This is a genomic window from Rhodococcus sp. NPDC127593, from assembly GCF_042671975.1.
In the GTDB taxonomy this organism is placed as follows: Bacteria; Actinomycetota; Actinomycetes; order Mycobacteriales; family Mycobacteriaceae; genus Rhodococcus_F.
This window is the reverse complement of the sequence record NZ_JBHXWI010000024.1, coordinates 55,865-113,535: the sequence shown is the minus strand read 5'-3', so window position 1 is coordinate 113,535 and position 57,671 is coordinate 55,865. Positions and strand designations below refer to the sequence as shown.

Here is a 57,671-nt window from a genome sequence, read left to right as displayed (position 1 = left end):
ACGCCGCGAGAGGCTACCCAGACCCGCACCGTGCGTAGGTCTTTGCCCAGGTGCGCGGCCGCGTACAGGTAGCACCGCATCAGTACCGCGGCCTTGCCCTTGAAGTACGAGGCATTCTTCGAGTCATCGGCTGGAAGGACGTTCACCAGCGCCGCCGCCCGGCGGATCGCGGTGTCGGGGTCCTCGCAGCCGGCCAGCAGCGACCACCGCAGCCGCATGTCCTTCGGCCACCGGGTGATGTTCTCGGGGTCGAACACCCGCACCTTGCCGACGCGCAGACGATGCGACACGGTCGACCACAACAGATCCGGTTTGGTCGAGGTGACCAGTGCGAACCCGGCCGAGGCCACAATCCGGTGCCAGGCGATGCGCCAGGACTTACCCGATCCGGTGGCACCCTCGATCATCACACCGTCGCGGTACTGCAAGAACACGTCGTCGGCGGCCGAGCGACTGCCGTAGAGCCGCCCGAGGCGCAGCGCGACCTCGCTGGCGGCGATCTTGCGGCTCGCGGTCTCACGCAGCGAAAACCGGTTGGACTTGGCTGCCTTGACCGCTTCCTTCCCCGTCAGCCCGCGGACGACCAGCTCCTTCCGATCGGCGTGGCCACGCTCGCGGGCCTTGCGCTGGGCCTGCCGCAGCATCATCCGAGTGCTAACGAAAATCCCAATGCCGGTGCAGGCCAGGGCGAGGACCCCGATGCACGCCCAGGTCAGCACCGGTCCGCCGGGCTGCGATCCTTCCGGCCAGGACGCCGCCGGATCACCAGGCGAGAGGAACAGGCCCTTGAGGACATCGAGGAACCCATACACGCCGGTGGGCAATGCGCCGCCGTGGCCGGCGAGGACACCCGAGAGGTAACCGCCGCCGACGACGCTGAACACGACACCTGCGGCCACACTCACCGCCGGGAAGAACCCGAACGGGACGACCCGTGGGGACGGAGGCTGCTGTGCGGCACTCACGACGGGTCTCCCATCGGGTCGGTGGCCACGGAGGCGTTCTGCCGGCGGCGATCGGTGTACGCGTCCGTGAGCTGCTCGGCGGCGGACAAGGTCGCGAACACGATGCATGCGATGCCCGAGACCGTCAGTGCCCCGGCGGCAGTGACCATGGGTGCCCAGGTGTTCGGGATCGCCCGGGAGAGAGCGTCGACCAGTGGGTCGCGGAGTACTGGGGCGAGAGCGGGCAACCACAGCAACCCGGCGGTCGAGACGGCGATGACCAGCCGGGTAATGGCGTCCTCGATGAGCTGACGGTTCATGCTGCTGCTCCCTTGATCACTTCGTCGGTGTCGGTGAGGGCGATTTCGGTGTCCGAGCGGACGTGTTCCATCAGGATCGGGTCGGCCTTGCCGTACTTGACCAGGCAGTGGCCCTTGTCGAGGGACATGATGATTTCCACCGATCCCGGTGGTAGGTGGTACATCCGGGCGGTCTCTTCGGCGTCCTCGAGCCGGTCCTGCCCGTAGAGGAAGACGATGCCGGCTTCCTTCATCAGCGCCCGCGCCGGTGAGTCCGGCGGTAGGTCGGAGATGTGGTGGAACGCGGAGACGGTGGACAGGCCAAGGCCGCGGGAGAGTTTCATGTTCTCGCGGAACACCTTGCCGGTGGATCCGTCGGCGACGTGCCAGCCCTCTTCGACCAGCAGCAGGGTCTGCTTGTGGTCGGCCGAGCGGGACGCGAGGACGTTCGCGAGCCAGGTGTTGATCACGGTCATGATCACCCGCAACGCCGGTCCCTTGGTCGGCAGCGCCGAGACGTCGAAGTGCACGAACGGGTGCTCGAGTGCCTCGCGGATCTCCGGGGAGGTGGCCCCGTCGACGAGGCCCTTGAGGTCGCCCTCGCAGAGCCGGCGCAGCGCCAGGCCGGGGTCGAGGCCCCACCGGCGGGACTCGTCCGCCCACAGCGGGCCGAGGACGTCGGCGCTGTCGGGGCTGGGGTTGAGCAGTTCGTCGGACAGTTCGATGAGGATCGGTTCGCGGTTCTCGGCGCGGGCACGGGCGCCCACGACCTTGAGGGCGAGGTCGACGGCGCCCTTCTCCTTCTCGGTCAGTTCGCGGCCCATCGTGTCTTCGATGACGGCACCGACCAGCGCTTCCTGACCGGCGGGGTCGACGCCGTCGACGCGGGCGCCGCCGGAGGCGATCGCCGGGTCGAGCAGGTTCAGTCGCATTCCTTGGGTGCCGGTGCGGAATCGGATCGAGCGGGCGCCGACGAACTGGGCGATGCCGCTGTACTCGCCACCCTTGTTGCCCTGGCGCTTCTTGTCGATGACCACGACCTGACGGTGCAGCGTCAGGGGGCGCAAGCACATCGCGGTTTTGATCAGCGAGGACTTCGCCTTGCCGATGTCCCCGATGACGGCGACGTTGATGTTCTCGATTTCCGAGCCGTACAGGGCGAACGGATCGGTGATCACCATCGACTGGGAGATCTTGTTCAGCCCCGTCATCAGCCCCTCGTGGCGGACCGAGCGGCGGGAGGTGGCCAGGTTCAGCGCTTCGCCCTGCCTGGTGGATGTCCACGAGCCTTCGACGCGGACCTCGTACCAGCCCCACCGGTCGAGCCACTTCTTTCGGGTCGGTGCCGCCCGACGGGCGACGGTACGGGGGATCTCGTCATAGGCCTGCGCGACGGCCACCTCGTCCGGGGCGACCGCGTGGATCTTCTTGCGGCCGCCGCCGAACCACCAGCGGCGGGCAGCTTTCCGGCCGTGTACTCGATGAGTGCTCGGGGCTTCGGGGGTGGTGACGGTGTCACTGCTCATCATGGTGGTAGCTCCAGGTCAGAGGAGACGGGTGGACTTCGCGCGGGTGTGTTTGGTGGCCGCCAGGCCCCGACCGAGCGGCAGAGTCAGGAACATCGCGACGTCGTGCCGGTGGTCTTGCCACTCGATTTCGGAGATTCCGCACTCGTCGGCTGCTTGTTCGACTCGCATACAGGCCCGCAGTGCGTCGTCCTCGTCGCGGCCGGTGACCGACAGGGCCATCGAGTAGATGACCCCGTGATGCCCGGTTCCGGGTTTGAGGTCCTGACGCCGCCGAGCGGAGGCGCTGGCCATCACTTCGGAGGTGCCATCGGTGGTCTTGCCCTTGCGTTCTTCGGCTATCTGCGTGGCCCGGTCCTGGGTGGCGTCGACCTTGGCGGCCTCGCGCGCCTTGGACGCCTCGACGAAATCCATCCGCACCATCACCGTCCGGATCGTGGGGGCGGCGGGGATCTCGTCGTCCCCGTGGTCAGGGGCAACACCGGTCAGCAACGGCGCCAACCACAGCGGACCGAGTTCGACCGGTTCGATGGACCGGGCCGGGATGGTCCCGACCCGGGTGTGCCAGTTCCCGGCCACCTCCACGGTGTCCTCGCCGCCGACATAGGAGGGCCAGCAGTTCTCCCACCGCACCCCCTTGTGCGACTCGAGCGGGAAGCTCGGATCAAGGCAGGCCCGGATCACCGCGCAGGCACGCTGCTCGCCGTAGACCTCGACCCGGCCCATCTTTGCCCGCTCGAGCGCACCGACCGCCCGCATCGTTTCGTCCCGAATGACCTGCGCGATACCGCCGATCAGCGGGGCGTCCTTCCGCCGGGCCACCCGGGCGCCCTCGGCCAACAGGTCCCCCGACTTGGGCAGGATCAGCACGACGTAGGCGCGGTGGCCCTCGGAGTAGGGGCGGATCCGGTCGATGAGCTGGCCGTAGGAATGAATCGCGGGCAACACCTGCTCGGCGGCCGGGCCCAGGCCCTTGATCTGCTCGGCGACCCAGGTCTCGTGCGGGATCAGATCTTCCGGGACGCTGCGGTGCAGGATCTCGATGCCGCGGACGAAGCTGCTGCGCTTGGCGAAACTGGCGAGTGTTCGCCCGAATGCCGATGAGGTCACCGCCCACTCCGGGTCGCCGCGCAAACCCTCGGCGAGACCCTGCATCGCGATCATCACCGAGTAGTAGTCGTTGTCGCCGGGGGTACGGTGCTCGACGATGAACATGTCGTCGAGACCGGTGCCGGTCAGATCGACCGGTTCGGCCCGGTAGAGCGGGACCGGCTTGTCCCACCCCGGATCGGAGGCCGGGTCACCGAACCGCGGATCGGTCGGGCTGACGAAGACGTGCTCACCGCGCTTGCGGCGCGCCTTGTTCCGGATCTGCTTTGCCTTGCGGCTGCCGTAGGACTCGCGGTGATCGATCTCGAGGGTCACCGCGAGAACCGACATGATCAACAGCAGATCGAAGACGAGAACCTGCCAGGACGAGCCGACCAGGAAGATCGCGGCGAGCGCGACGACGAGGGTGGCGCACCAGGAGATCACGACCGGTTCGGGGAACGGGAGGATGCCGCGCCGGGCAACTTCGCGGCCGAGGACCGCTGTGCGTTGCTGGTTCATCAGTTATCTCCATCCGCGTGTTCGGGGGCGTTCTGCGCCGCTGAGGCGGTCTTGTTCATCGCCGCACCGGCCGCGGCGAGCGCGATCGGGGCGACCATCCCGGTACCGACCCCGGCCGCGGCGCCGACCAGCTTCTTCTCCGCGCTGCCCATCGCCGCGCTCTTGGCACCGGACTTGCCGACGTGGCCACCGGACGGGGATTGGGTGTGATGTCCGGCGCTCGCGGCGTGGGTGCTCGACGCCGACCTCTGGTCCGCCGGCGAGTGCCCGCCGCCCGGACCACCTGTGACAGACGCGCCTCCGTTGTCGCGGCCCGGTGCGGTTGCGGCGCCGCGGTTGTGGTCGCCGGCACCGCCACCACCGGCGGCCGCCATCTGGTACATCCCGGCGCTCGAGCCGATGGTCTGCCCGGCCGAGGACCCGCTCGATCCGAAGTCCGCCGACTCCGCGGAGGTGGGCAGGACGGGTCCGTACTTGAGCAGCGAGAACGGTGCCAGTCCGATCATCACGAAGCACACCGCGATCAGGGAAAGCTGTCCCAGGGATTCGAGTTCGCCGTCGTCGGCCACCGAGCCGTGGGCGGCGGTGTTGATGACGGAGAAGATGCCGCCGAGCAGCAGCAACAGCAGGGGCTTGGAGAACACGACGCCCAGGAACGTCATCACCGGGCGGAGGGCCTTCTTCCGCCAGACGGGGTGTACCCACATGCCGAACGCGATGGCGGAGACGATCGCCAGCAACGGCAAGGCCGCCGCGTGCATCAAGAATCCGAAGAACATCGCCATCGCACCGAGGAACAACAGTCCGAAGCCCACGATCGCGGCGATGGCACCGCCGACCATCGTGGAGTCGGTCAAGGGCCCGAGGACCGCCGAAATGTTGTCGATCACCTCATCGGTGGTGGTGCCCAGGATCCCGACCAGACCGTTCGAGAGTTCGTGCGCCAACGAGATCACCATCTGCGCGATGCCCGGGGCGAACATCATCGCGATGATTCCCGCCGGCAGGTAGCCGAACAGGTCCTTGGCCAGCTCCATCGGCGGTCTGCTGCCGTCCGAGGCCTTGTGGATCGCCAGCAGCGTCATCAAGACCATCACCAGGATCCCCAGCCCGGCCGCCGCGGCGTACATGGTGAGGAAGGACTGGTTTGTCGGGTCGAACTCCCCCACCCCGGCCAACCCGTGCAGCACCGCGTTCGTGGTCGAAATCGATCCGGCCTTGAGTTTGTTTGCCCAGGAGTCGATCACATCGGACGGATCGCCCACGAAGTCGACGACCTTGTCGAGGGCGCCGAGGGTGCGGTCCCAGACCCAGGTGAAGCCGTCGGCGAACATCTTCCCCGCCTTGTACTGCGGGGTCGCCTTGAACGCGGACTCGAGGGCAGAGCCGAGCCGGTCGGAGAAGCTGGTGTTCTGGTCGATCCAGTTCATGGTTCCGCCGAACAGGGCGCCGATCTTGGTGTTCCACGCCGTGCAGGCTGTTTTGTCGTCCATGCGGTTGGTCTTGTCGCAGTTGACGAACATCGCATGCATGCACAGCACGTCCGGAGCCCCTGAGTTGCAGGTGTCGTCCCACGCGTCCGCCGGGACCATGTCGGCGTGCGGCTGCGCCTTCATGGCTTCGAGCGATGCCGGGTCGGGGGTCTTGGCCCAGTCGAACCCCCAGGTGCTCGAGGTCTTCGTGGTCCACCTCGCGACGTCGTCGGCGCACGTCGGCGCCGGTGGCTGCATCCCGGTGTCCCCGGCCGGGTAGCTGTCCGGGTACACCGCGCCGAGCACGGACTCATCGGTGATCGACAGGACAGCCTTCTTGTTCGCCTCGACATCGAGAGGGACACCGGTGATTCCGGATCCTTGTCCGCCCGCGTCGACCACGGCCTGAATCAGCACCGGGTTCTTGGTCAAGTTCAGGGCCGGTGCCCACATCGCCAGGCGGACATCATCGGGGGCGGTCCAGTACAGCAACCGCTTCTCCTCGGTCATCACCGATCCGACGTACTGACCGATGTCACCGCCCTTGTCCTTGCAGTCCCCGGTGAACCAGGGTGCGGACTTGAATTCGTCTGTCCCGGCGACGAACTTCTTCAAGTTCGCGGGGAAGCCTTCGGGCAGTTCCTTGGCCGACTTCGTGGCAGCCGACCCACCGGGACCCGCCTCCGGCACCGCGGTGGGCTCGGCCGCCGCCGGAGCCGCACACAGCAATGCGGGGAGGACCAGGGCGAAGAACGCCAGAATGAGTTTGCGCCACATCATCGGCCCCACCCCTTTAGTTGACGTAGAAGCTGTAGTAACCCCCCGCACCCTGCTGGGCGAGCGGGGAATCAGCGGCAGGGAACTGGGCATCCTTGAGCTCCGGGCCGCTGCTGAAGGTCCAGTCCACGGCCTTCCAGTCGTCGCCCTCCCACACGAGCTTCACCGTGGTCGTGGCATACACCGACAAGATCCCGACCTTGTCGGTGTCGGCACTGATCGGGGCCTGACTCATGCCCATCCCCCACTCCGACACCGTCGCCGAGTCCTGGGTGAAGTCGGTGACGGTCACGATCAGCGGGACGTTGTTGACCGTGCCCTTCGACTCCTCGCGGCCGCTGGCCGAGTCGAGGACCGTGGTCAGGGCCGTGCTGGGAGAGGAACCGACGGCGAGCTCACGCAACTTCGCCCCGTCGACCCGGCCCTGATCGGTCTGTCCGAGGGCCTGAATGAAGTTCACCGCCGCCGTCTGCGCGCCGGCCTGATCGCGGGTGTAGCCGCGGGGCACACCGTCGATGATCGTGTTCGGCCCGTGGGCGGTGCGGATCGCGTCGGAGCCGGTGACGTCGTCTCCCCCTCCGCTGGACGTCACCGCGATGATCAGGGCCACCACGACCAGAACCACCACACCGATCACGGCCGGTATCACCCACTTACGGCCACTGTTGGACGGTCCGCTGGTGCCCGTTGCGAAGGTCGGTCCCGACGCCGAGCTGGTACTCACCGAGGAAAAGTCTTTCGTCATGGTCCTTCTCGTTTCTGTTGCAGAGGGTTGATACACAAAGGGATGTGGGGGCCGCTATCCGCCGACGACGAACAAGATCGCGCCGATGATCACCCCGCCGCCGGCGAGGCATCCGAACGCCACCGCGCCGATCTTCGCTCCCTGTGCGGCGTCAGCCATTTCGGCGCCGTATCCGCCGGCCTTTGCGGCACGCATCTTGTAGATCTCGACGAAGAACTTGATCATCGAGGCGCCGAGCAGCACTCCCCAGATGGAGCCGATGACCCGCACCCACACGTTGTTGAAGGCCGGACCGAGCCATTCCAGGCTCGGTTTGATGCCGTCAGTCGGGTTCTGGATCTGCGCTGCAGCGGGTCCGGCGGCGAGCACCGTCATGGTCAGCACGGCCACCGTCGTGGTGGCGGCAGCAAGCAGGCGGCGGGCCGCGGTGCGGCGAGGTGTCCGGGTCATGGCTTCTCCTTCGGTGGTGGGGTGAGCTGCGGTGGTCATCGGCGGCGTCCTTTTGGTTGGTTGGTGGTGCGGTCCCACAGCGGGGTGGGTTCCGGGTGCGGTTCGCGACGCGGGTAGGGCGAGTCGGGTTCGGCGTACCGATCCGGCTGCTGGGGGTGGGACTCGCCGCGGCCGTAGCGCGGTTGGCGCCGCGGCGCGTTCGGTGGGCGCTGCATCTGCTGCGGGGCGTACGAGTCGGACAATGTCTGCGTCCGCCCGTAGGCACTGTGGGACAGCAGGTCGGCGATACCGGCAGCCACATTCGTGTAGGCCTCGAGTGTGCCCGCCGCCAGCCGGTCGTAGACGAGCCGGTTGCCGGTCGCGAATTGCGGCTCGTACGGCACCCGAATCACGTGCTCGATGCCCAGGTGCCCGAATTCCTTCGCGATGCCCTCCTCGAGGTTCGGGTCCGATTCGGGGGTGACCGTGGTCAGTACCACGGCCGAGCGCACCAGGTGCTCGAATCCGCGGGCGGCGATGCCCTCGAGCATCCGGTATGCCTGCTGTGCCATGTCCCGGCGCAGCGGCACCGGGACCACCAGCAGGTCCGAATGCTCGACCGCCCACAGCCAGTTCGGGGCGAGTGGGTTGTTCCCGGTGTCGATGAAGATCAGATCCCGGTGCCGGCGCAGGACCGCCATCAGGGCCGCGCACTCGTCCCAGCCGATCCCCCGTTCGCGGATCGTTGAGTTGTCTGCGGCGAGGACTTCGTCGAGGGTCGGTTGCAGGCGCAGGTACCGGCCCAGCACGCCGGACACCGCGGCGGCCGAGGCCAGCTCTGAGGCGTGCTCGAGCACGTCCCACGGCCCGAGTTCCGGATCGGTGGTGCGGGCGGCCCGGTCCCCGAGGGTGCCGGTGGCCTCGTTCGCATCCCAGGCGACGACACCGCGGCCGCGGTGGCGGCCGAAGGTGTTCGACAACGCCAGCGTGGTCGGCGTCTTCCCGGCCCCGCCCTTGAGGCCGATCACCGACACGACCGAGCAGCCCGGCAGGGACTGCTGGATCCGGGTGATCGACGTGCGGAACCGGACCTCGGCCGAATCCGGCTTGGGGAGCATCCGCAGGCCGGTGGCGGCGTTGAGCTTGCCGCGCCATCCCCAGGTGGCGGGGTTGGTGTCGGCCTCCCTCTCGGGGTCGAACAATCCCCCACCGGAGCGGACCGGGTAGGGCTCGGCAAGCGGCTCCTCGTTCGCGGCCAAGGCGTCCTGGCCGACCGCGTACGGGTCGGCGAACTGCTGGTCGTGGCCGGTCGTGTCGTATTCGGCGGACGCCGAATCGTCCTCGGTGCCGGGGGTTTCAGGTTCGGGTTCGGGTCGGGGGGTTTGGCGCTTGAGTCGCTGGGTGCGCAGGTTCACTGCGTTCTCGGCGCCGTAGTCGTTGGTGTGGTCGTTCTCGTTTCGCGCTGGTGTGCTCACGAGGGTTCCTTCGGGTGGGCTGGAGAGCGGGTTCTGGCCAGGGTCGTCGGTCATCGCGGCCGCCCCGCTACTGCTGGTCGGTGACGAGGAGGTCGGTCAGCCGGATCGCCTGCCACGCCTGGTAACCGGGCCGTTCGCAGTACTCACACGCCGGGTTGGCGTCGGTGATGTCGAGTTCGAGGGCGACCCCGGCCTTCGCCGCGGTGCCAGCCAACCGGTTTCCGTCGAGGTTCGGGTTGCTGATGTGCAGGAGCAACCGCACCGCGTCGAGTCCTTGCGCCTCACGCACCTTGCCGGCCAGGAACACCGCCTTGCCTGCCGCGGAGTTGTCCGCCGAGTCCTGATCACCGGCACGGTAGATGGTGTCCTTCTCGTGGAAGGTGCCGTACCAGGCGGCGTCGTTGACGTCGGCGTCTCTGCCGTCGTTGACCGCCGGGCCGGGGAGCACCGCGAACGAGCCGCGCTCGTCGCCGGCCGCATACAGCTCGACCAGCGGGGCCGCTGCGGCGGCCGCGGCAACGGCCTGCTGGCGTGCTGCGGTTTCGGTCTCGCGCTGGGTGTCGTAGTCGATGTCGAGCTGTTTGTAGAGCTCGCGCTTGATCTTCGGCCACATCGACCGAGACAGAAGCTTGTTGGTCTGCGCCCAGCTACGCAGGGCCGCGGTGTCGGCGCCGCGCAGCTCCTCGGCTGCCCCGCGCACCGCTTGCGCGGCCTTGTCCCATTCATCCGCTGCTGTGGCTGTCGCCATTCTCGTGTCCTTTCTTCGGGGATTTCCGCCCGGTGCCGGGCAGTTCTGGCGGGTGTCGGCGCCGCTGTCGGCGCGGTCAGCGTTCGGAGATCTTGTCGACCTCCCACCCGTCGGCGGTGTGCCCCAGAAGCACGTTCGCGGTGGTGGATCGGGTGCCGACCTCCGTGCCGTCGGGGGTGCGGGCGGTCTGGGTCACCACGAACACGCGGTACGCCTCGGTGGCGGTTTCCTCGGGGACCAGCTCCGGGGACGCGGCGACCTCGGCGGTGAGCGTGGCGTGTGCGGTTGCCCACTGGTTCCACTGCGCGCCGGGGCCGGTCACCGACGTCGTCGAGGTCACCGCGTCGACCAGCCTGGGCGAGAGCAGCGGGGTGGCCCGCGCGGCAGCGTCGTTCGGGCCGCGGTCGGTGTTGGTGTTCCAGCCGAACCACACCGTCAGCGCGGCCCGAGCGGTGGCGTCAGGGCTGGTCCGGTCGACCCCGGCGGCCTCGGGCGGCAGGGTCTGGGCCGCCGACGGCGGGGCCACATCGGCGGTGGTGTCGGTGCCGGGTGTCCACTGCTGGGCGCGGGCACCGGTTGTCGTCGCCGCGGCTCCGTCGCTGTCCGGCTCCTGCGCGGAGCACCCGGCCAGCAGCACCGCGGCGCACGCGGCGACACTCAGGGCGGCTCGCCGCCGGGTCTGGCTGAGCGGTGCGGTGCTGCTGGTCATGGTGGTGTCCTTTGCGGTGTCGGGGTCAGGCGGCGGCGGGCAGATCGGCGGCGAACGCGGAGGCGGCCCGGCGGGGAATGTTCTTGACGTAGGCGAGGGTTTCGGCGTTCTGGCACACCCCGCCCCCGCTGGCGGTGGCGCCGGGGCCGCAGTTGTACATCGACAGGTAGAGCTCGGTGAGGTCCCCGCGGATCTGTCCGGCGGCGAGCATCTCGGCGGCGATCCCGGCGAGTTCGCAGTCGTAGGCGGCCTGGGTCATCACCGCATCGGGGATGCTGCGGGTGTCCTTGCGGCCGTCCCCGTCCCCGTCGACCGCTTTCGCCGCCCACGTGCCGGGGATGAACTGGGTGGGACCGTCCGCGCCGGAGCCGGCGTTGTGCGCGTTGACGTCGAACTGGGCTTCGTTCTCGATCTGCGCGGCGATGATCGGGGCCGGGACCTGCGGGCAGGTCGCGGCGGCCTTGATGATCCACGGCTCGAACGCCGGGGGTACCGAACCCGGACGCAGCATCCCACCACCGGATCCGGGTGCGGGAGCACCGGCGCACGGACCCGTAGTCGGGGCAGGTGAAGTAGGGCCGCCCGGGACGCCGCCGTAGAGCTGGCCGGGAGCGGGGAAACCGTGGCCCGAGGTGGTGACGTGGACGTGGTCGAAGTGGTTCTGCGTCGGGGATCCGCGGTCCTCCATGAGGTTTCCCTCACCGGCGGCGGGCCGGTACTGCTGACGCCAGATGATGTACTGGACGTGGAAGAGGTCCTTGTTCGCCATCACGTAGTCGGCGACCGCATCGCCCAACGCTTTGCCCTCGGGGGTGTCCCAATTCGGGATCATGATGTCGGCGGCCCGCCCGGAGGGATGGTCGGGATAGGTGTCCTGCGGACGCCACCCGCCGATGGTGTCGACCTCGGGGAAGGTCGCGGCCACCGCCCGCGCCACCCGGACGGTGTCGACCTGCCAATGCGCTTCCGATCCCTTGGCCGCAGGCAGCGCCGCCATCTCCGGCCCGCTGGCCGCGGCCAACCGCACCTGCGCCGCCGGTGGCGCAGGTGCCACCGGGGTGGGCGCGGCCGAGGCGCCGTGCGAGGCCAGCCACGGCATCGGGTCGATGGCGGTGCCCCCGGACAGGCGACCGCCCGGCCAGACCTCGAAATGCAGGTGAGAGCCGGTCGATTCGCCGCCATTGCCCATCGCGGCGATGTGCTGGCCTGCGGTGACTCGGTCGCCGGTCTTGACCAGCACCCCGTCGTCGTACATGTGGCCATAGACGGTCGAGACCTTGCCGCCGTCGATCTCGCTGTCGACGACGATCCAGTTACCGAACCCGGTTGCCGGTCCGGCCGCCGTGACCACACCGTCGGCGGCGGCGTAGATCGGTGTCCCCGTCGGCCCGGCGAAGTCCACACCCTGATGGAAGGTGCCCCACCGCGGACCGAACGGTGAGGACAACTCGTACTGACCCTCGGCGGCGGGCATCCGAACCGAACCGGTCGGGCCGGGGGCCGCCGACCGCGTCGGGACACAGTCGGTGGGCGTAGGTGGGTTGTCGCTGCCCATCACCAGGAACCCGACCATCACCACCACGGCCGCAAGAACTGCGGCCGTGGCTTTGATGCCGGTGTTCGAGGAGCTGGGTGCATCACCCATCGTCATGTCCTTTGCGTGTGTCGTTTCCTTGCCCGCCCGGGCACGAAGGTCAGTAGCAGTGCGCTACCGCGAACTCGGATCTCCGCCCGGTGGGAAACGCTCTCGCCCAAGAGGTGTCCCACCTGCGGATGTGAAGGTTCCGGCTATCCCCCGATCGCCTTGGTCGCGATGTCCACCACGACCTGCAGAGCAGTGCGCTTCCCGTCGATCAGCCAGGTGTTGTAGGCCTCGTGGACCTTCGATCCCAGAAAGCTCGCCGCGGTGAACCCCTCGTCGAGGAGAGCGGTGAGGTTCATGGCATTCGGTGACGTCGCCGCAGTGAGCGCGGAGCTGCCCAGCCCCACGAAATCGCTGTTCGCGGCCTGCGCACCCATCAGCGTGGTCAGTGCATCGGCGGGGGCGTGCAGCTGCTCCGGCGACATCTTCTGCCCCGGAACCACCACGGCAAGGCCGACATTGGCCAGGTCCAAGGTCAGCGGCAACAGCTGCCCGAGCGCGAGGAGATTGCCGGTCTCGGCGACCTGCCAGGCCACTTCCTGGATCTGGCCGATATCGCGCGCCAGCCGGATGACGTCAACGTTCCCGAGCAGATCGAGCACCATCGACGCGATCGCTGCCGTTCCCGACGGGTCCGGGATAAGCCGGATCAGCTGGGCGATCGACTTCACGTCGACCCCGGCCGACATCTTCACCAGCGGCGAGAGCTGGTTGTTCAACTCGCCCGCCACCTGGTGTGCGGCCTTGACGTTGCCGGCCAGCAGATGTCCGACCAGGGTTTGCAGGTTCGTCACCACACCCGGGTAGTCCACCGACGTCACACCGGCGACCACGCCCAGGATCTGGTTGATGATGGTCACCGGCTTGATCGCCGAGAGCACCGACGTCGCGGTCTGGAGTTGATCAATCGGGGTGCTCGCGATCGGCGCAAGTCCCGTGGACAACTGCTGCGCCGGAGCACTCAGGTCCGCATACGAGGCGGCCGCCGTAGCCGGTACGCCGCCGCCACCGGTAGAGCTGAGGATGGTGTTCGCCATCTGCACGACCGAATCCGCGGCATCGAGCACCTTCGGAATATCGACCTGGTCGAGCGAGTCGACCACCGAGTTCGTCACCGACTCTGGCGAATCGGCCGGCGCCTCCCGTAGACCTGCGCGGGCCGCGGGATTGGCGGCCATCCATGCGCTTGTCTCGGCGATCGGGGCCAGCGTGCCCTGCACGAGCTGGGCCTGCTGGCGCACCGCGGCGACATCGACGGACTGCGACATCGAATTCGGAGCCGAGGCGGACTGGAGTCGGTCGACGGCCGAGGCCAACGACTGTGCCGCACCCGGTGCCGACGCCAGATCGGCGATCCCGTAGTCGGAGCTCACCCCGGTGATGAATTGGGCCGCATCTCCACCGGTCGGTGCAGTATTCGCGGTCGCGGTGGTTTCCGAGATCGGGGTGGTCGCGGTGGTGGCGGCCGCTGATGCTGCGGTCGGGGCCACCGCGCCGGGTGGATTGGCCAGTACCCGGCCCAGCGAGGCGAGGAACGTGTCCTGGCCGGCGTTGGTGTTGCAGTACTTGTCGCCCGGGTTGCAGATATCGAACACCCGGCCCGACAGGGCGCCGAACCCTTCGGCCGCGGGTCCGGCGATGCCCTGGCCGTCGAGTTTGGGCCCGACCAGCTGGGAACCCTTCGTGCCGTTCTTCGGGTTCGCCACCAACACCACCGAACGGATCGCCGAGGCGGGAACCGGTCCGCGACCGGCGCCGATGTTCACCGCGACGTCGTTGGCGACATCGGCGCCCTGCGAATAGCCAGCAAGGACGAAACTCGACGTCGGGCAGCGTGCCATCACGTTCGACACCGACTGCACTCCACCGGTTTTCGACGTCGCATACGACATGCCGGTTTGCACAAATGCCTGCGCCGCGTAGTTCGGGTACACCGTTTCGATCGAGGCGCCGTAGCGCTTTTCGAGTTCGTCGCCGACCGAACCCAACAGCCCCGCCGGTCGCGACGGATCCGCGGACGCCGTCGTTTCGGTCGTTCCCGGGACCAGGACCGCGATGAACCGGGCACAGTCGGTGCCCACGGCCGCGGCCGCCGGTACCGGTGACATCACCGCGGCCGCGGCCGCACCAGCAATCACTACTGCGGTAGAAATCCTTTTCCGCATCATCAGCTACTTCCCCACGGATTCGACGGACGCGATGAACACCCGGCCATCGACCACAGCGGTCGTGACCTTCTGCAGGTACTGCTTCTCTTCGCCACCGGGCGCGTACTCGGTCAACCCGATCGAGTACGTGTCCGGGGCAACACCGGTGACCGTGAGGCAGTACGTCGTCCCTGCCGGAACGGAGTCGATTCCCGCCTGTACGGCTTTGGCCGAATTGAACGGGGCGCCTGGTGCGACCAGGGCCCGCACCGCCGCACCGGATCGTTGCACGTAGTAGGCGTGCTCAAATGCAGCGATCACACCCTCTGCACTGGCCTGATCACCCTGCGCGGCAGGACACCCAAGCTCGGGAGCCGTCGACGTTGATGACGGCGGACCTGTTGTCGGGGCGATGCTGTCCAGCGAGACCGGGTCACTCGGTGACCACTTACCCACGAACGAGACCACGATGATTACGAGTGCGACCAATACCGCAATAGTCGCCATCGACAACACCAGAAATCCCAGCTTGCGGCCGTTCTCGCCGCCGCCGGAGACGCTGGGTGTTGGACCAGTTGCGGACAACACCCGGGGGCCTTCGCGACCATCTGATCGCCGTGCATTTCTAGCCAACTTCGCTCACCGCCTTCTCGTCGAGAAGCGATTCAGTTGGCAACTTCTGTGAGGTCCGGACCCTGCGGGTGGAGATCACCTGCACACCCATAAAGGTGCTCGCCAGCAGGCACATCGCCACGACACTGCAGAAGCCAGTCGGTGCTTCCCAGTAGACCGGGCTGGTGCCAGACCAGGCAGTGACAGCACCCACAGCAACAACCTGGCCCGTCACGGTCGATCCCACACTGGCCCCGGCGGCCCACACACCGTCCGCCCCGACAATCAACGCGCTCGTCGCAATCAGAAATGCGATGAACCCGTACACGATCGCGATCGCGATCACCGGCCCGCCGCCACCTAGGTGAATGACGAACGCCGTGACCGATGTCGCCGCAGTCTCGTATAGATCAAAACCGGAATCCCACGGAGCCGGGTCAGGTGAAATCCAATGACGTAGAGCCTCAACCCAGTTCCCTGCGCCCAAGACGGCCGTGGTGGCGGCGATGCGCACCACCCAGCCCGCGAAGGACAACCCCGCTGCGGACAGGGGGCGTCGCTCGACCCGGACAGTCGATCGCCTCATCATCATCACCGCCACCGATGCCCCTACGTGCTCACCGGGACGGGGAGACCCGCGGCGACGGCATTGCTGACCAGCTGCGAGGCCAGACCCGGTGTGGAGTCGCCGAAGAACGTGTCCAACGCTGTGTCGACCTGCTCGAGCGCCTGCTCCCCGCCAGGCTGGGCTGCTGCGAAGTCGCGGACCTGCTGGTCGATGACGGGGGCCGTTTCGACGATGTCCTGCACCGTTGAGACGACCTGGGCGCCGACCGGGTTGGCCTCCCACTGCTCGAGGACCTGCTCGGTCTGCTCCGTGATGGCCGCCTGGTCAACGTCCGGGACCTCGACCTCCTTCGGCTCACCCTTGTCCGCGGCCGCGAACGGGGTCACCGCGGCAGCCGCGCCGAGACCACCGAGGGCCGCGGCGGCGACGAACGCGGGAGGGGCGCAGGCCGCCGCGCCAGCTGCAGCCCCACCAGCGGTGGCAATGACGCCGACCGGGGCCCATCCGATTCCAGGGAGGAAGACGTTGCCCGCGCTCATACCGACGATCCCGGCGACCGTGCCCGCTGCAAGAGCACACGCGGTACCGGCCACGACAGCGGCCCCCGTCCCGGCGGTGACCGCACCAATAGCACCTGCGCCGACCTGCGCCGCCGAGATCCGCTCGGCGCGGGAGGTCTCCACACCGAGTGACCGCCAGAATGTTGTCGCACCGGACTCGACAACCGCGACGGAGTTGTTGGTGCGGTCTTTGTCGACGTCGGACACCCAGTTCGGCTGTTTGAGGTGCAGCTCACCGAACCGCAGGGTGTCTCGCGGCGCGATGAACGGCTTCGTGGGCTCCACCCACTGCGGAAGGTGTAGATCCTGAAACTGCACCGGCGCGACGTCGTCGTAACCACTCTCCGGTTCGACGTACTTGTTGTTCTCGTAGTCGAAGTTCGGGATCGGCTGGTAAACGATCGGCTCCGCTGGTGCCTCACCCCAGTACACCGGTTCCGGCTGGGGCTCGGCGGCCTCAGCCGGGGCGGGCGCGACCGGCGCAGGCTCAATGGGAGTAGTGATTCCCGGCTGATCTGCGGGCGTCTCGGGGGTCGTGATTCCGGGTTGGTCCGGGGCGGCGTTGGCGATCCCGTTCGTAGCGAACCCGATTACGACCGTGACCGCGCCCAGAAGTGCAATCTTCTGAGTTGCCCCCTGCTTCCGGAGGCGGTGCTGTCCGCCGGATTCGTTGTGACTCATGTACTTACCCTTCGATTCGTTGGGGTTGAGACGTTTGGGTGGATCAGCCAATCGGGCCGTCAGCGGCGAGGCCTCTGACGAGAGAGGAAGGCGGGGGATGGTGAAGGCTGTCAGGTGTGGGGACGAGAGTGCCGAACGGCGGGGACCAGTGAATGGCCAATCGGGCACGTCGGAAGCCCTGTGAGCGAGACACTCACGCAGACATGTCCTGGGCATCGGCCCGGACAGGAACTGACCACACCGCACCGGGTCCACACCGCCGCGAGAAGTGAGGGTGGGAGCTCGTCGGCCAATGCCGGGGCGCAGTCCTGTAGACGGAGGGCGTCGGAGGTGTGGTCAGTCGGAGCGAATCCCGAGGTTGATGCCTGAATTACACTCGAAGTCATCGAGTCCTCCAGATGGGTACGGCAACGGACCGCAGGGACTCGAGGTTCCGCGGTGTGGACGCGCAACGCGTGGAAACGTCGCGGTAGAGAACAGATCCCAGGTGCGCACCGGGACGCCAATCACGAGCGCACCTGGGATCCCTTCTAGGCTGCGATGCTGCATACGAGGTCCGGCATGACCTCTCATCGTCAACCGTTTCAGCTGCGTCGGAGCTTGGCGAAAAGCCCGCCGGCAGCTGAGTCTCTTCGGGGCTGGGAGCGTCGCCCGGTCCGCGATGGTTCCCGCCTCGCGAACGTCCTGATCAGACCGCATATCCACCCCCGTTTCCTGGTTTAAGTGCTCAATTTAAAACCGGACAACATGACCGTACTATATCGCAACATACTGGGACGGCATAGATTGGAGTCAGGCAAAGTGGGGGCTCATGCGCGGGAGCAAGGGATGAGCAGACGAAAATTGCGGGGATTTGCTCCCGCGGCCCTCAAGAAGGCACGTGAGAAAAAGAAGCTCTCCATTGGGGAGTTGGGGCGCCTCGCGGAAGTGAGCCCAGGCGCTGTCCTGACCTGGGAAACAGGCAAGAGCACCCCGCAGGCCGACAGCCTCAAGCGGGCCGTCGCCGTTCTTGGAATCGCCATGGAGGACGTCGTCAAAATCAAGCCCGATCAGCGCTACTTGGGCGATCTGCGGGTTTTTGCGGGACTCACGCAACCGCAGCTCGCCGCAAAGATCGGTATCTCCACGACTGCCCTCGCAACTGTCGAGCGGGGCCATTCTCGCCTGAAAGAAGACGTGGCTCAGCGGATGGCCGAAGAGTTCGGCCTTACCGTCCAGGACGTCAAAGATGCGTACGAACGCACCCGCACTCGGCCTCCGCATACGTCTCCGTAGCTGTCGGCGCACAGTCGTCTTCCTCCCCGTCTGAGGCGGGTCCCCGCGACCGACCTCAATCCCGAAACGATCATTTTTGATCGTCTGGGCAATCAGGAGTAAACCGTGTCTTGCGGCCCGCTGCAACACAAAGAAGCATGGGCGTGTCCCCGCCGTCCGAATAGCCGTGGCAGACTCATGCCCCATGACCGCTAGCGATCAGGAAGCCCCCGCCACCCTTACCTGCGGAAACCGCGTCCGCGAGCAATGGAAGTCGCACGACCGCGCCGGGCGCCTCGCGACCGCGATCAAGGCCGCAGGGATACAGCCCGGAGAACGTGTCGCGCTCATGCTCCGCAACGACATCGAATTCCTCGAGGTGTCGCTCGCCGCGGCCAGCTGTGGAGCGAATCCAGTACCGATCAACTGGCACTGGACCTCCCCCGAGGTGCAACACGTCCTCAGCGACAGCGGCGTCCGATTGGTCTTCGCCCACACCGAATTCGTCGGCACCGTGCAGCAGGCCATCGAGACAGCAGGTCTCGACACCGTCCTGGTGGAAGTGGCCATGCCGCCAGAGCTTCTCAGTGAGTTGGGGCTGTCTCCAGAGCTTTCCCGAGTGACTGGAACGAGCCAAACCCTCGAAGAGTGGATCGAGGACGCGGCGGAGCCGCTCCCCTACCAGGAGGGGGCAATCGCAGACTCGATGGGATTGATCTATACATCAGGCACCACGGGAACGCCGAAGGGCGTCATGCGCGAACGTATGACCCCTCATCAGCTGCTTTCCATCGCCGGCGGTACCGCGAACCGAATGGGTTTGGCCCCCGGTGGACAGATGCTGGTCGCCGGTCCGCTCTACCACACCAGCCCTAATGCGCTGGCCGTCCTCGCACTCAGGATGGGCACGAACATCACCATCATGCCGAGGTTCGACGCCGAACGGTTCCTACAGCACGTCGCCGAGCGAAAGATCCAGCAGGTCAAGATAGTGCCGACGATGCTGTCGAGGCTCCTGTCACTTCCGGATGACGTTCGGGCGCGCTACGACGGTTCCAGCCTGACCCACGTCATCCACTCCGCCGCGCCGTGCCCACCAGCAGTCAAAGAAGCCGCAATCCGGTGGTTCGGTAACGCCCTCATCGAGTTCTACGGTTGCTCCGAGGCCGGCACCATCACGTGGATCAATGCCGACGAGTGGCTTGCGCGCCCCGGCAGCGTCGGTCGCCCGGTAGACGGCGCCGACGTCCTGGTCGCCGACGACGAGGGAAACAAACTACCGGCGGGCGCGACGGGCCGCGTCTACGTCAAAGGAGCGGACTACTGGCCCGCCTTCGAGTACCTGAATCACGCGTCCACGGGCAAAGTTCCATTCCCCGGATACATCACCGTCGGCGACGAGGGCTACCTCGATGACGAAGGCTTTCTCTACCTCACCGGCCGCACAGCAGAGGTCATCATCTCGGGTGGCGTGAATATCTATCCGGCCGAGATAGAGAACGCGATCACGGCGCTGGGGACCGTGGAAGACGTCGCAGTATTCGGCGTCCCCGGAGGCGAATTCGGTGAGTCGGTCGCAGCGCACGTCATCCCCCGGCCCGGGGCGAACCTTACGCCCGACGGCATCAGGGAGTCCCTCAACGGTGTTCTTGCCCGTTACAAGATTCCTGCAACGGTCGTGATCACCGACAGCCTTCCACGCGAGGACTCAGGCAAAATCTTCAAGTCACGACTCAAGACGCAGTACGTCTAACCCTCCTGGTGGCGGGCGTCGTCGACTCTGCGGTTCCACCCGTACTCGATCATCGCCGATACCCGCCGCCAGGCGTTGCCTGCTCCGAAGATACCGAGCCCACAGGTCACGAGAAGCACAGTCAGGAACCCGAGCCCGACGCTTACCGGAGACTCGATCCCGATGCTGTCCCCCGCGACAAAGCGGAACACGACCCCGGCGAGTTTCCAAATCCCCCACAGCACACCGCACATGCAGCCGGCGATTGTCACGACCTTGCTGAGGCCAGAGCTGTATTTCCAGGTCATGTATCCGAGCACGCCGACGGGCACGGCGATCCACGGCAGAAACGTCAGCTGGTACAGCACCACGCGATGATCATCACCGTAGACATTCAAAAAGTCTGTCGTGGGCGCGAAATGACCACTCGAGAGTTCGAGCCGCAACGCGAGCGCGCTGCTCACCGCTGCTATCGAGAGGATCGAGAGGTCACGCCGGAATGCCGGATTCGCCCAGTCCTCTTTCTGCGTCCGGCTCGCGTGGAGGATGGCGAGCGCGAGGATGAGGAACGACCAACCACCTAGAACAGCGAAGGTTGCGCCCCATATCCGGTCTTCGGTTGTCAGCGGCTGCCGTTCCCCGAAGATCAGCAGCGGCGAATATGTGTGCAATGTCAACGAGTAGAAAATGATGCCCATGCCGAGCACCGTTCGGTCCGGGATCGCTTTGACCAGGCCCAGCCCCGCGAGAAGCGCGCCTACAACGCAAGAGGCCCACGCCACCCACTCGATCATTCAGTCTCCATCCGTCGCTGCTTTATGCCCGGAAACCGAACGCGGAGGACAGCATGCGCGCGGGCGCCTCAGCGGGACCGACTGCCCGCACTCGTTGCCTTAGAACGGTAGTCCCGACCTTCCACGCGAAACGCTCGCAGCTCAGTTCAATGCGCTGACGCCGGAAGGACCGAATCAGGCTGTGGGAATGATCCTCCGCGGCCGCGGAGCAGCTGTGCCCCTCCAGGAGGTGGAACACCTCATGGCTGACGATGAAAATGTGGTGATCTTCGCTGGTCGACGCGGGTACGGATACGAACGCACACCGGTCGGTGACGAAAGAGGCCCCGGACAACGGGAGGCCGGATGAAACCCCGCTCAACATCCGGATCGGTAGCCCCATCTCCGTCGACGCATTCGCGAGGAATTCGTCGAGGTCGAATGGATCGGGAACCAGATTCCGGACAAGCGCATCGATGCGCCGTCGGCCACGCACGCTAATCCTCGGTCTTCGGGAAGTCGCGCGCGAGGATGTCGCTTGCCTCGCGGACGAGGCGTGCAAGCTCGTGCCGCGCTTCGGGTGTCAGCTTCTTCGCGCGGAGGCCGGCGATCTGGAGGCCACTGTCCTGCAACGCCCGCTGGAGCTCATCGGCAGGATCCGGGGCGGCTCCGGAGAAGTAATCGAGACTCTGACCGAAGAACTGCCCAATTGCTTCGAGGACGGGTACATCAACCTTCCGGACGCGGCCGGTTCGTATTCGATAGATGTACTGCCGGTCGATCGTTCGTCCGACAGCGCGGCTCACGAACTCCGCGACGAGGGCGTTCGAGGTCTTGTTGCCCCGGGGCCACCGAGTCTTGAAGAGTTCCTCGACCCGGGTCGCAACAGAAGCATCGGCTCGTCCCATACCGAGCATTTTGGCATGTCCCCCTATGTTCGGTGACGGCAGCGCGATGGACCCGTTTTAGATTGCGGCCTTACTATAGTCATTGCAAAGCTTTTGGGACCAGTTACGGCGCGCCTCCGCTACTCCTCACCGTTCCGGGACCAGAATTGCCGGAACCCCACGAGAGGGAGGAAGGCCATGCCAACCACAAGCAAGGGATCACATGCCAAGCCCGGTCGACCGAGTCTGGGAGACCGCAAAAGGCTTGGACGGGTACCGGACGAGCTGTACGACCTGCTCGACAGCGAGCGGAAGGCGCACGGCGTCAAGTCGGTCAGCCAGTACGTCTCCGACCTCTTGGCTCTCCGTGCAGGCCGACCCGACCTCGTTCGTGAACTGAATCTCGACCAGGAGGTGCTTCCGCTGACTGCTTAGCCGCCTGCGCGACATCTAAATAGCCGTTCGCAGTAGTACGTCTGCAGATATGACAAAACCCTGGCTCTCATGCCGGAGAAACCAGGGTCGTGTCTTGTAGATAGCGAGTTCGCCGCTCGCGACTACTGCATCCCCGAAGGGACTTACCGTTGTCAGGTACGCCCCAGGGTAGCACTTTGCCTAATGCAAGTCGGGCAAGTACCTCATACCCTGTTGCCGATTCAATCACTCCTGCGCGTATCACCTCGTATGCCGACGAGGGCGCACCGAACACGCAGCTCTACAACACGTGTACTCGTCTGTGGTCGCCACGACAACGAGTCCGAGTCGATCCAGACAAAACGCACAGCTACAGCGCCACGGTGTCGATCCCAGCGCAGCATCCGGAGTTTCCGTGGGCGGTCTACCTCACCGACTCCGACCAACGGTTTCGCCTGCTCGGATTCGACTTCGACAGCGGCCGCCACGGTCGCCGCATCGCGCTCGAGGATTCGGACCGTCTCGCCTCTCAGCTGACCGAGCTGGGAGTGGCACATTTGCGGGCTCACTCCGGACCGACCGGTGGACAACACGTATGGCTCCGGCTCGCCGAAACAGGCGCAGACCCCGACACTGTTCGGCAACTGGCACATGCCCTCAGCCAGCACTACCCCAGTCTCGACACCTCCGCCCTGACGAACCCGGCCACGGGTGCAGTACGCCCCCCAGGAGCGCCACATCGAGCGGGGGGAAGATCGACCCCACATCTGCAAGGCCGGGCCCTCTTGGCGACACTTGATAAAGTCAACCGCGGAACCACACCCGAAGTCGTCACGTGGCTCATCGCGCGGCATCCCCACGTCGCACCGCCATCGCCCGCCCCGCGCCGGGCTGTACACCGGATCGTGGAGGACTCTGCGGGTCCTCGGCTCGACCGTCCCCATCGGTCACTCCCCCACCGCACCGCAGCCTTACTCGGTGCCGCACCACAGCCGGGCGTCGACCGTAGTGCCCTTACCCACACGATCTTCCTGTCAATGGCGCGGGCCGGGCACTCACTGGACGACGCCCGAGCCGCCGTTGCCACCTCCCCGGGACTGATTCGACTTCGTGAGGACGCGGCCCGCGGCCGCGACGACACAGAACGCCAGTGGTCCCGCGCCCTCGCCCGCGCCGCTACCTTCACCGCTGACCCCAGGCAGGCGCCACGTGAACCGATCGACGACGAACTCGACGCCATCGAACATGCCCTCGCCGCGACAACAGCGCACTGGGGCCGGCGAGGAGGAGCAAGTGACGAGCGGATCCTCCACGCACTGACCGCGCTAGCGCGCACTGCCCGGACCCGGGTCCTCGACATCGACTGCCGCCGTCTGGCACAAACGTGCGCTCTCGACGCCTCCACGATCTCGCGCAGGCTTCGAGTGCTGGCAGGGGAAGGCTGGGTCACGCTGACCACTCCAAGCGCGGGGACGCGAGCTGCACGGTGGACCCTCAACCTGCCGCCTGATGTGGGCGTAGAGACTACATCTCATGCAACACAAGGGGAACCCGCCCCCGCTTCTGGGCTCGGGATCCCGCTCCTCCCCCACCACACCCACGATCTATGGAGTCCCCTGAGGTCCGGCGGACTCGGTGCGGCAACCGCACGCGTCCACTGGTTCTACCGGGCTGGGGTCGACAGCCTGACCGGCTTGTCGGAGAAGACTGGTTACGGCACCGAGTACATCGACCGAGCACTCACCCGCTTGCACTCGACGGGACTGCTCACCTCGAAGGCCACGGGCGAGCAGCTGCTTCGGGCGCTCGAGATTGCCGCACAGACCCGGGGAGTTGCCGGAATCAACGCCCGCCGAGCCTCACGCCATCTGGTAGATCGCGAGCTGTTTACCTGGTGGAACGAAGAGCAACAGTGGCGAGGCACGCGGGGTAAGAAGCGCGGGACACGTCGGACTACCTCGACCGAAATGCTTGCGCTACCAATTTCGGCCCCGGCACGAGTCCGCTACGGCAGGTTCCCCACCAGATCGAACGGAAGGGCTGACTACCCCACCGCCCGAGCCGTGGTGTCTCAGGTCAATTCAGCCGTGCGGTCGGCCGCATGACAACCAGACCGAGTGGATCGACGAACATCGCTGCGACTGGGCAAACACAGGCCAGGCGGGACTCGTCGCCGCCAGCGCGGCACCCACTCCCCGGCCACGGATCCCGGCTAGGTTATCGAGTATGAGGCGCCCAACCACCTCGACACGTAACCCACAGTGCCGCACACCCCGGACTCCGTGCCGCACCGCTACCGACGTCGTAGCCCGGTTCGCTCAGGGAGCGAAGACCGTCATCGTCGACTCCCCGCCCGACCAGATCCTCGAACTCCACGACCTCATTGGCACCGGCACCCTGCGGATCACCGGCACCTCACGCGTCCGCATCACCACCAGCACGCCGCAACAACAGACACGATCGCCGGCCATCGTCGTCACCGACGCGGCCAAGGTGCAGCTCGAGGGACACTCTCGCTGCTACGCGTACACCACCGCCATCATCGAAGCGTTCGACGACACCCAGGTCGAAGCCCGCAACAAGACCACCGTCTACGCAGTCGACCGAGCCAAGGTCCGCGCCACCGACGAACCCACGATCTACGCATACGACCAAGCCACCGTCCACGCCGACGGACACACCACCGTCCACGCCACCGACAACAGCCGAATCCTCCTCCACGACAATGCCCACGTCACAGCGCAACGCGGTGTCACCATTCAAGGCCCAGCGCGCACCAACACTCGTATCCGCCAATAATGGCTGGCGATAAACTCTTCCGGTTCCACGCGAACAATGAGACTCGATGGGCTTCCCGTGTTAGCTTCCGTCCGGGCGAGCCGGAAATGACCGGCCCCATCCGGGAACTGGTGCCCTTACCGTTCCGACGGTGGAGGGCACCAGCCGTATGTGCCGCCGCCACAAACGGGCGATGAATGACCGGTCACCCGAACGTGTACAGGGTGGTGCTCCGGTCAGGTGCGCCGATCCGCCACGGGGGCCGGGTGGTGGCGGCCGGCGGTGTGCGGGTTGGTGGTGGGGCGCTCGCCGCCCCCACACCCCAGGCAGCCTCCAGGATCGACCACCACCGGCGCAACGGCCACCGCGGTAGGGAAGACCGGCCACGGCGGCACCCGTCCCGTCGACAACCGCAGGGGGCTACCGGCCCGACCCCGAGGCCGCAAAACGAAAAAGCGTGTTTGCACCCCCGGACCCGGCACGGTCCAGACGCACCCAGCCGACGGGACGACCACCACCTCCACACCCCGGCCATTGCAGGCACCCTGCAAACCTGCAAAACGACCTGCAACCTAGTTCCTATCGCGCACCTACAAGCTCGTACGGTGCCGTGTCGGATTCGTCACTGCCGTTGTCCGTTGCCTCGTCGGTAAGCGGGAGTGGCGGTGTACGGAATCCGGCGTCAACTGCGAGATCCTTGGCCTTGTTGTATCGACGCAGCGCAGTGCTCGCCCACTTCTCCCCCGTAGCCTCCGCAAGTGCTGCGAACGTTGCGTCTGGATGCTCGATCTTCAGTCTGGCAGTCTCCTTGACCATCGGATCGAGCTTGCTCGACTCGATGAAGGCCAGCAGGTATTCCGTGGTTTGCAGCTCGTCTGGCAACACCAGGGTCTCGGGCACCGCCGTTGCGATCCCGTTGCACGCAACGTCCAGGTCGTCGGCAACGACCTCTGCAACGACGTCATCCTCGCTAACGCAACCGTCAACGCCGGTAGTTCCGGCCTCCGCAATGTCGTCGCTCGTTGCATCACGTGACGGCGGCACATCCATCACCTGAATCTCTGCGGCATCGAGATCGACGCCAGTATTGCTGGTATTGCCAGCAATACTGTCAATGTTGCTGAAACTGTCCTGGACCTTGGGGTCTGGGACCTGCGTGTTTAGCCGAGAGCTGACTGCGCCTAAACTCTCTCGCTCCTCAACCGCCCTGCTGGTGATGTCGTTGCATAAGGCGTTGTATTCGGTGTGTGCTGTACCGATTGCCTTGATGAGGATGCCGACACCGTGGGTGAATGCCAGTACCAGCAACGGCGGAATGATCGCAATGAGCGATGCGCCTGTCGGCGTCAGCGGTGTGTAGCCCAGGTCGATGCCAGCCGCGACGTTGCTGGCAGCTTCTTCCCCGGCTCGGCGGGCATGGTAGGCGTTGCCGAAGACACTGATGAAGACCACAACGACGGCGAGCCAGAGGAAGAACCGCTTTCCTGTCGCGCGGCCACTGATCTTGCTCAGCGCAACGACAGCGATCGTTGCGCCGAGGATTGCGCCGTCGACGATGGCCGGGAAGATCCAGGTGAGGTAGTGCGGGATCCCGGCTTGCAACGCGAGGTCGCGCTGCACGGCAAAGGACAGCACAAAGGCCCCTGTGGTGATGCCAATTGCAATGGAGATCGCAACGATCAGAGCCGCAATCAGCGCGCGGACCTGGATTCGTGCTGCTCGAATACTAAGGTCATTCATGACTGGTCTTCCTTCCACGGGGTACCGGTCGGAACGAGGCCCCTGCCGACCCAAACGGCAGGGGCCTCATCGATTTGCTAGTCGTCAGCGAGCGGACGGCCAGGCGGAAGTGGCTTGTCCTCCCCCACGAATTCGTTGCCGTCGTTGTGTTGCGCGGCGCGGCGCTGTGTTGCGTCGGCGAGCGCCTTCTCCACGAAGTGGGACCAGTTGCGGTCGGCCTCGGCGGACTGCGTTGCTTTGAATGCCAGGCGCGCTTGCTTCAGGACGTCTGGGGCGATGTAGACAGTTGTCGGTTTGTTGCTCGGCTTCTTCTCCGGTTCCGCCGGCTGTTGCGTTGCGGGTACTTCCGCGGCCAGCTGCGCCGGATCCGCTGTTGCGCCGTTGCGATTCTCCTTCAAGAGCACTGACACATCGTGGGCAGGAGCTCGCGTCGAAACGCGAGATCGCGGCGGTAGTCCCGTGATGGCCCGATTCGTTGCACTCACGATGCCGCCGCCTCCTCTGTCTCAGCCTTGGTGATGCGTTGCACCATCTCCTGGCAGACGCCCAACATGTCCGCGGCAACGTCCTTCGCGCTTTTCGGTGCGTGCGCCTGGGCCTTAGCCTCACCGCGGACCACCTCGTACCACTTCGGACCGCTCTGGACGACATCATCGAGCTCGTGGACTAGCACTCCCCGCTCGCGGGCGGCGAGCCCTGTAGCTTCTGAATGCCTCACCATGTTTTCGAACACCACATCGCGAGCAGCGTCGCCCCCGAACGCCTCGACGATTCCTTCACGAGCCGTGCGCTGCACGGACGTGGAGTTTGCGCCGACACCGCACAGGACAACGCCGAGCAGGTCCAGGTCCTCGTTAACATCCAGGACTGCACTGAGGCGGGCCGCGACGGCAGACATGCCTTTGCGGCTCGAACCGTCGGTCTTCGTCGGGACGAGTAGCCATTTCGAGGCGGCGGCCGCAGCGGTCTGCAGCGTGTCGTCTCCGGGAGGACAGTCGATGATCACCATGTCGTACTCGCCGGCTATGGGCGCAAGAGCGGTCGCGAGCGCCAGCTTCGCACCCAGCGGGTCCTTCGTTGCCTTCGCGGTCAGCGCGGCGGTAGCCATCGACAGATGCGCGCCACCAGGGATGACGTCGAGGTTTGGACGGACATCACGGACAGGCGTAAGTGGATCACCGAACGAGAGCGCTTGCGCGAGGTTCTTTCCCTCGTCATCGATGTCGGTGTACGTGTAGCCGAGATCCTCCGCAATGTTCCCCTGCGGGTCGAGGTCGGTAAGGAGGACCCTGTAGCCGGACTCGGCCAGCAAACCAGAGAGGTTTGAGGCCAGGGTCGTCTTGAACACTCCCCCCTTCCCGTTGAGTAGCGAAATGACACGATGCAACGCGACCGCATCGCGTTGCGGGACTACTTGCGTGCGAGGTGAGGGCACCGGCGTCTCCCTTGTTGTCCCGGAGCGGGTTTCACTGTTAATGCTGGCATTGCCATCAACGATGGCTATTGCCGCAACGCCAGGATTGCCGGTGTTGCAGGTGTTACCAGCGTTACTGGTATTACCTATGTTACCGGCAACAAGGTCATTGAAAGCATTGCTGGCATTCCCGGCGCGTCGCCCTAGCCAGTAATGCTTGCAATACTTTATGCAGTTCAGGGCGATATGCCCGTATTGCTTGCAATGCCATCATTGGCAACGCAACCGCACTCCACAGGCTGCAATGCCTGTTTTACTTGCAATGCTGGGCAAACGGGCGGATACGACCAGCCGTGCACGGCGCCAACCCGCGCAACAGCCAGCTTTGCCGGTATTGCTGGCAAAGCTGGGATTCTGACTATTGCCAGCAACGCTGACGCAATACCCGCCCGTTGCGTGCAACGACATGGCGTGCCCGTTCGTTCATTGTGTGCAACGGTGACCCCGCGCAACAACTGGCCGCGGGGCCGCGGTTCGCAGATTACCGAGCGGGACGGTCGCAACAAGTGCTCTCCAACATCGCCGAACGGTCCGACATCTCATATCGTTCGTTTTCCGGCGCGTCTTACCGGATCTTTCAACCGGCCATCTAAAACGAACGGGTCGAAGCCGATTCACCAGCCGCAGGTTCGCCGTGGAGCGCCGTTCTCGCGTGTGTCGGTATGTCCTTGGCCAAAACGGACGCTGGTGACCGCAGAACGGCGCTCAGCCCGTTTTGCCTTGTCGGTCGGGCCTCGGTAACAGCTGACGAAGCGAATAGCGGCGTCAGCTCACGTTGGAGTGGGGTCGACGCAGGCGCAATCGACGTGACGTGGCCGCGCTTGGATCAGTGTCGATCGGTGAGCGCCTGGATGAGGGCTTGCAGTCCGTCGGCGTCGAGGTAGTCGACCAGGGCGTCGGCGAGAGTGGCTGGGTCGGCTTCGAGGCGTCGGAAGGTGCGCGTGACTTTCGCCGCGGTGACAGGAGTTCTTGTCGGGTTGCGGTTTTCGGGCTCAGGGGTGGGATCCGGCTCGGGCTTCTGGTGTTCCCGCTCCTTCTCCGCGGCCCAAGCCTGGACCTGGGCCTCGGGCGGGACCTGGGCGAGGGAGCGGGCGGTGCGGACGGCGAGTTCTCCGTTGCGGAGTGCTGTCTGCAGTTCCGGCGTTAGGCGGAGCAGTGCCCGCCGTTGAGAGATCCACCCCTTGGACTTGGCGAGCTTCATGGCGGCCATCTCGACCGTCCCACACTCGCTGATCAGGAGTTCGACGGCCTTGGCCTCTTCGATGACGTCGAAGTCGCGGCGGCCGACGTTCTCGATGACCGCCGCGGCGAGCAGGGTGACCCGGTCCTTGGCGACCTCGTCCTTGACGACGATGTCGAGGTTGGGGCGCCCGAAGTTTTCGGCGGCGGCCAGTCGTCGGCACCCGTTGATCACCACCCACCGGGCGAGCCCGATCTCGGCTTCGTCCTCCGGATACAGCCGCAGATAGGCGTCCCGGGTCACGACTAGTGCGGGTTGAAGTTGGGTACCGGTGATCGAGACCAGATCGCTGAGATCGCCGAGGTCATCACGCGGATTGCGCGGATTCGGGGCCAGCTCGCTGAGCGGCACATTGGTCGGAGTCGCACCGGAAGCGGGACGGTCGACGGGGGAGTTGTCGCCGACGACGCCGGCGAGTGCCGCGAGGTTGGTACGGGTGCCGCGTGCCATCACCGACCACCGTCGATCCGCAGTTCCAGAGCCAGCCGGTAGAAGTCTTCGCGGGCCTGCAGTGCGACCCTGTTGGCGGGGTATTCGGTGACAACCAGGCCGTCGGCGCTGGCCCGGGCATGCAGTTTGTAGTGGCGGATTACGGTTTTCGCTAGTGGCCACTTGTTCGCGCGGACGAAGTCCTTGGTCTCCTCGAGGTCGATTTTGCCATCGCGGGGATCCCAGTTGTTGATCACCACCGTGTACGGAATGCCGCGGGGTTCGAGGACTTTTCGGATGGTGCGTGCGGTCGGATCGAACGAGAGTGGTTCGGTCTCCATCGGCACGATGACGTGATCGGCGACCTCGAGCACCGCTCGTAGGGCGTCGGCGGCGGGGCCGCGGCCGAGCGGGTCGCTGGTGTCGTCGGCGCCGGCGAGGTCGATCCATCCGGGGGTGTCGACGTAGGTATGCCGGATGCCGGGCAGCTGATTCAGCTGACGCAGGCCGTTGAGATCGTCGTGGGCCTGCACGATGTGGAACGGCAGATTCTCGAGGCGATCCGCCCACCAGATCGCCGAGCCCTGCGGGTCGATCGACACCGCGGCGACGGGAGAGGTGGCATCGGGATCGTCATCCTGGTTGAGAACATCGGCGGTGACGGCCGCGAGATTGACGGCGATGGTGCTTTTTCCGACGCCGCCCTTCTGATTGAGGAGGGCATGAATGGTCATGGGACCCTTTCCGTTTGCTTCACCCACTCGTGTGGGCTACTTCGGACGGGATGCACGGTACGGCACCAGGCGGTCACGGCAGATCCGACACGCGGCGGGGCGGGGAAATGATGTGAAGATCATCCGTCACACCTCGGTATGTCCGTTTTGTTCGTTGTTTACCGCGGTAAACAACGGACAAAACGGACATCATTAGCTTTAGTGCTGCGTGAAGAGTGCCTCGACGAGCGCGGCGGCGGATGCGGTCTTCGCTGCGGTTTTCGCGGTCGCGGTGGCGATGGCGGTGTGGCCGGCGAGATGCACTGTGGCGGTGAAGCGGAGTGCGTGCGCGGGGCCGTCGGTGTGGAACTCCCACTCGGGTGGGGCCTGATTGTTGTTCTGTGCGAGGCTCATCAGCCACGCGGTGGGGTTGGAGAGCGCCTTGGACTTCTTCGCCCCGTCAAGGTTCAGCGCGGCCGGGGCGGTCCTCCGGTGCGGTTCCGCGGAGATGGTGGAACCGGAATCCTCCGGCGCCGGTGGGGGAGTCGACGGCTCCGGAGGTTGTGGCGTGGTGGGCCATTCCGGTTCCGGATCGGGGTGATCGGTGCCGGTCAACTGCGCGCGCACTGCCGCCCAGAGAGTGGCCTGTTCGGCAGGCTTCTTCGCCGCCGCGATGGTCCACGGTCCGCGAATGCCTTGGTGGGTGGCGCGGGCGGCGAACAGCGGGTTGTGGTCGGCGCCATTCTGTCGGGTCTCGAGGTCGGTGGGGGGTTGATCGGGGTGGGTTTGCCGCCACACCGACACCACGCTCGGCCCCATCTCCGGGTGACTATCGGTGAGGGTGTCCAGAACGCGGAGCTGGAGGGGAAGCCAGCTGGGGTCGGCGGCGTCGATCAGGACCGCGACGTCCGGGGCGGTCAGCAGGTCGGCGTCGACGCGCCGGGCGAGCTCGGCGGCGAGTTCGGCCCGAAGTGGTGCGGCGGCTTCGGCTTTGACCACTTTGTGGAATCGGCGACCGTCCAGGGCACTGAGATCGGTGGTGGCCTGCTCGGCCACGACGCGTTGGTCGGCGTGTTTGAAGTGATTCTTCTTCGCCTCCCGGGCGGCGCGGGTCCGTCGGTTCAGGTCGGCGCCGAGGGCGGCCAACTGCTCACCGGTGTAAGGGCCGGGGCAGCGGTCCAGGTGGGCGAAGATGATCCGCTGGTTGATCAGGTCCGCCACCCGGCGCAGCGGGGAGGTGACGTGGGTGTAAGCGCTCAGCCGAAGACCGTTATGTCCGTGGACCGTCGGATCGTAGCTCGCGGCCCGCAGCGTCGACAGCAGGCGCCCACGCAGTTTCGCGAACAGGTCCGGGTCCCCGGCCGCGGTGGCGATCTCGTGCATCAGCTCGTCGGTGCTGCCGGCGACCGGGTTGGGCCGGTGGTTGCGAAACAGGATCGGCAACCCCTGCTCGACGCACCAGAGCGCGACCGCTTCGTTGGTGGCGATCATCAGCTCCTGCACGATGACGTAGGCGACGGTCCGCAGTTCGGCGGCGATCGCGACGATGGCTCCGTCCTCGTTGGCTGCCCAGCCGCGGGTGAGGTCGTAGAACGCGAGGGCCCCGCCGTCGCGGCGGGCGGTCAGCAAGCTCTGTGCGGCCGCATCCGCTGCGGCCAGTGGGCGGTGCAGCGGATGTGCCGGGTCGGTCAGGATGCCGGGCACCTCGGCGTGATCGACCGCCACACACCGGCCCGACGGGATCTGTCCGCGGCCGACGGTGACGTCCACCAACTGCCCGTCGGGGGTGAGAGTGCCGGTGACCCGCAGGCTGGTCCGCCGGGAATCGGAGGTCAGAGTGGCAGCCTGCTCGGCCGTCTCGCCGAGCATCGGAATGGTGCGACTGCGCAGGTATCGGGTCTCCGCCCGCAGGAACGCCTGCTCGTCGGCGACCGACCCCAGTTCCACCACGTCGGCGACGCCGGCGATGTGGACCTCGACCGCCCACCCGCCGCCGCCGAGCGGGATGACCGAGAAGGCGTCGTCCCGGTCCCGCGCAGCCGCCGAATCGATCATCAGCAGCGTCGACACGTCGGTGACTGTCGAAGATGTCATGGTCGCCGCACCCCCTTTGGTTCTACAGGCCACCGACGATAACCAATTTCACCAGGTGCCGTCAGCGACGCGCCTATAGGAGCATTACCCGCGAGTCCTGAAAACCGGCTTCAGGTACGGTTTGTTTACCGCGGTAAACAACGGACAAAACGGACATTCTTGATGTCGCAGCCCCGTGTACTGCCCCATCCGGATGGCGCACAGCGTCGAATCGCACAGTGCGCGTCCTGCGGCAAGCGCGGCGGCTCGAGAAGGTGAGATCGCGATGACTACTGTTCCTGACCCCACGCCCGACCCTGTCTGGGAACCGCAACGGCGGCCCACGCTGACACCGCGCGAGCTGGAGATCCTCCGCCTGTGGCTGCGTAGTGAATCGAAGGCGGTTGCCGCATCCGACCTCGGAATCAGCCTGGGCACGATCAACACCCACCTGATCCGGATCCGAGCGAAGTACGCTGCTGTCGGACGCCCCGTTGCAGATAAGTCCGGCTTGTTGGTCCGGGCGCAGCAGGATGGGCTGGTGTCTCTCGCTGAGCTCTGACGCGACGGTCCACTGCATTCTCTAACGGTTCAGAGCGTTGCAGAGGGGCTGACCCGTCGGCCTTGTTCAGTGCGGAGGATCTTTGCGGGCGTGGCCGGGAATTCTCGGCGGGCCCTGACGCTGCGTCGTGACTAGTTTCCTGTGCGGACCGGCCGGCGTGCGGTCTAGGGCCTTCAGGGCGTCCCGGATCGCCGGGGCAGGGCTTGGTCGTGGAGCCGCGCTGCCCGGGCATTCTCATGGGCAACTATCGCTTCTTGCCAGTCATGATCGGTCAGAGCGGCGTGGTCGCGGGCGACTGGGGGTAGGACGCCGAGCTGTGCGGCGATCTGCGCCCACGACATGCCCGCCGTAAGGGCCCCGGTCACCGCCCTGGCGAGGAGGTCGTCGGTCCGATCGCCGCTGGCGACGGCAGCCTGGTTGTCAGAGTCCACCGAAAGGTCCGGCCTGGCCCGCTGGATAGACGCGCATTGTTTGATCCATCCCCGTGACTGTATCGGGCGCTTCGGGGCGCCGACCGGTCAACGATCGTTGACCGGTCGCCGATCCGCCATTTGGACAACCGTCGGCAGCGTACGCGCGACAATAGGTGAATGACCGAGCTACAGATCCGCGAGGCGACGCCGGACGATGCCCAGGTGTGTGGGCGCATCATGTTCGACGCCTTCGAGGGGCTCGCCACGCGCCATAACTTTCCGATCGAAGCGGGCACGCCCGAATTCGCCGACTTCCAGATCAAGGCGATGCTGGACACTGACGGCATCTATGGTCTGGTTGCCGAACGGGACGGCCGAATCGTCGGCAGCGCCTTACAGGACGAGCGCGGAAAGATCGTCGGCATAGGACCCGTGGCCGTTGACCCGGCGGCGTCGGACGCGGGGGCGGGCCGTGCGTTGATGAATGCGTTGCTTCAGCGATCGCGCGAGCGCGACGTCGTCGGCGTGCGGCTGGTACAGACGGCGTACAACTACCGGTCCTTCTCCCTGTACGCCAAGCTCGGCTTCGCCGTGCGTGAGTTGTTGTCCGTCTTCCAGGGAACGCCACGCGGGTCCGCGATTCCCGGCGCAGTCGTGCGTCCGGCGACACCGGACGAGATCGCCGCCTGCGACGAGATCTGCCGGCAGGTGCACGGCCACGACCGCCACGGCGAGCTGCAGCATTGGGTCAATGTCGGCACCGCCCGGGTGGTCGAGCGTGGTGGCCAGATCACCGGCTATGCGACGGGTTTCGGCTACACCGGGCACGCGGTCGGCAAGGCTGACGACGACGTCATCGCGCTGCTGGCCAGCGCCGACGAGTTCACCGGCCTCGGGTTCCTCGTGCCGTCACGCAACACCCGCCTCATGGCTTGGTGCTTCGATGCTGGGCTGAAGATCGTCCAGCAGTCGACGCTGATGACGATCGGGCTCTACAACGAGCCGCAGGGCGCGTGGCTGCCGTCGATCGGCTATTAGGCGTCCTGGCGCAACAATGCACCGCGCCGTCGCATTAGGGCTTTGTCCCAGATTTCGCTCGAAACTGCGCGATTTCATGAGTTACAACTGGAATCCACGCATTGTGATCGGATTCCGGAACTTGTAGGTCCGGTCCAGCCCGCTGCGGATCGGCAATTTCTATCGGCGCAGTGTGTGGGAGGGCGGTTCGCCGAACTTTTGCTGGTAGAACCGGGCGAACCGGCCGAGGTGGTTGAAACCCCATCGGTAGGCGATGTCGCTGACGGTGGCCGTGTCGTCGGTCGCGGCCAGCAGGTCGGACCGCACGCGTTCGAGGCGGACACTGCGCACGTACACCGAGGGGCTCATGTCGTATCGGTCCCGGAAGAGTTTTTGCAGTTGGCGTGCGCCCACACCGGATACGCGGGCCAGGTCGCTGATGGTGTGCTGGGCGCCGGGTGTGTTCTCGATGAGTTCGACGACCTTCTGCAATGCCCTCGGATTCTCCGGGGTGTCGTCGGCGTGGAGTGCTTCGGTCAGGGAATTGCTCTGGTTGAGCAGCAGCCCGGTGATGAGGGCGCGTTCGAGGAGGTCGACCTGGGCGGCGAGGACGCGGCTGGGGACCGGGCCGGGGTCGTTGATGGTGTCGACGAGAATTTGCAGTGTCGACCACCACCGGCGTCCCGGGGGTGTGGTCAGGTCGAGACCGATGTCGAACTTCACTCGCCGATCGAGGGGTCGCCCCAGGATGTGGGTGAGTTCGGTTTCGAGTGTGCCGCGGTCGATCTTGATGCAGATCTGGGTGGCGTCGGCGTTCCACGAGGGCAGGATGGTGTGCTCGTTCGGGGTGAAGACGGCGGCATGTCCTGGGGTAGCGATGGTCTGCTGTGCACCGCATCGGGAATCCACGGCCCCGGACAGGGGGATGTTGATGTGGTAGCCGCCGACATCGCCGGGGTCGATGAGTACCTCGGCGCCGAAGTGCACGATTCCCAGGGTGAGGTGGCTCAGTTGCACGGCGGAGAGCCGGGCGTGCGTCAGGTGTGTGTTCGGCCTGACCAGTTCGAGGCGAGCGGGGTAGAACACGCTGTTGACGCCGGCACGGTAGACGTCGAGATCGTCCGATCGGTACACCGTGCCGCCCGGCAGTTCGACCGGGAAGGCCGGCGCCGTGTCCGGTGGGTCCTGGGGATCGATCACACCCATTACGTCCTTTAACTTTTCGGGCACCCTCGGGCGCCGGGTTCCGAACGCGTCCGCGTCGGCACTTGGGGTGCGGGTTCGCAAAGCGGCCAGGCCCTCTCCGAAAGGGGATTTCCGGCCGCCGCATGCACCTTTACCGTCGGATTTAGCACGACAGAGTGACCTACGCAACAGACCCGCTTGCGTGGTGTTGCGAGCCACCCCACCGAGGAGCACTCACATGACTACCGCACCTGGCCGTGAGCCGACCGTATCTGCCGGCATCGACCCGAAGAATTTCCGGGATCTGATGTCCCGGGTCTGCGCACCGGTGACGATCGTGACCACGGCCGACGACGACGGCCCCCATGGAGCTACTGCCAGCTCGTTCGCCGCCCTGTCGCAGGACCCGCCGCTGATCACGGTCGCCTTCGATCGTCGATCCGCGCTATTGCAGCGCATCCGGTCCAGTGGCCGCTTCGGGATCAACCTGCTCGGGCACGGACAGGACGATCTTGCGATGGTGTTCGCCAGCCGCGGTGCCGGCGCGGAGCGCTTCAACAGCACTTCCTGGCATCACGACACCGGCCTGCCGCGCATCGATGGCGCCGCCGGCTGGGTCGCCTGCGAGTTGTACGACACCGTCGAGGGCGGGGACCATCTGCTGCTGTTCGGCCTGGTCACCAAGGTGAGTAAGGCGGAGTTGCCTCCGCTGGTGTACGCACACCGCACCTTCGGCACCCATTCCCGCTACGCCGAACGTCCCCGCCGACCCATCATCGACCAGATTGCCGCCTGCGCGTCGAGCTGAATCCACCCCTCCCTGCCTACATCCACCCTCATTTTCTGAAAGGTTCCATCATGACAACCGTCACCGAACGCGCCACCTCTTCGAGCGCCTCTGTCCCCACCGCCACCGACCTCGTCGGCCGTGTCCGCGAGATCGCGCCCATCTTGACGAAGAATGCGGCCGAGGGGGAGAGCAACCGCCGCGTCGTCGAGGAATCGATCCAGGCGATGACCGATGCCGGGCTGTTCAAGCTCGCGGTGCCGAAGCGGTACGGCGGCTATGAGACGTCGATGCGCACCATGCTCGATGTCTCTGCCGCCGTTGCCGAGGCCGACGGCGGCACCGCGTGGGTGCTGACGCTGACCAATGTCTGTGCATGGCTGACCGGGTTGTTCCCGACCCGTGCTCAGGACGAGGTGTTCGGCGCGGACCCGGACGCGAAGGTGTCCGGTGTCCTGACACCGACGTCGGAGACCACCCGGGTCGACGGTGGCTACCGGGTGACCGGCCGCTGGTACTACAACTCGGGATCCTGGCATGCCACCTGGGCGGTCCTGGGGATCCCGATCACCAACGATGCCGGTGAGGTCATCGATCAGGGGCTCGCTCTCATCCCGACGAGCGAGATGGAGCTCGAGGACACGTGGTTCGTCGCCGGCATGAAATCCTCCGGCAGCAATTGCCTGGTGGCGACGGATGTGTTCGTGCCCGACCACCGCGTGATGGCGGTACCGCCGGCGATCGAGGGAACGTACCCGTCGGAGAATCTGGCCGAGGAACCCTTCTACCGTTCCGCGTTCGTCCCGATTCTCGCGCTCGTCCTGGTCGGGCCCCAGCTCGGTTTGGGGCGAGCCGCCCTGCAGCTCGTGCAGGCCAAGGCGAACAAGCCGATCGCCTACACCTACTTCACTGCGCAGTCCGACTCGGTCGCCTTCCAGTTGCAAGTTGCCGAGGCCGCGATGCTGATCGACACTGCCCATCTGCACGCGTATCGGGCGGCGGACGACATCGACACCGCGGCAGCAACCGGCACTTACCCGGACTTCGCGCAACGCGCCCGGCTGCGGGCCGATACCGGTCTCGTCGCCGAGAGCATCGTCAAGGCCATCAACATCCTGCTCAGTGCGCACGGCGCCGGCAGCTTCGCCGACGTCAATCCCCTTCAGCGGATTTGGCGTGACTCCTCCACCGCTGCCCGCCATGCCGTGATCGCCCCGGCGGTAGCGTTTGAGTCGTACGGGAAGGCGCTTCTCGGTGTCGAGGAACGGATCACACCGCTGATCTGAGGGCACGGAGCAACCCTTCGTCCACCAATGCTGCGACGCGGCCAAAAGGCCTTCCGCTCAGCATTATTCACACTTTCTGTAGGAGAACAGTTACATGCGTATCGCCAATATCGACAACCGTGCCGCCCTCGTGATCGGGGAAACCGGCGACGAGCGGGCCGTGGATCTCGCCGCGGCATCGCTGGGCCGCTTCGGTCCCGGGTTGCCCGCCGTGTACGAGCAGTGGGCGGAGGTCGTCGCGTGGGCGGCGAACCAGGATGCTTCCGAACTGGCGGACGGCGGCGTCGCGATCGACCGCACCCTGCTGGGCGCGCCGTCGCCGGCTCCCCGGCAGGTGTTCGCCGTCGGCCTGAACTACCACGCCCACGCCGCCGAATCCGGCTTCGAATCCCCCACCCACCTGCCACCGGTGTTCACCAAGTACGCCTCCAGCTTCACCGGCCCCGACACCGACGTCGTGATTCCCGCCGGCGGCAACGTCGACTGGGAGATCGAACTCGTCGCCGTCATCGGCCGCGAAACCAGCAACATCGACGCCGCCGACGCCTGGGCGCACGTCGCCGGACTCACCGCCGGCCAGGACATCTCCGAACGCATCACCCAGACCCGTGGTCCCGCACCACAATTCGGGCTCGGGAAATCGTTCGCCGGGTTCTCCCCGCAGGGCCCCTGGCTGGTCACCCCGGACGAATTCGCCGACCCCGACGACCTCGAACTCGGCTGCACCATCGACGGCGAACAAGTGCAGAAGGGCCGCACCCGGGACCTGATCTTCCCGGTCTCGAAGCTGATCGCCACCCTCTCGCGCAATGTGACCCTCTACCCCGGGGACGTCATCTTCACCGGCACCCCCGCCGGCGTCGGCGTCGGCCGCGAACCGCAACGGTTCCTGCAAGCCGGCGAGAAACTCGACAGCTGGATCGACGGCATCGGTCAGCTGCACCAGAGCTTCGTCGCCGACCCCGACGCGAAGTAGAGGAGCACGCCATGGCACTGCACGGACTGGGCAAGGTCACCGTCGGCGTCCCCAACGTCGACGACACCATCGCCTACTACACCGAATTCGGTCTCGAACACCGCGGGAACGGGGTGTTCGCCACCCGCAACGGCGGCGAACAACTCGAGATCGTGCACGCACCGACCCGTCGGCTGGTCGAATTGACCGTCGCCGCCGACGACCCCGACGACATCGCCGCCATCACCAGGCGTTTGCACGGACTCGGGGCGGTGACCCGGCAGGACGGCACGTCCGTCAGTGCCGTGGAACCGGTCACCGGCACGACCGTCACGGTGGCGGTGAGGCCCCGGATCGTCATCGAACCTGCCGTCGCGGCCACCCCCTACAACGGTCCCGGGCGCATCGACCGCTGGGGACGGGCCCCGTTCCTCACCCGCACCGAACCGGTGCGCCCCCGTAAGCTCGGACACGCGGTGATCGGGTCCACCGACCTCGAAACCACCATGAAGTTCTTCACCGACGGTCTCGGCTTCAACGTCAGCGACTACATGGGCGACAAGGCGGCATTCCTACGCTGCTCCGTCGAACACCACAACGTCCTCGTCATGGCCGCCCCGGTGAACTTCATGCACCACACCAGCTGGCAGGTCGACGACATCGACGAAGTCGGCCGCGGCGCCCACACCATGCTCGAGAACAACCCCGAACGCCACATCTGGGGACTCGGACGGCACTATGCCGGCGCGAACTTCTTCTGGTACCTCAAGGACCCGGCCGGGAACTTCTCCGAGTACTACTCCGACATGGACACCGTCCCCGAGGACGAACTCTGGTCCCCGGAGGTGCTGCACGGACTCCAAGGGCTCTACGCCTGGGGACCACCCCCGCCGCCGTCGTTCCTCGAACCCGACGACCTCGCCGCCCTGATGACCGGAGCACACTCCACCACAGGGTGACTCCATTCCGGAAACCGGAAGACACAACATCCTCCCGCTGACGGGCCGAACCACCTCAGCCCGCCACGATCAGGTCCATGCTGCGACCGGAGCGCCTCTTCACCAGCAGACATGGACCAAGCCGGGGCGGCTCGGGCGTTGTTGGTCGATGCCCGAGCCGTGCCCGTCACCATGGTCCCAGTACGACACGAGAGACAGTGATGACCCGCGTAGCGAATCTTCGATCGGTCCACAGCGACACCTGGTCGTGGCGACTGCGCGCACTGTGCCGCTCGATGGACCCATACCTGTTCTTCGCCCCGGAGGACGAGCCGAAAGGCCCCCGGGTGCGACGCGAGCGGGAGGCCAAACGTATCTGCAGCCAATGCCCGGTTGTCGACCAGTGCCGAACCTATGCACTCTCGGCCCGCGAGCGGTACGGGGTTTGGGGTGGAACCTCCGAAGACGACCGACGCCAAGCCGCATTCACCGCCACCAGCCCTACCCAGAACACGGCCTAAGGAGCCCCATCATGGCCATCGGCCACGTTGTCACCTTCACCTTCACCCCGACCGCATCCACCGAGACAGTCACCGCGATCGGGGAGGCCCTCGATGCGTTGTCGGCCGCATCAACCGGCGTCGAATCATATCTACACGGCTGCGACCTACAAGTTCGTCCTGGAAATGCCGACTACGCCGTCTCAGCGGTATTCCGCGACCGGGACGCGCTCGCCGCGTACATGTCCTCGCCCGAGCACCAGCGCATTATCACCGAACTCATCCATCCCCACCTGCAGAGTAAGAGTTCGGTCCAATTCCTCGTCCCCTCCCGCTGATCCAACGACACCGCCAGGTGTCCCGTAGAGGTGGTCCGGTGACCACCATTTCCGCAACGGGGCGTTAAGTGGAACTGGTCGGCTTCAGGTCTGGTGCCGTGTTCTATGGTCCGGCGTCCCGGTGGGAGCCGAGGGGACGAGGGCGTCGATGCCGAGTTTGTCGGCGGCGAGGTCGCAGAACGTTTCGAAGCGGGTCGTCGCGGCGGTCCTGTCGGTCGGCACGTCGCTGTCGGTGGCCTCGGCCAACGCGGTCAGATACCGCTGGGCCGTGCACAGGTTGTCGTCGGCATCGATCGCAGCGGCGTCGCGGAGGTCGTGCCGGCAGAACGGACGCACCTTCCGGTCGGCGGTGTCGCGGGGACGTCGTTGGGGACAGTGCCACGGCGGCCCGTGGCTGCCCAGCCAGGTGGTGTCGGAGAAGGGCACCTGCCCGCAACCGGGACATCGGGTCTGCAACCGCAGCCGGTGCCGGAGGCAGATCGGAAGCAGCGGGTGTGCCCATTCCCTCTGCCAGATGCAGTCCGGGTCGGCCAGACACCGTGGACAGAACCGGGACCCACTGAAACGGGGCCGGATCCCGCGGCGGTGCGCGAGGTAACGGCCGAGCGAGGCCTCGACCGGCCCACCACACAATGCCGGCGACAACGCCCGCGGCGGAAGGCCGAGACACCAGGTGATCTCCCGCGAGCACTCGACGACCTGGTCCAGAACACGGTCGACAGTGGCGGGCCGGGACGTGAAACCGAACTCCCGCAACAACTGCGCCGGCGACAGCTGGTACCGGGCGGCGAAATGCATCAACCATCCGGGAATGGTCTCGCCGGGGCGGATCGGGACGGTGATCGGCCAACGGTCGATGTCGTAGCCGCCGGGGATCGGCCGCAACCGCGCCTCTGGCGGCGCGGTAGGGACTGAGGCGTCAGGCCGTGCGGGCGGCAATTTCACCGGCGTTGTCGATGGTGGTCGCGGCGATCAGCTCCGAGGTGATCGTCTCGGTCCCGGAGGCGATCGCCAGGTAGCAGACCCGGTCGATGAGGTTGGTCAGCGACGCGATCCGGCCCTGGGTGCGCCGATGCAACGCTTTCGCGTGGTCGACGAGCATCCCGTCCCGGGCGTCGGCCAGTTTGATATGCCCCTCCAACGTCCGGAGCAGGCTGATCCAACTCCGCAGCCCCGGATCGGTATCGACCGAGAACGGGGCGACCGGGCAGCGGGTGGCACGGCGGCTGGTCTGCGCGTAGGCGGCCTGTTCCCCGAGCTGTCCCTCGTCGAAGAACCGTTTCTCGGTGAGCTGCACCCCGACGTAGACGAACGTCGCCGCCATCTCGTTGGCCAGGCCCTTGAGATGGTTGGACACCTCGATTCCGTTGCGGTGTTTGAAGTCCACGAAGTGCAGATCATCGAGCACGACCAGCCGGGTCTCGCAGCTGGTGACACAGTCGACGGCCAACGCCCCCAGTTTGGAGGTCGACGCCCGGTCGACGGCGGGGTGGCCATAGAACCGCAGGATCTGCTGGTTCAGACCCTTCAACGTGATGCCGGCACTGAGCGGGACGAACGCCACCGGCAACCGCTGATGCCCACCCTCGGTGACCGGGCCCTCCCGACGGTAGACGCGGCGGTGGAAGTCGCGGGCGTACCGGGTGGCGATGGTCGTCTTCCCGAGACCGGGTTCGGCGTCGATCACCACCGACCCGCGCAGCTTGTCCCCGTCCCGCCGCCCGGAGGCCATGACCTGGTCGATGACCGAGTACGCGGCGGTCAGCTGACTGGTCTTGATCGTCGGCAGGTTCGCGTTCCACACCATCCGGGTCTCGTTGTAGTCCTCCCGTTCCTCGTCGCTGAGTGCGTCCATCCGGGTGCGGGTGAGCACGTCGAACGACTCGCGCGGGGCGGCATGAACGAACGCGTCCCAGCCCTGTTTGCGGGAGAGTTGATAGCGGGCGGTGCCATTGTCCGCCAACCACTTCGCCCATCGGCTCATTCGTCGAACACCCCGAATACCTCCTCGTCCGGCCGATGGGCGTAGTACTGCTCGAACACATCGAGGTCGTCGGGAACCTCGAGCGCGCTCGTCGAGCGTTGCGCGAGGTGCTCGAGCAGATCGATGACCCCGGGCACTGATGCGTCCTCCCGCTCGGATTCACCGCCCGGTGCGGCACCGGACGCGCTGTCGCCGTCGAGGGCGGGCCGCTGTGCGCTGAGCCGCCTCGCCAGGCTGCGGTCACGGCGGGTCTCGACTTCCTGACGGCTCCACGCGATCAGCAGGTCCTGCACGGCGCGGTGCGGATCGAGGTGGCGGTCCTCGCGGACGCTGACTCGTTTGGCGTAGTCGACGCCATGTTGACTGAGTCACCGGGGTGACCGTTGGTTCAGAGGATCCGGCGAGCGTGGAACTCGGTCGCCTCGATTCATTCCCGATCGCCGGCTGATCATGCCGGTTTCGCCAGGTTTGCTGAGTCATCCGCCAGATAGTCTTCCGCACTCGCCAGTTTCACCGCGTGTTCGCCACCTTCGCTGAGCCGGGACAGCTCGGGTCCGTGTCACTCATGATTTGTGCGGGGTTGGTGCTGTAAAAAAACATTTCCGCACCATTTTCTGGAATTGTGCAGGTCAACCCAGTTTCGCCGCGCCTATCCGTCCGGGATGCCTACGTTGCTGCTCGCGGATCGTGTGACTCTCGGAAAGATGACGCGATTGGTACGTCCGCCGCCTGCCGCGGCCCGCCGTGATGTCTGCGAGACGGCCGCGACGAGCAGAATGTGAGGATCAGCTCTTTCACTTCAGGGGGAAAACCGTGGACGCGGTTGCTACAGGCTAGGTCGTAGAGTCGGTCCTCATACTCTTGTTTGGAAATTCCGAAGGTAACCATAATGTCTTCCTCGGGTCCTCCGCCGAAGGCGGACCAACGACGGAAGAACTGAACCAAGAAGTCGTCCTCACGAGAGCAGGTAAGACGTTCCGCGAGTTTGTTTGTCATTGTTGCCCCAATTTCGCTAGCACGGTGGCGATAACGCGAGCTGTGAGTAACCTCGGTCTCCACCATGGACCGGTTGAAAAGGACAATAGGACGGCGTGCTAGACGGGCGCATTACGTTGAGAGATAACTGAAGTGCGAGGTTTCCTCACTCGTGGATGAGGACCACGCCACAAGGCGGCCTCACCTCTGCGTTCCGCCACCCAGGCTGCGATCTGGGTACGTGAGGTGAAGCCTAGTTTGGTGAGGACGTGTTCCACGTGTCCCTGTGCCGTGCGGTTGGCGATGACCAGCCTGGTGGCGATTGCTCTGTTGGTCAGGCCTTCCGCTACCAGCTCGGCGACTTGTTGCTCGCGGTTGGTCAGGTGACAGTTGTCCGAGTCGGCGAGTTCCGGGAGTACCGGCGTGTCTTCGTCAAGTGCGAAGGCCACGGCCTCCGCCAGCATCATGTGTCGGCCGGCTTGAAAGGCGTCGTCGAAGCGCTTGCTGCTCAGCGTGTTATGCGCCTGGCGTGCACATTCGTCGTGATGAATGTGGAGGCCGGGAATGTGAACTGGTGTGCTGCCGACGCTCTCCCAGAGTCCTTCGGCAGCGCCCATCAGCTGCGCGGCTTGTTCGGCTCGGTCGGTCTTTGCAGCGATCCATGCCAGAGCCTCCAAGCACCAGGCAGCGCTGAGCGGGTCGTCGACCACCCGCGCCATCCGAAGTCCCTGACCGAGGAGCCCGGTCGCTCGGTCACGGTTGCCGAGTTGCCACACCTGTAGGCCGAGTACCCAGAAGGATCGGGACCTGTAGACCGATTCTCCGAGGTCGGTGCTGAGAGCGAGGGCCTCTTCGTTGCGGGCGATTGCCTGTTCGGTGTCACCGAGGAGTCCGCTGGCGAGTCCGAGTCCTTGGAGTGTGGAGATACGCAGGAACGGTGTGGGGTGGTTGTGGAGGACGGTGAGAGCTGCGGCAAAAGATGTGGCAGCTGTTTGTATGGTGCCGGAGTACAGCGCATGCATTCCTTCGGCGTGGTGCAGGTGTGCCTGTGCGATTTCGTCGTCGACTTGGTTGGTTGCGATACCGGCGGCGGACAGTAGTTGCGTTCCAGCGGAGAGGTCACCTTGGCGACCGGCGAGCACGCTCTGAGCGCACAGTGCCCTCACGGTGTCGACCAGGTGTTCGCCGTCGTCTGTAGTCAGTGCATTGTCTAGCCATCGTCGCCCCTCGCTGAGAAGGCCGCGGGAGAACCAGAACGGGTACAGAGCGGCGGCGAAGTCGATCGAATCCGACTCACGCTGGGTGATGCGGAACTGCAGTGCTTCACGAAGGTTCGGCTGCTCGCGATCCAGTCGAAGAAGCCACGTCAGCTGGCGGGAACTGACCCATTCGGCTTCTGCCTCGCGTGCCATCTGCCGGTACCAATCGCTGTGGCGGCGCCTCTGCTGCAGGATGTCTTCAGCTTCGCTCAGCTTTTCCCGGCCGTACTCGCGCAGAGTTTCGAGCATGCGATAGCGGACCGAGAGTCCTTCCTCCTCGCGGATCAGAATCGACTTGTCGACCAACGACGCGATGACGTCCAGGACGTTGTGGGGGGACACTCCATCGGCGCAGGTGGCCTCGACTGCGTCCAATCCGAAGCTGCCGGCGAATACCGACAGTCGTGACCAGAGCGTGCGCTCCTGCGGTGTGCAGAGGTCGTGACTCCAGTCGATGCACAACCGAAGGGATTGTTGGCGGGTCGGTGCGCCGCGCCGGCCTCGTGAGAGCAGTTTGTAACGGTCGGTGAGTTTGGTGTGAATCTGGTCGATCGAGAGCGCGCGGAGGCGGACCGCGGCCAGCTCGATCGCGAGAGGCAGCCCGTCGAGCTGTCGGCAGATGTGCGCGACCTGCTTCCAATTATCTTCTGTGAGGTGAAATTCGGGGAGTGTGGTGGTGGCTCGGGAAAGGAACAATGTCACGGCGTCGTACTGGCTCATGGTGCGCATCGACCGCGCTCTTCGCGAGTCCGGGGTCGCCAACGGTTGTACCCGTTGGAGTGTCTCACCGCCGAGCCCCAGAGGTTCGCGGCTGGTGGCGAGGATTCGTAGGTCGGGGCAGGACTTGAGGAGAGTCTCGGAGAAAGCGGCGGCGGCGTCGATGAGGTGCTCACAATTGTCGAGCACAAGCATGCATTGGCGTGATCGGAGGTGCTCGATGAGCCCATGAAGGCGGTGTTGCGCGGGTTGTTCGTGGATTCCGAGCGTGACTGCGGTGGTGTCGACGAGGAAGTCTCCGTCGGTCAGCTCGCTGAGTTCGATCAGCCACACGCCATCTGCGAATGCACGTTGTGATTCCGCGGCTACTTTTGTTGCGAGTCGCGACTTTCCCACTCCACCGATCCCGATCAGTGTCACCAGGCGCGAATCTGCGAGAAGTTTCTTGGTGGTTGCTAGATCGCGGCGGCGCCCGATGAAGGTGGTCAGGTCTGCGGGCAGGTTGCCTCGCGGACGGTGGGATGGATTCGGATCGAGGCCCGGAGTGGACGGCGCTTCGGTGAGAGCCGGTGCCGGTTGGGGTCGGGTGAGCTCGCCCGAGGCTTTGGTCATGGTCGGATGTGCCGGCTCGATGGTTGAGGGAGTGTCATAGTTCTCGATCAGGGCCATCTCGTCCACCGGGCAATCGTTGAGCCGTTGCACCCGCCGGAGTCGGCTTCCGAACTCTGCAGCTGTGGACGGGCGGTCTTCTGGGTTGGTTGACATGGCACGCTCGATCTCGGCACAGACACTGTGAGGAACTCCGAGGTTTCGGAGGTCGGGGATTGGTTGAGTCGTTATTCGCAGGAATTGCGAGACGATCGGTTCGTCGGCCTGCCGCTCGTATGCAGCGTGGCCGGCGATAGCGCAAAACATCGTCGAGGCCAGCGCATAGACATCTGCTGCGGGAGTGGGGACTGCCCCTTGGAGGACCTCTGGGGCGGTGAAGACGAGCGTGCCGGTGACGGTGTTGCGAGCGGTCTCGAAACCACCCACGACATGGGCGATACCGAAGTCTGCGAGCTGCGGTTCACCGTAGTCGGTGAGCAAGATGTTGGCGGGTTTGACGTCGCGATGAAGAATGTCGGCGCTGTGCGCGGCGGACAAGGCACCAGCGGTACGTACACCGAGGCGTAGCGCATCATTCCAGGTCACCGGGCCGTGTTTGTGGACCCGTTGCTCGAGCGAACCTCGGCGATGGAGTTGCATCACGATGTACGGCGAGCCGGACCTGGTGCTTCCGCACTGGAAGACGCTGACGATGTTCGGGTGGCCGGACAGTCGGCCCATCGCCCGCTGTTCGCGCACGAAACGTCCGAGGTTCGACGGTTCGAGCTGCGAGGTCATGACCTTGACGGCCACAGCCCGCTCCAGCGCGGATTGCGTGCAGCGGTAAACGACCCCGAAGCCCCCACGCCCGATCTCCTCAGCATGGTCGAACCCGGCGATCGCCAGTTCCTCCTGCAGGGATAGAGGTGCGATGTGCGATGCCGCAGTGACCGAATGCGCCGGTGTTCCTCGAGGGCAGTTGTTGTCTGCCTGGTGACCGGGCGGGGCAGCGTCCAGCTCGACGGGGGCGACTGAAATGCAGGTGTTCATGCGTGTGACCAGCTTCTGGATCGTCGAAGAATCGAGCGATTTACCAGTCACAATGCTCCCGTTCCCAGTGAACGGCTATTCCCTATGGGATAGAAGGATGCCGGGGTTTACTCCCCGGAAGATGACGCCCTCATCACGCCCGAGCAGTAGAACTGTGATCAGCACCCCACCTCGCTGGCGAAGATACCAATCCCTCGTTCCGTTCGAGACGGGTACGGGGACGTATACGCCCACTCGCGTGGCACCTCGTCGATGCAGCCTCACAACCGGTGGAGCTGCGCACCTAAAAGGAGATGAATGTTGTCTACCGAAGCACCTGCTCTCGTCCTCCCGACAGAATTCCCGATGACGATCGGCGGGCAGTCGGTGACCGCACAGGACACGGCACCGGTGTACAACCCGGCGACCACAGAGGTGATCGCCCATGTTCCCGTTGCGAGCTCTGACCAACTCGACGAGGCCGTCGCAGCCGCTCAGGCCGCGTTTACCGGATGGTCGTCGACACCGCTCGCCGAACGACAGGCCATCGTCTCGGCGATCGGTGATCGGCTCGAAGCCCACGCCGAAGAGTTCCTGGCACTGCTGACCGCTGAGCAGGGCAAGCCGCGTCCGATGGCCGAATGGGAGGTCTACGGTTCGGTTGCCTGGTTCCGGGAAATCGCCAAGCAGTCCCTGCCTGAAGAGGTCCTCGAGGACACCGCGGAACGACGGGTGATCAGCCGGCACACGCCGCTCGGGGTCGTCGGTGCCATCGTGCCGTGGAACTTCCCGATCCTGCTGGCGGTGTGGAAGATCGCGCCCGCCCTGGTTGCTGGGAACACCATCATCGTCAAGCCGTCCCCCTTCACCCCGCTGTGCGACCTCAAACTCGTCGAGCTGGTGCAGGATCTGCTTCCCGCAGGCGTGTTGAGTGCGGTCAGCGGTGACGACGAACTCGGCAAGTGGATTACGGCGCACCCGGGCATCGCGAAGATCGCGTTCACCGGCAGCACCGAAACGGGCAAGCATGTGATGCGGTCCGCCGCCGGCACCCTCAAGCGGGTCACCCTCGAACTCGGCGGAAACGATCCGGCGATCGTCCTCCCGGACGTCGACCCGGCGAAGGTCGCCCCGCAGATCTTCTGGGCCGCGTTCCAGAACAACGCCCAATTCTGCAACGCCGCCAAGCGCATCTACGTCCACGACGACGTCTACGAGGCCGTGCGCGACGAGTTGGTCGCGTACGCGCGGACCGTGGTCGTGGGCGACGGCGCCTCCGCGGACACCCAGCTGGGTCCGATCCAGAACCTGCCCCAGCTGCAGAAGGTGCAGGAGTACTTCGACGACTGCACGGCCAACGGCTACACCTTCGCCCTCGGTGGGCAGATCGACCCGAACGCCGGAGGCTGGTTCGTCCCGGTCACCCTCGTCGACAACCCGCCGGAGAACTCCCGCCTGGTCGCCGAGGAACCATTCGGTCCGATCCTGCCGCTGCTGCGCTGGACGGACGAAAGCGATGTCATCGCCCGGGCCAACAACACCGTCTGGGGCCTGGGCGCCACCGTCTGGGGTGAAGACCTGGAGGCGATCGAGCGGATCGGCCGCCAACTCGAAGCCGGAACGGTGTGGCTTAACGAAGTGCACCAGTACTCCCCGCATCAGGTCTTCGGTGGACACAAGCAGTCCGGCATCGGCGCCGAAAACTCCCTGCACGGACTTGCCGAATACACCAACCACCAGACCATCACGCTGAACAAGGTCCCCGACACGGTCTCGTAAGACCTCCGCGCCCCGACCGTCTTTCGAACAAGAAAGTGCCAACTATGAAGACCACAGCAGCCGTCCTGCGTGCGGCGCAGGAGCCGTTGTCGTTCGAGGAACTCGACATCGGCGAGTTACGCCCCCGCGAGGTCTTGGTGCGAATTGTCGGCTCCGGTATCTGCCACACCGACCTCGGGATGATCGCGACCGCGGAGACCAACGCGGCCCCGATCGTGCTCGGTCACGAGGGATCCGGAATCGTCACCGCGGTCGGCCCGGATGTCGACAGCGTCGAGCCCGGCGACCACGTGGTGCTCTCCTACAACTTCTGCGCCGAGTGCGACAACTGCGCACGTTCACTACCGATGCATTGCCGGGACTTCGTCCCACTCAACCTGGTCGGTGCACGCCTGGACGGCTCGAGTGTCCTCAGCTCCGGAGGTGAGCAGGTACGCGGACACTTCTTCGGACAATCTGCGTGGGCGACCTACGCCGTGGCCAACGAGCAGAACTGCGTCCGCGTCGCCCGCAATCTGCCGCTCGAGTTGCTCGCCCCCCTGGGGTGCGGCATCCAGACCGGCGCCGGTGCGGTGCTCAACACCCTCCACCCGGAGGAGGGGTCGTCGATCGCGATCTTCGGGACCGGATCGGTCGGGCTCGCCGCCCTGCTGGGCGCGGTGGTCGCCGGCTGCGGCACCATCATCGCCGTCGACATTCAGCCTGTCCGCCTGGCGAAGGCCACCGAGCTCGGTGCCACCCACACCATCAACTCCGCCGAGGAGGACGTGGTCGAGCGGATCCGCGAGATTACCGGCGGAGTCGGGGCGCAGTATTCGGTCGACTGCATCGGCCTGGCGGACGTCGTGCGCAGCGCACTCGAATGTCTGCAGTCGCCGGGGGTGTGTGCCACCGTCGGATTCCAGGGCATCCCGAACGAGATCTCCTTCGACCAGGGTCATCTGCTGTTCGGGCGCAGTCTGATCGGTGTTATCGAGGGCGACGCCGTCCCGCAGGAATTCGTTACCCGCATGATCGACCTCTACCAGGCCGGCAAATTCCCCTTCACCGAGCTGATCGACACTTTCGAGTTCGGCGAGATCAACGAGGCGATCGACGCCGTCCACCAGGGGAAGGTCACCAAGGCGGTCCTGACGTTCGGCGACCGCGGCGCCCATGGGGAATCCGGTGAGTAGTCGCGTCGCTGCGTCCCAGCCGTCTGTGGGGCCGGGCGAGATCCTGCCCTACGCTGCCGCACGGCATCCGGACAAGATCGCCCTCGTGGTCGGGCACACCAGACTGACCTACCGCGACCTCGACAGGATGTCGGACGCGGTCGCCGACGCCCTGCATGTCCGGGGTATCGGTGCCGGCGGGGTGTGTTCGCTGTATGGGCAGAACAGCTGGGAATGGATCGTCGCCTATCACGGCATCCTCAAGGCCGGAGCAGTCGTCAACCCGATCAATGTCATGCTCACCGGCCCCGAGCTGGCCTTCGTGCTGACCGACTGCGGGTCCGGCGCCCTGTTCACCGGGGCCGCTCAGGCCGCCACCGTCGACACCATCCTCGCCGAGGTCCCCTCGCTGGAGACGGTGTGCCAATTCGGTGGCCCGGACGAATCGACTTCCGTCACCGGCGCGATCTCCTTCGCCGACCTGCTTGCCACCGAGGCGAGCGAGCCGCAGGACTCCCGCCCGCGACCACAGCCCGAGGACTTGTGCAGCATCGGCTACACCTCGGGAACGACCGGACACCCCAAGGGGGCCATGCAGTCCCAACAATCCGTGCTCCTCAACTGCGCGCTGACCGCCACCATGCACGGCCGCACATCCGACGACGTCGTGGTTACCGCCCTGCCGGGCGCACACGTCTACGGCAACGTCGCCATCAACAGCACCTTCCTCGCCGGAGGCACGGTGATCCTGATGGAACGCTTCACCCCGGGTGAGGCGCTGCGTCTGATCGAAGGCGAACACGCGACCCTGTTCGAGGGCGTACCCGCGATGTACTCGATGATGCTCGCGGACCCAGGCTTCGACACCGCAGATCTGTCCACACTGCGAGCCGCCACCATCGGCGGCCAGACGTTCGCCCCGGAACTCCTCGCGCGGTGGCAGAACCGGGCGCCCGTCCCGGTCCTCGAGCTGTGGGGGATGACCGAACTGTCCGGACTCGGCACGACCCACGCGGTCCACGCACCCCCGGTGCCCGGTTCGATCGGAGTGGCCCTCCCCGGCCTCGAGGTCAGGATCGGCCCGATCGATGGCACGAGCGGCGAGGTTCCCGCCGGTGAGCATGGTGAGCTGCTCGTTCGCGGCCCGCTGGTGATGCTCGGTTACTACGGTCGCCCGGACGCGACTGCGGAGGCGATCACCGACGACGGGTGGCTGCGCACCGGCGACGTCGCCTACGTCGACCACACCGGACACTTCTTCATCGTGGACCGGCTCAAGGACATGATCGTCACCGCCGGATACAACGTGTATCCCGCCGAGATCGAACGCGTCATCGGCGCCCACCCGGACGTCGCGCTGGTCGCTGTCGGAGGCCGGCCCGACCCCGTCAAGGGCGAGGTCGCTGTCGCATATGTCGTCCCCGCACCGGAGGCCCACCTGCTCCCGGAAGACCTCATCGAGCACTGCCGGGGCCAGCTGGCCGCCTACAAACGACCCCGTGAGGTGGTCTTCGTCGATGCCCTGCCGACTACCTCGTCGGGCAAGCTCATGCGCCGCAAATTGGCAGATCTCGAGGTCGCCGACAGTGATCAAGGCATTGTCCGTGCGAGATAATGGTCACACGGAAAGCTATCCGCGACGCCCATGCGCCGGTCACATATTAACGGGCATTGTGATTAGCGCAACATAGCAAGTTGGATGTGGTCGAGGCCACCTTCCTCGATTCGATCAAAGGAGTACCAATGCAGGTTGTAGCCGAAGGGTTCAATGCCTTCGAGACGCAGAAGAGCCCGAAGGGTGAGGTCAAGTTTCTGGGCTCGCCCAAGGACGTGATCGAGGTCGTGCGGTCCGGAAAGTTGCAGGACTACATCCTGCTCGTTCGCGGTGGCACGACGACCTTCCTGACTCCGGCATTGAGCATGGGTGCTTCCGGCGTCATCACGATGTCGGGCGCTCCCGAGTCCCACCTCGGCATCCTCTCTCGCGAGTTCCAGATTCCCTGTGTGATGACCGCGTACCTGACCTCGAGCGATTCACGCTACGTCGTGGGCAACACCGACGATGCGCACTTCGAGGAGATCGCCGACAGTCTGATCGGCAAGACCGTCCAGTTGCACTGTGAGGACGAGGAGGTCGGGCGCATCAGCATCGTCAGCTGACCCGTTTTCCGACCACACACCATGGGCAGAGAGGAACAACCCCACATGAGTCTCGAAATGACACCCGGTGTCCGCTCGACGTACAAGCAGCGCTACGAGCCGAACGACGACGGTCTGCGCTTCCAGGAGCTGGTCTTCGAGGGCAACTTCGTCGGCCAGGAGCCGCTACGCGACGGCATCCTCGGCGACAAGGTGCAGAAGCAGCGCGCCAAGAGCAAGGTCCTCGAGAAGGTCAGCAAGGAGGACGTGCTGGTCGACCAGTTCACCCTGGACGAGCTCAACGACCTCAACAACTACCTGGCGTGGAACATCTGGGACGTGCTGGTCATGCGTGCCACCGAGGGCGTCTCGGGCATGATTCCGCGCCAGGAATACGAGATTCTCGCCTTCATGCACCAGTTCTACCGGTGGCCGGAGATCCTGCGCATGACCACCGACGAGGTCGGAGCCCAGGGCATCTTGGACATCGGGGCCTCCGCGCGGCGGGAAATCGGCACCAAGGTCAACGCCGTGCACGATTGGTCGATCGGCGCCGTCGGCTTCGGCATGGGCCGCTGCGGTCTGCTTGCACTCGAGGCGATCGGACCCAATGACTACATCGAGGAGAGCAACGAACTCCTCAAGTTCATGCAGCGGATCGAATTCGGCAAGCGTCAGGACGGGTACATCCTCAACTCGCAGGACCGCTACCGCTGCCAGATCCACGAGCCGGACTTCCTCGCGGGCATCGTCAACCAGCTCGAAACGCTCGAGCCGGGAAGCCCCAAGCACGACTCCTTCACCCGCTTCAACGCGGCCGCCGAACTGCTGGCGTTCCTCGACCACATGGACTGCCGGCTCGGTCTGGGCGACACCGGACCGTACGAGCTGGACAATGGCAACATCCTCATTCTCCGGGACCTGTTCGTCAACGAGCCGATCTTCCACTGGTCCGATGTGTGCGACGACGCCGGCCTGCCGCACGCCTACACCATCGCGATCGAGATCGACCCGGAGATTTTGGGGCTGCAGGAAATTCGCGTCAACGACATTTCCACCACCTTCACCCGGCCGAAGAACTACATCCCCGCGATCGTCGGTGGCGCCGTCTTCGCCCGCGAGCAGTGGGACACCCCGATGTCGGATGTGCGCACCATCGCGATCGACGACCTGGGCGGCGAGCTGCCCAAGATCCAGGACGCCACTCTCAAGATGTACGGAAAGATCTCGCGGATGTGCCGCCGGGACCTGATCTGGGCCGGCCAATACGTCTACTACGTCGACATGATCCTGCCGTACCTGCGTAAGGCCGGAACGTACGAGAAGGCATGCGACGAATACCAGCTCTGGGAAGTTGACCAGCGCGTGTCGAACTACTACTACGACATCAGCAAGCGCGGATTCGCGCAGGAAGTCGTTCCGCAGAAGATTTTCTCCGGTCAGGGCTACCTGCCCTTCGGGGAAGGCGCGGATCTGCGCCGGTCGAAGTATCGCTGGCTGTAGAACCCGTTCACCAGACACGGGGGCGGCGGGACCGACATTGTCGGCGTAGGAACCTGCGACCCGCCGCCCCCGTTCGATCGTTGGGAAACAACATGACTCAAACCCTGCTCGACAAACGTCTCTACGACGTTCTCAACGCCGTGGCGCTCAAGAAAATGGCGACCGCGGCCGCTGTTGCGGAGATCGTCAACCTCAGCGCCGACGAGGTGCGAGGGATCTTCACCGAGCTCGAAGACGGTGATCTGGTCGCGCTCATGGGTGAGACGGCTCTGCCCACCGACGCGTCCGGCCCGGTGCTGGTTGATTCTGCGGCCGCGATCTACGGACCCCTTCGCGACGATCCGTCGGTGCTGCAGGTGGCCGACAAGTTCGAAGAGGTCAATTCTCGTTTCCTGCGCACCATGTCCTCCTGGCAGCAGATCGAGGTGGGCGGACGCAAACTCGCCAACGATCACAGCGATTCCGCCTACGACGCGAAGGTGATTACCACCATCGAGCGCCTGGTATCCCGGCTCGAGGGGCTGCTCGAAGCCCTCGCCGAAAAGGACGCGCGCTTCCGCACCTATATCGGTCGCTTCGAGCGTTCCCTGGGCAAGGTCGACGCCGGCGACATCGCGTTCGTCTCCGACCCGACCAAGGACTCGGTACACAACGTCTGGTTCGAATTCCACGAAGACTTGCTGCGCACCCTCGGTCGCGCACGTAAGGAGTGAGCAGGGTGAGCTCTGTGATTGTTACGACTGGACTGACCCGCGCGTTCAGTGAGCCAGGTGAAATTGACCGGAACATTCTGGGCGGCAAGGGCTACGGCCTGGTCGAAATGACCCAGGAAGGGTTGAACGTGCCCGGCGGGTACGTCATCTCCACCTCGGCCTGTCACGACTACCTCGAGCACGGTTCCATGACAGAGGACCTGATCGAGGAAATCCACGGCCGCCTGAGCGAGCTCGAACAGGCGACAGGTAAGACCTTCGGCGGCGGCCCCTTCCCGCTGCTGCTGTCGGTGCGCTCGGGAGCCCCGGTGTCGATGCCGGGGATGATGGACACCGTCCTCAACCTCGGGCTCGGCCGTGACGCGGCGATCGCGCTGGCCGACGTCACCGGGGACACCCGATTCATGGCGGACGTGCTGTTCCGGTTCCACGGAATGTACGCCGAAACCGTGATGGGGGCGCTCGAAACCCCTGACCGCGACGACCTCGCCGCACTGATCGACGGCGTCGAGGCCGACAGCCAGCCCGGACCCGTCTATGACCGAGTATGGGAGCACTGCCAGGCACTGCTGCGCGACGAACTCGACGACGAGGTTCCCAGCGATCCCCGCGCTCAACTCATCGGCGCCGTAGAGGCCGTCTTCCGCTCGTGGAACACCCGGCGCGCCGTGAAATACCGTGAGGTGCACAAGATCCCGAACGACCTAGGAACCGCGGTCGTCGTGCAGTCGATGGTGTTCGGCAATCTCGATCAGGACTCGGGATCGGGTGTGGTGTTCACCCGCAACCCGGTCACCGGTGAACCTGGGCTGTTCGGCGAGTTCCTGGCAGCGAGCCAGGGCGAGGACGTCGTCGCCGGTATCCGCACCCCGGACCCGGTGACCGCGCTGCGCGACCGGCTTCCGCACGTGTATACCGAACTGGAAAATACCTGCGCCGAACTCGAACGCCGCCGCGGTGACGTTCTCGACATCGAGTTCACTGTCGAGCGCGGCATCTTGTACATGCTCCAGGTCCGCAGCGCCAAGCGCACCGCCCAGGCGGCGATCCGGATAGCGGCGGACCTGCTCGCCGAGCAGGTCGTGACTACATCCGGTGCCCTGTCGGCCCTGACCCTCGACCAGATCCGCCAGGTTCAGCGCCCCGGCTTCGACCCCGATGCCTACGCCCGCGCCCGCGAGGACGGACGGCTTCTGGCCACCGGCGTGGGAGCTGCTCCCGGGCACGTGGTCGGCGAACTCTACTTCGACTCCGACGCCGCACAGCAGGCGGTCAAGGAAGGCAAGACGGTCATCTTGGCGCGGCCGGTGACCAGCCCGACAGATCTGCACGGCATGATCGCCGCCGATGGCATCCTCACCGCGACCGGTGGTTCGACCAGTCACGCCGCCGTGGTGGCGCGTGCGCTGGGGACAACGTGCGTCGTGGGATGCGGGGCGTTGGATATCGATCCTGCCGCGGGCACCATGCGGGTGGCGGGCAAGACCCTGACCATCGGCGATGTCGTCTCCCTCGATGGTTCGTCGGGTGAGGTGATTGCCGGTGAGATCGAGCTCAGTGAGCCGGCGGCCGAAGACGACCGTCTCTCAGGGCTGCTCGAACTCGCCCGCGCCCGCGCCGGCGCGCAGGTGTTCGCTCGGGCAACGACCCCCGATCAGGCGTGTCAGGCGCTCGCGCGCGGGGCGACGGGGCTGGTGGCGGGAATCGACGATGTCCTGGCGACCACCGGGCACCTCGACGGGATCATCTCTACGCTGCGCGAGGGTGAGATCAGCGATGCCAGCGCCGCCCTCGAGGCGGCCGTGGCCACCGAGTTCTCGAAGTTGTTCGCCGGTGCGAGCGTGTCCGAGTTCGGGGTGCGGGCGATCGACTTCCACGCCGACGAAGCCAGCGAGCTGCTGCGCACGGCCGAGTTGTTCATCGCGCATCCGGAATTGGCGTTGCCTCTCGGGTCCGAGGAGATCCTGTCCGCGCAGTTGCGTGGCATCGCCACGGCATTGCAGAGCGCGGACACCGAACTGCGCGTGCACTTCACGGTCCGCAAGATCGCCGACGGCGGTGAGATCGCCGCGCTGGTCGCGCTACGGGACAGTCTGCCCGATTCAGGCCGGGTCGAGATCGGTGGTTATCTCACCAGCCCTCGCGGTATCGCGTCCATCGACGCCATCATCGAGCGCAGTGATGTCGTGTGGATCGAACTGCGGGTGCTGCAGGCGGCCGTGGCCGGCATCTCGGCGCGGCACCTGCTGACCAGCGAGCCGCTCGATTCGTATCTGCGGCGGGGTCTGATCACGGTTGATCCTCGCGTCGAGATCGACGATCAGGTCGGTGCGCTGGTAGACACCGTAGCTGCGGTCCTTGCCCAGGATCCCGCGCGACGGGTGGGGATCCGGTTGAGCGGATCGGTCTCGGCAGAACTGGTGCAGTCCCTGCAGGAGCGCGGGTTCACCCGCTTCGGCGTCGACGGTGACGAGGTGCGGCCGTCGATCCTGGCTCTGGGGCAGCGAGACCGCCGGAACTAGCCTCGGCGTCCGAGGGTGGTACACGGCGACCGCTTGCAGGTCATTGTGTGCCACCCTCGGGCAATTGCGCGCGCAGGACCACCCGGGACGGTGGGGGAGTTGTGGAGCGTCCAGAACAAGAACCGGGCCACAGATCGAACTGGCGACGGGTGGTGTGTGGTGAATACCCGGACCGGGGGACCACACACCACTCTCAGCCGAATGGCGGGTGCGATTGGCCATCCAAGTCGCTGACCGCCTCGGTCACCTGCAAGAGCCGCAGCGCCAGGTCGGCGCGCATCCGATCCGAGTGTTGCGACAAGTCCAGATTGGTGAGTTTGCGGATCAGCTCGAGTCGGTAGGCGAGGGTCTTGGGATGGACGAAGAGCCGCTCGGCGGCATCCTTCTGTGAGCAGTTGGCGTCGAAGAAGGTGCGGAGGGTTTTCAGGAGCGATCCGTCGGACTGCTGGTCGTACTGGAGCAGCGGCTCGGTCACCTCTTTAATGAAACCCTGCAGGTCGGGATTGTCGCTGCTCCCCAGTAGAAGCCGGACGATCCCGAGTTCGTCGTACAACGACACCGTTCCCAGGCGACGGGAGGCGGCGTGCGCGGTCTTCGCTTCGCCGAAGGCCGCCGGATAATCGGCCGGATCACTGCGCGCTGAACTGACCCCCCAGGTGATGCGCAGGTCCGGATGGCACTGCGTAGTGACCTTGTTCAATTCGTCCAGCAAGGCGCGGGCACGTTCACGGTCCTTGATCGGGGCGAGAGCCACGATCCAATTTCCTCGCACACTGGTCAACGTCAACGGCGCGGAAGTGGTGCAGCCGCGAACACCGTTGAGAACGTTGCGCCGCAAGGCGTCCGCGGACGAAGTGGTCCACCCCTCTTGGGCGG

At 65.6% G+C, this 57,671-nt stretch carries 50 protein-coding genes (2 of these 50 running past the window's edge); 19 read left to right on the top strand and 31 right to left on the bottom strand.

What is annotated here, in order from left to right:
• The 15 genes from ACFVJ3_RS23045 to ACFVJ3_RS22975 all read right to left on the bottom strand — a co-directional run.
• Positions 1-965, bottom strand: partial view of a type IV secretory system conjugative DNA transfer family protein gene (locus ACFVJ3_RS23045; protein ID WP_378454237.1) — the 5' portion only. It extends 874 nt beyond the left edge of the window; 965 of the gene's 1,839 nt are visible here — the first part of the coding sequence; the start codon lies at positions 963-965; its stop codon lies off the left edge, out of view.
• On the bottom strand, positions 962-1,264 hold the full coding sequence (locus tag ACFVJ3_RS23040) for a hypothetical protein (protein ID WP_378454236.1): 303 nt from the start codon (positions 1,262-1,264) through the stop codon (positions 962-964). The genes ACFVJ3_RS23045 and ACFVJ3_RS23040 overlap by 4 nt, the downstream gene beginning before the upstream one ends.
• Positions 1,261-2,772: an ATP/GTP-binding protein gene (locus ACFVJ3_RS23035; protein ID WP_378454235.1), complete on the bottom strand. Its 1,512-nt coding sequence runs from the start codon at positions 2,770-2,772 to the stop codon at positions 1,261-1,263. Before ACFVJ3_RS23035 ends, ACFVJ3_RS23040 begins: the two co-directional genes overlap by 4 nt.
• A gap of 15 nt (positions 2,773-2,787) precedes the next feature.
• Positions 2,788-4,380 (bottom strand): hypothetical protein, encoded by a 1,593-nt coding sequence (locus tag ACFVJ3_RS23030; protein WP_378454234.1) that lies wholly within the window; start codon positions 4,378-4,380, stop codon positions 2,788-2,790.
• The gene (locus tag ACFVJ3_RS23025) at positions 4,380-6,632 is read right to left on the bottom strand and encodes a hypothetical protein (RefSeq protein ID WP_378454233.1); all 2,253 of its coding nucleotides are present in this window, start codon (positions 6,630-6,632) and stop codon (positions 4,380-4,382) included. The genes ACFVJ3_RS23030 and ACFVJ3_RS23025 overlap by 1 nt, the downstream gene beginning before the upstream one ends.
• 13 nt (positions 6,633-6,645) lie before the next feature.
• Positions 6,646-7,374 carry a hypothetical protein gene (locus ACFVJ3_RS23020; protein ID WP_378454232.1) on the bottom strand — a complete coding sequence of 243 codons (729 nt, stop codon included), beginning with the start codon at positions 7,372-7,374 and terminating at the stop codon, positions 6,646-6,648.
• Between the two features lie 54 nt (positions 7,375-7,428).
• Positions 7,429-7,863, bottom strand: coding sequence for a hypothetical protein (locus ACFVJ3_RS23015; RefSeq protein WP_378454231.1), 435 nt, complete (start codon positions 7,861-7,863; stop codon positions 7,429-7,431).
• Positions 7,860-9,278 carry a ParA family protein gene (locus ACFVJ3_RS23010; RefSeq protein ID WP_378454230.1) on the bottom strand — a complete coding sequence of 473 codons (1,419 nt, stop codon included), beginning with the start codon at positions 9,276-9,278 and terminating at the stop codon, positions 7,860-7,862. The genes ACFVJ3_RS23015 and ACFVJ3_RS23010 overlap by 4 nt, the downstream gene beginning before the upstream one ends.
• Positions 9,279-9,345: 67 nt before the next feature.
• Positions 9,346-10,026: a hypothetical protein gene (locus tag ACFVJ3_RS23005; protein WP_378454229.1), complete on the bottom strand. Its 681-nt coding sequence runs from the start codon at positions 10,024-10,026 to the stop codon at positions 9,346-9,348.
• Positions 10,027-10,102: 76 nt separating this feature from the next.
• Positions 10,103-10,735, bottom strand: coding sequence for a hypothetical protein (locus ACFVJ3_RS23000; protein WP_378454228.1), 633 nt, complete (start codon positions 10,733-10,735; stop codon positions 10,103-10,105).
• 25 nt (positions 10,736-10,760) lie between these two features.
• Positions 10,761-12,380, bottom strand: a complete 1,620-nt coding sequence (locus tag ACFVJ3_RS22995; protein ID WP_378454227.1) for a peptidoglycan DD-metalloendopeptidase family protein — start codon at positions 12,378-12,380, stop codon at positions 10,761-10,763.
• A 143-nt stretch (positions 12,381-12,523) separates the two neighbouring features.
• Positions 12,524-14,515, bottom strand: coding sequence for a cutinase family protein (locus ACFVJ3_RS22990; RefSeq protein ID WP_378454226.1), 1,992 nt, complete (start codon positions 14,513-14,515; stop codon positions 12,524-12,526).
• A gap of 33 nt (positions 14,516-14,548) precedes the next feature.
• Complete coding sequence (locus ACFVJ3_RS22985) at positions 14,549-15,112, bottom strand: hypothetical protein (RefSeq protein WP_378454225.1); 564 nt, start codon at positions 15,110-15,112, stop codon at positions 14,549-14,551.
• 37 nt (positions 15,113-15,149) lie between these two features.
• Positions 15,150-15,737 carry a hypothetical protein gene (locus ACFVJ3_RS22980; RefSeq protein WP_378454224.1) on the bottom strand — a complete coding sequence of 196 codons (588 nt, stop codon included), beginning with the start codon at positions 15,735-15,737 and terminating at the stop codon, positions 15,150-15,152.
• 8 nt (positions 15,738-15,745) lie between these two features.
• A complete protein-coding gene (locus ACFVJ3_RS22975) occupies positions 15,746-16,945 on the bottom strand; it encodes an insoluble domain protein (protein WP_378454223.1) in 1,200 nt (399 codons plus the stop codon).
• Positions 16,946-17,773: 828 nt separating this feature from the next.
• Between ACFVJ3_RS22975 and ACFVJ3_RS22970 the strand changes: the two genes are divergently transcribed.
• Positions 17,774-18,220 (top strand): helix-turn-helix domain-containing protein, encoded by a 447-nt coding sequence (locus ACFVJ3_RS22970; RefSeq protein WP_378454222.1) that lies wholly within the window; start codon positions 17,774-17,776, stop codon positions 18,218-18,220.
• Positions 18,221-18,404: 184 nt separating this feature from the next.
• The gene (locus tag ACFVJ3_RS22965; protein ID WP_378454221.1) at positions 18,405-19,952 is read left to right on the top strand and encodes an AMP-binding protein; all 1,548 of its coding nucleotides are present in this window, start codon (positions 18,405-18,407) and stop codon (positions 19,950-19,952) included.
• Here the strand turns inward: ACFVJ3_RS22965 and ACFVJ3_RS22960 are convergent.
• Positions 19,949-20,725: a hypothetical protein gene (locus tag ACFVJ3_RS22960; RefSeq protein ID WP_378454220.1), complete on the bottom strand. Its 777-nt coding sequence runs from the start codon at positions 20,723-20,725 to the stop codon at positions 19,949-19,951. The two genes, ACFVJ3_RS22965 and ACFVJ3_RS22960, sit on opposite strands and share 4 nt — an antisense overlap.
• Before the next feature lie 476 nt (positions 20,726-21,201).
• Entirely contained in the window at positions 21,202-21,612 is a 411-nt protein-coding gene (locus ACFVJ3_RS22955) for a hypothetical protein (RefSeq protein ID WP_378454219.1), read from the bottom strand.
• Between the two features lie 177 nt (positions 21,613-21,789).
• Between ACFVJ3_RS22955 and ACFVJ3_RS22950 the strand changes: the two genes are divergently transcribed.
• Positions 21,790-22,026 carry a toxin-antitoxin system gene (locus tag ACFVJ3_RS22950; RefSeq protein ID WP_378454218.1) on the top strand — a complete coding sequence of 79 codons (237 nt, stop codon included), beginning with the start codon at positions 21,790-21,792 and terminating at the stop codon, positions 22,024-22,026.
• Between the two features lie 1,034 nt (positions 22,027-23,060).
• Here the strand turns inward: ACFVJ3_RS22950 and ACFVJ3_RS22945 are convergent.
• Positions 23,061-23,252 (bottom strand): hypothetical protein, encoded by a 192-nt coding sequence (locus tag ACFVJ3_RS22945; RefSeq protein ID WP_378454217.1) that lies wholly within the window; start codon positions 23,250-23,252, stop codon positions 23,061-23,063.
• Between the two features lie 979 nt (positions 23,253-24,231).
• On the opposite strand from ACFVJ3_RS22945, the gene ACFVJ3_RS22940 reads away from it, so the two are divergent.
• The gene (locus ACFVJ3_RS22940) at positions 24,232-24,804 is read left to right on the top strand and encodes a hypothetical protein (RefSeq protein WP_378454216.1); all 573 of its coding nucleotides are present in this window, start codon (positions 24,232-24,234) and stop codon (positions 24,802-24,804) included.
• A 558-nt stretch (positions 24,805-25,362) separates the two neighbouring features.
• On the opposite strand, the gene ACFVJ3_RS22935 is transcribed toward ACFVJ3_RS22940, so the two are convergent.
• The 6 genes from ACFVJ3_RS22935 to ACFVJ3_RS22910 all read right to left on the bottom strand — a co-directional run bounded on the left by ACFVJ3_RS22935 (position 25,363) and on the right by ACFVJ3_RS22910 (position 32,473).
• Positions 25,363-26,523, bottom strand: a complete 1,161-nt coding sequence (locus tag ACFVJ3_RS22935; RefSeq protein WP_378454215.1) for a DUF2637 domain-containing protein — start codon at positions 26,521-26,523, stop codon at positions 25,363-25,365.
• A 77-nt stretch (positions 26,524-26,600) separates the two neighbouring features.
• A complete protein-coding gene (locus ACFVJ3_RS22930; RefSeq protein ID WP_378454214.1) occupies positions 26,601-26,927 on the bottom strand; it encodes a hypothetical protein in 327 nt (108 codons plus the stop codon).
• Positions 26,928-27,004: 77 nt separating this feature from the next.
• Positions 27,005-27,958: a ParA family protein gene (locus ACFVJ3_RS22925; protein WP_378454213.1), complete on the bottom strand. Its 954-nt coding sequence runs from the start codon at positions 27,956-27,958 to the stop codon at positions 27,005-27,007.
• 865 nt (positions 27,959-28,823) lie between these two features.
• On the bottom strand, positions 28,824-29,687 hold the full coding sequence (locus ACFVJ3_RS22920) for a ParB/RepB/Spo0J family partition protein (RefSeq protein WP_378454212.1): 864 nt from the start codon (positions 29,685-29,687) through the stop codon (positions 28,824-28,826).
• A complete protein-coding gene (locus tag ACFVJ3_RS22915) occupies positions 29,687-30,400 on the bottom strand; it encodes a ParA family protein (RefSeq protein ID WP_005566945.1) in 714 nt (237 codons plus the stop codon). The genes ACFVJ3_RS22920 and ACFVJ3_RS22915 overlap by 1 nt, the downstream gene beginning before the upstream one ends.
• A 198-nt stretch (positions 30,401-30,598) precedes the next feature.
• The gene (locus ACFVJ3_RS22910; RefSeq protein ID WP_378454211.1) at positions 30,599-32,473 is read right to left on the bottom strand and encodes an RNB domain-containing ribonuclease; all 1,875 of its coding nucleotides are present in this window, start codon (positions 32,471-32,473) and stop codon (positions 30,599-30,601) included.
• A 265-nt stretch (positions 32,474-32,738) separates the two neighbouring features.
• Between ACFVJ3_RS22910 and ACFVJ3_RS22905 the strand changes: the two genes are divergently transcribed.
• Positions 32,739-33,014, top strand: coding sequence for a response regulator transcription factor (locus ACFVJ3_RS22905; protein ID WP_378454210.1), 276 nt, complete (start codon positions 32,739-32,741; stop codon positions 33,012-33,014).
• A 173-nt stretch (positions 33,015-33,187) separates the two neighbouring features.
• Here ACFVJ3_RS22905 and ACFVJ3_RS22900 read toward each other — a convergent pair whose 3' ends face one another.
• The gene (locus tag ACFVJ3_RS22900) at positions 33,188-33,445 is read right to left on the bottom strand and encodes a hypothetical protein (RefSeq protein WP_378454209.1); all 258 of its coding nucleotides are present in this window, start codon (positions 33,443-33,445) and stop codon (positions 33,188-33,190) included.
• A 159-nt stretch (positions 33,446-33,604) separates the two neighbouring features.
• Between ACFVJ3_RS22900 and ACFVJ3_RS22895 the strand changes: the two genes are divergently transcribed.
• A complete protein-coding gene (locus ACFVJ3_RS22895; RefSeq protein WP_378454208.1) occupies positions 33,605-34,465 on the top strand; it encodes a GNAT family N-acetyltransferase in 861 nt (286 codons plus the stop codon).
• Between the two features lie 159 nt (positions 34,466-34,624).
• Here ACFVJ3_RS22895 and ACFVJ3_RS22890 read toward each other — a convergent pair whose 3' ends face one another.
• Positions 34,625-35,644, bottom strand: a complete 1,020-nt coding sequence (locus tag ACFVJ3_RS22890) for an AraC family transcriptional regulator (protein ID WP_378454207.1) — start codon at positions 35,642-35,644, stop codon at positions 34,625-34,627.
• Positions 35,645-35,867: 223 nt separating this feature from the next.
• Between ACFVJ3_RS22890 and ACFVJ3_RS22885 the strand changes: the two genes are divergently transcribed.
• The 6 genes from ACFVJ3_RS22885 to ACFVJ3_RS22860 all read left to right on the top strand — a co-directional run bounded on the left by ACFVJ3_RS22885 (position 35,868) and on the right by ACFVJ3_RS22860 (position 40,433).
• Positions 35,868-36,437 carry a flavin reductase family protein gene (locus ACFVJ3_RS22885; protein WP_378454206.1) on the top strand — a complete coding sequence of 190 codons (570 nt, stop codon included), beginning with the start codon at positions 35,868-35,870 and terminating at the stop codon, positions 36,435-36,437.
• Between the two features lie 50 nt (positions 36,438-36,487).
• Positions 36,488-37,702, top strand: a complete 1,215-nt coding sequence (locus ACFVJ3_RS22880) for an acyl-CoA dehydrogenase family protein (protein ID WP_378454205.1) — start codon at positions 36,488-36,490, stop codon at positions 37,700-37,702.
• Between the two features lie 94 nt (positions 37,703-37,796).
• Positions 37,797-38,678, top strand: coding sequence for a fumarylacetoacetate hydrolase family protein (locus tag ACFVJ3_RS22875; protein WP_378454204.1), 882 nt, complete (start codon positions 37,797-37,799; stop codon positions 38,676-38,678).
• Between the two features lie 11 nt (positions 38,679-38,689).
• Positions 38,690-39,616, top strand: coding sequence for a VOC family protein (locus ACFVJ3_RS22870; protein ID WP_378454203.1), 927 nt, complete (start codon positions 38,690-38,692; stop codon positions 39,614-39,616).
• Between the two features lie 77 nt (positions 39,617-39,693).
• Entirely contained in the window at positions 39,694-40,116 is a 423-nt protein-coding gene (locus ACFVJ3_RS22865; protein ID WP_378454202.1) for a WhiB family transcriptional regulator, read from the top strand.
• Between the two features lie 11 nt (positions 40,117-40,127).
• Positions 40,128-40,433, top strand: a complete 306-nt coding sequence (locus tag ACFVJ3_RS22860) for a Dabb family protein (protein WP_378454201.1) — start codon at positions 40,128-40,130, stop codon at positions 40,431-40,433.
• 84 nt (positions 40,434-40,517) lie between these two features.
• Here ACFVJ3_RS22860 and ACFVJ3_RS22855 read toward each other — a convergent pair whose 3' ends face one another.
• The 4 genes from ACFVJ3_RS22855 to ACFVJ3_RS22840 form a co-directional block, all read right to left on the bottom strand.
• Positions 40,518-41,318: a TniQ family protein gene (locus ACFVJ3_RS22855; RefSeq protein ID WP_378454200.1), complete on the bottom strand. Its 801-nt coding sequence runs from the start codon at positions 41,316-41,318 to the stop codon at positions 40,518-40,520.
• Between the two features lie 34 nt (positions 41,319-41,352).
• Positions 41,353-42,417, bottom strand: coding sequence for an AAA family ATPase (locus ACFVJ3_RS22850; protein ID WP_378454199.1), 1,065 nt, complete (start codon positions 42,415-42,417; stop codon positions 41,353-41,355).
• A complete protein-coding gene (locus tag ACFVJ3_RS22845) occupies positions 42,414-42,710 on the bottom strand; it encodes a hypothetical protein (protein ID WP_378454198.1) in 297 nt (98 codons plus the stop codon). Before ACFVJ3_RS22845 ends, ACFVJ3_RS22850 begins: the two co-directional genes overlap by 4 nt.
• An 801-nt stretch (positions 42,711-43,511) precedes the next feature.
• On the bottom strand, positions 43,512-47,006 hold the full coding sequence (locus tag ACFVJ3_RS22840) for a protein kinase (RefSeq protein ID WP_378454197.1): 3,495 nt from the start codon (positions 47,004-47,006) through the stop codon (positions 43,512-43,514).
• Between the two features lie 297 nt (positions 47,007-47,303).
• Here ACFVJ3_RS22840 and ACFVJ3_RS22835 point away from each other — a divergent pair, with 297 nt between their 5' ends.
• From ACFVJ3_RS22835 to ACFVJ3_RS22805, 7 genes are all read left to right on the top strand, one after another.
• Positions 47,304-48,764, top strand: coding sequence for an aldehyde dehydrogenase family protein (locus ACFVJ3_RS22835; protein WP_378454196.1), 1,461 nt, complete (start codon positions 47,304-47,306; stop codon positions 48,762-48,764).
• Positions 48,765-48,808: 44 nt separating this feature from the next.
• Positions 48,809-49,939: an NAD(P)-dependent alcohol dehydrogenase gene (locus ACFVJ3_RS22830; protein WP_378454195.1), complete on the top strand. Its 1,131-nt coding sequence runs from the start codon at positions 48,809-48,811 to the stop codon at positions 49,937-49,939.
• Positions 49,932-51,533 carry a class I adenylate-forming enzyme family protein gene (locus tag ACFVJ3_RS22825; RefSeq protein ID WP_378454194.1) on the top strand — a complete coding sequence of 534 codons (1,602 nt, stop codon included), beginning with the start codon at positions 49,932-49,934 and terminating at the stop codon, positions 51,531-51,533. Before ACFVJ3_RS22830 ends, ACFVJ3_RS22825 begins: the two co-directional genes overlap by 8 nt.
• A 128-nt stretch (positions 51,534-51,661) precedes the next feature.
• Complete coding sequence (locus tag ACFVJ3_RS22820) at positions 51,662-52,078, top strand: PEP-utilizing enzyme (RefSeq protein WP_378454193.1); 417 nt, start codon at positions 51,662-51,664, stop codon at positions 52,076-52,078.
• Between the two features lie 45 nt (positions 52,079-52,123).
• Positions 52,124-53,560 (top strand): hypothetical protein, encoded by a 1,437-nt coding sequence (locus ACFVJ3_RS22815; protein ID WP_378454192.1) that lies wholly within the window; start codon positions 52,124-52,126, stop codon positions 53,558-53,560.
• Between the two features lie 92 nt (positions 53,561-53,652).
• Entirely contained in the window at positions 53,653-54,273 is a 621-nt protein-coding gene (locus ACFVJ3_RS22810) for a hypothetical protein (protein ID WP_378454191.1), read from the top strand.
• A gap of 5 nt (positions 54,274-54,278) precedes the next feature.
• Positions 54,279-56,795: a pyruvate, phosphate dikinase gene (locus ACFVJ3_RS22805; protein WP_378454190.1), complete on the top strand. Its 2,517-nt coding sequence runs from the start codon at positions 54,279-54,281 to the stop codon at positions 56,793-56,795.
• A gap of 193 nt (positions 56,796-56,988) precedes the next feature.
• Here the strand turns inward: ACFVJ3_RS22805 and ACFVJ3_RS22800 are convergent, their stop codons facing one another.
• Positions 56,989-57,671, bottom strand: partial view of a helix-turn-helix domain-containing protein gene (locus ACFVJ3_RS22800; protein ID WP_378454189.1) — the 3' portion only. Its footprint extends 1,552 nt past the window's final position; only the last 683 of its 2,235 coding nucleotides appear in the window; its start codon lies beyond the right edge, outside the window; the stop codon is at positions 56,989-56,991.

Bases quoted from the DNA above. Each gene is read 5' to 3' on its own strand.
- ACFVJ3_RS22910 (WP_378454211.1), bottom strand. From the start codon at position 32,473: ATGACATCTTCGACAGTCACCGACGTGTCGACGCTGCTGATGATCGAT.
- ACFVJ3_RS22820 (WP_378454193.1), top strand. From the start codon at position 51,662: ATGCAGGTTGTAGCCGAAGGGTTCAATGCCTTCGAGACGCAGAAGAGC.
- ACFVJ3_RS22905 (WP_378454210.1), top strand. From the start codon at position 32,739: ATGACTACTGTTCCTGACCCCACGCCCGACCCTGTCTGGGAACCGCAA.
- ACFVJ3_RS22915 (WP_005566945.1), bottom strand. From the start codon at position 30,400: ATGACCATTCATGCCCTCCTCAATCAGAAGGGCGGCGTCGGAAAAAGC.
- ACFVJ3_RS22885 (WP_378454206.1), top strand. From the start codon at position 35,868: ATGACTACCGCACCTGGCCGTGAGCCGACCGTATCTGCCGGCATCGAC.
- ACFVJ3_RS22995 (WP_378454227.1), bottom strand. From the start codon at position 12,380: ATGGGTGATGCACCCAGCTCCTCGAACACCGGCATCAAAGCCACGGCC.
- ACFVJ3_RS22830 (WP_378454195.1), top strand. From the start codon at position 48,809: ATGAAGACCACAGCAGCCGTCCTGCGTGCGGCGCAGGAGCCGTTGTCG.
- ACFVJ3_RS23000 (WP_378454228.1), bottom strand. From the start codon at position 10,735: ATGACCAGCAGCACCGCACCGCTCAGCCAGACCCGGCGGCGAGCCGCC.
- ACFVJ3_RS22935 (WP_378454215.1), bottom strand. From the start codon at position 26,523: ATGAATGACCTTAGTATTCGAGCAGCACGAATCCAGGTCCGCGCGCTG.
- ACFVJ3_RS22875 (WP_378454204.1), top strand. From the start codon at position 37,797: ATGCGTATCGCCAATATCGACAACCGTGCCGCCCTCGTGATCGGGGAA.
- ACFVJ3_RS23040 (WP_378454236.1), bottom strand. From the start codon at position 1,264: ATGAACCGTCAGCTCATCGAGGACGCCATTACCCGGCTGGTCATCGCC.
- ACFVJ3_RS22895 (WP_378454208.1), top strand. From the start codon at position 33,605: ATGACCGAGCTACAGATCCGCGAGGCGACGCCGGACGATGCCCAGGTG.
- ACFVJ3_RS22965 (WP_378454221.1), top strand. From the start codon at position 18,405: ATGACCGCTAGCGATCAGGAAGCCCCCGCCACCCTTACCTGCGGAAAC.
- ACFVJ3_RS23015 (WP_378454231.1), bottom strand. From the start codon at position 7,863: ATGACCACCGCAGCTCACCCCACCACCGAAGGAGAAGCCATGACCCGG.
- ACFVJ3_RS23035 (WP_378454235.1), bottom strand. From the start codon at position 2,772: ATGATGAGCAGTGACACCGTCACCACCCCCGAAGCCCCGAGCACTCAT.
- ACFVJ3_RS23025 (WP_378454233.1), bottom strand. From the start codon at position 6,632: ATGATGTGGCGCAAACTCATTCTGGCGTTCTTCGCCCTGGTCCTCCCC.
- ACFVJ3_RS22955 (WP_378454219.1), bottom strand. From the start codon at position 21,612: ATGGGACGAGCCGATGCTTCTGTTGCGACCCGGGTCGAGGAACTCTTC.
- ACFVJ3_RS22970 (WP_378454222.1), top strand. From the start codon at position 17,774: ATGAGCAGACGAAAATTGCGGGGATTTGCTCCCGCGGCCCTCAAGAAG.
- ACFVJ3_RS22975 (WP_378454223.1), bottom strand. From the start codon at position 16,945: ATGAGTCACAACGAATCCGGCGGACAGCACCGCCTCCGGAAGCAGGGG.
- ACFVJ3_RS22870 (WP_378454203.1), top strand. From the start codon at position 38,690: ATGGCACTGCACGGACTGGGCAAGGTCACCGTCGGCGTCCCCAACGTC.
- ACFVJ3_RS22945 (WP_378454217.1), bottom strand. From the start codon at position 23,252: ATGTTCGATGGCGTCGAGTTCGTCGTCGATCGGTTCACGTGGCGCCTG.
- ACFVJ3_RS22850 (WP_378454199.1), bottom strand. From the start codon at position 42,417: ATGAGCCGATGGGCGAAGTGGTTGGCGGACAATGGCACCGCCCGCTAT.
- ACFVJ3_RS22865 (WP_378454202.1), top strand. From the start codon at position 39,694: ATGCTGCGACCGGAGCGCCTCTTCACCAGCAGACATGGACCAAGCCGG.
- ACFVJ3_RS22920 (WP_378454212.1), bottom strand. From the start codon at position 29,687: ATGGCACGCGGCACCCGTACCAACCTCGCGGCACTCGCCGGCGTCGTC.
- ACFVJ3_RS22810 (WP_378454191.1), top strand. From the start codon at position 53,653: ATGACTCAAACCCTGCTCGACAAACGTCTCTACGACGTTCTCAACGCC.
- ACFVJ3_RS22835 (WP_378454196.1), top strand. From the start codon at position 47,304: ATGTTGTCTACCGAAGCACCTGCTCTCGTCCTCCCGACAGAATTCCCG.
- ACFVJ3_RS22960 (WP_378454220.1), bottom strand. From the start codon at position 20,725: ATGATCGAGTGGGTGGCGTGGGCCTCTTGCGTTGTAGGCGCGCTTCTC.
- ACFVJ3_RS23030 (WP_378454234.1), bottom strand. From the start codon at position 4,380: ATGAACCAGCAACGCACAGCGGTCCTCGGCCGCGAAGTTGCCCGGCGC.
- ACFVJ3_RS23020 (WP_378454232.1), bottom strand. From the start codon at position 7,374: ATGACGAAAGACTTTTCCTCGGTGAGTACCAGCTCGGCGTCGGGACCG.
- ACFVJ3_RS22950 (WP_378454218.1), top strand. From the start codon at position 21,790: ATGCCAACCACAAGCAAGGGATCACATGCCAAGCCCGGTCGACCGAGT.
- ACFVJ3_RS22840 (WP_378454197.1), bottom strand. From the start codon at position 47,006: ATGAACACCTGCATTTCAGTCGCCCCCGTCGAGCTGGACGCTGCCCCG.
- ACFVJ3_RS22815 (WP_378454192.1), top strand. From the start codon at position 52,124: ATGAGTCTCGAAATGACACCCGGTGTCCGCTCGACGTACAAGCAGCGC.
- ACFVJ3_RS22880 (WP_378454205.1), top strand. From the start codon at position 36,488: ATGACAACCGTCACCGAACGCGCCACCTCTTCGAGCGCCTCTGTCCCC.
- ACFVJ3_RS23005 (WP_378454229.1), bottom strand. From the start codon at position 10,026: ATGGCGACAGCCACAGCAGCGGATGAATGGGACAAGGCCGCGCAAGCG.
- ACFVJ3_RS22860 (WP_378454201.1), top strand. From the start codon at position 40,128: ATGGCCATCGGCCACGTTGTCACCTTCACCTTCACCCCGACCGCATCC.
- ACFVJ3_RS22940 (WP_378454216.1), top strand. From the start codon at position 24,232: ATGAGGCGCCCAACCACCTCGACACGTAACCCACAGTGCCGCACACCC.